Source organism: Zoogloea sp. (genome assembly GCF_023150065.1).
GTDB lineage: Bacteria > Pseudomonadota > Gammaproteobacteria > Burkholderiales > Rhodocyclaceae > Zoogloea.
Map to the genome: position 1 here is coordinate 373379 of NZ_JAKLLN010000001.1, position 57671 is coordinate 431049.

Annotated in this window: 44 protein-coding genes and 1 riboswitch (1 of these 45 cut by a window edge); of the genes, 26 read left to right on the top strand and 18 right to left on the bottom strand. The window is 66.8% G+C overall.

Annotated features, from left to right (window positions below):
• The first annotated feature begins 130 nt into the window (after nt 1-130).
• Nucleotides 131-1294, top strand: a complete 1164-nt coding sequence (locus tag L6Q67_RS01835) for a porin (RefSeq protein ID WP_296564336.1) — start codon at nt 131-133, stop codon at nt 1292-1294.
• A 290-nt stretch (nt 1295-1584) separates the two neighbouring features.
• Here L6Q67_RS01835 and L6Q67_RS01840 read toward each other — a convergent pair whose 3' ends face one another.
• The gene (locus L6Q67_RS01840; protein WP_296564339.1) at nt 1585-3762 is read right to left on the bottom strand and encodes a PhoX family phosphatase; all 2178 of its coding nucleotides are present in this window, start codon (nt 3760-3762) and stop codon (nt 1585-1587) included.
• A gap of 319 nt (nt 3763-4081) precedes the next feature.
• Between L6Q67_RS01840 and pstS the strand changes: the two genes are divergently transcribed.
• From pstS to pstB, 4 genes are all read left to right on the top strand, one after another.
• Nucleotides 4082-5122, top strand: a complete 1041-nt coding sequence (gene pstS / locus L6Q67_RS01845; protein ID WP_296564342.1) for a phosphate ABC transporter substrate-binding protein PstS — start codon at nt 4082-4084, stop codon at nt 5120-5122.
• A 106-nt stretch (nt 5123-5228) separates the two neighbouring features.
• A complete protein-coding gene (gene pstC, locus L6Q67_RS01850) occupies nt 5229-6200 on the top strand; it encodes a phosphate ABC transporter permease PstC (RefSeq protein WP_296564345.1) in 972 nt (323 codons plus the stop codon).
• A 3-nt stretch (nt 6201-6203) separates the two neighbouring features.
• Nucleotides 6204-7046 (top strand): phosphate ABC transporter permease PstA, encoded by an 843-nt coding sequence (pstA, locus tag L6Q67_RS01855; protein WP_296564348.1) that lies wholly within the window; start codon nt 6204-6206, stop codon nt 7044-7046.
• A gap of 12 nt (nt 7047-7058) precedes the next feature.
• Entirely contained in the window at nt 7059-7853 is a 795-nt protein-coding gene (gene pstB / locus L6Q67_RS01860) for a phosphate ABC transporter ATP-binding protein PstB (RefSeq protein ID WP_296564352.1), read from the top strand.
• Between the two features lie 198 nt (nt 7854-8051).
• Here pstB and L6Q67_RS01865 read toward each other — a convergent pair whose 3' ends face one another.
• From L6Q67_RS01865 to L6Q67_RS01875, 3 genes are all read right to left on the bottom strand, one after another.
• Nucleotides 8052-8555: a phasin family protein gene (locus L6Q67_RS01865; protein ID WP_296564355.1), complete on the bottom strand. Its 504-nt coding sequence runs from the start codon at nt 8553-8555 to the stop codon at nt 8052-8054.
• 175 nt (nt 8556-8730) lie between these two features.
• Nucleotides 8731-10734: an acyl CoA:acetate/3-ketoacid CoA transferase gene (locus tag L6Q67_RS01870; protein ID WP_296564357.1), complete on the bottom strand. Its 2004-nt coding sequence runs from the start codon at nt 10732-10734 to the stop codon at nt 8731-8733.
• A gap of 89 nt (nt 10735-10823) precedes the next feature.
• Entirely contained in the window at nt 10824-12644 is a 1821-nt protein-coding gene (locus tag L6Q67_RS01875; protein WP_296564359.1) for a sigma-54-dependent Fis family transcriptional regulator, read from the bottom strand.
• Nucleotides 12645-13256: 612 nt separating this feature from the next.
• On the opposite strand from L6Q67_RS01875, the gene benA reads away from it, so the two are divergent.
• The 11 genes from benA (at nt 13257) to L6Q67_RS01930 (ending at nt 28312) form a co-directional block, all read left to right on the top strand.
• Nucleotides 13257-14576, top strand: coding sequence for a benzoate 1,2-dioxygenase large subunit (gene benA, locus L6Q67_RS01880; protein ID WP_367171624.1), 1320 nt, complete (start codon nt 13257-13259; stop codon nt 14574-14576).
• The gene (gene benB / locus L6Q67_RS01885; protein WP_296564364.1) at nt 14576-15061 is read left to right on the top strand and encodes a benzoate 1,2-dioxygenase small subunit; all 486 of its coding nucleotides are present in this window, start codon (nt 14576-14578) and stop codon (nt 15059-15061) included. Before benA ends, benB begins: the two co-directional genes overlap by 1 nt.
• A gap of 64 nt (nt 15062-15125) precedes the next feature.
• A complete protein-coding gene (gene benC, locus L6Q67_RS01890; protein ID WP_296564368.1) occupies nt 15126-16142 on the top strand; it encodes a benzoate 1,2-dioxygenase electron transfer component BenC in 1017 nt (338 codons plus the stop codon).
• Nucleotides 16139-16924, top strand: a complete 786-nt coding sequence (locus tag L6Q67_RS01895; protein WP_296564370.1) for a 1,6-dihydroxycyclohexa-2,4-diene-1-carboxylate dehydrogenase — start codon at nt 16139-16141, stop codon at nt 16922-16924. Before benC ends, L6Q67_RS01895 begins: the two co-directional genes overlap by 4 nt.
• Before the next feature lie 35 nt (nt 16925-16959).
• Nucleotides 16960-18309 (top strand): MFS transporter, encoded by a 1350-nt coding sequence (locus L6Q67_RS01900; protein ID WP_296564374.1) that lies wholly within the window; start codon nt 16960-16962, stop codon nt 18307-18309.
• Between the two features lie 33 nt (nt 18310-18342).
• A complete protein-coding gene (locus L6Q67_RS01905; RefSeq protein ID WP_296564377.1) occupies nt 18343-19290 on the top strand; it encodes a catechol 2,3-dioxygenase in 948 nt (315 codons plus the stop codon).
• A gap of 139 nt (nt 19291-19429) precedes the next feature.
• Complete coding sequence (locus tag L6Q67_RS01910) at nt 19430-20890, top strand: 2-hydroxymuconic semialdehyde dehydrogenase (RefSeq protein ID WP_296564380.1); 1461 nt, start codon at nt 19430-19432, stop codon at nt 20888-20890.
• Nucleotides 20891-20997: 107 nt separating this feature from the next.
• Nucleotides 20998-21780: a 2-oxopent-4-enoate hydratase gene (gene dmpE / locus L6Q67_RS01915; protein WP_296564383.1), complete on the top strand. Its 783-nt coding sequence runs from the start codon at nt 20998-21000 to the stop codon at nt 21778-21780.
• Nucleotides 21781-21809: 29 nt separating this feature from the next.
• Entirely contained in the window at nt 21810-22598 is a 789-nt protein-coding gene (gene dmpH / locus L6Q67_RS01920; protein WP_296564387.1) for a 2-oxo-3-hexenedioate decarboxylase, read from the top strand.
• Nucleotides 22599-22669: 71 nt separating this feature from the next.
• The gene (locus L6Q67_RS01925) at nt 22670-26215 is read left to right on the top strand and encodes an indolepyruvate ferredoxin oxidoreductase family protein (RefSeq protein ID WP_296564390.1); all 3546 of its coding nucleotides are present in this window, start codon (nt 22670-22672) and stop codon (nt 26213-26215) included.
• A gap of 906 nt (nt 26216-27121) precedes the next feature.
• Nucleotides 27122-28312 carry a benzoate/H(+) symporter BenE family transporter gene (locus L6Q67_RS01930; protein WP_296564394.1) on the top strand — a complete coding sequence of 397 codons (1191 nt, stop codon included), beginning with the start codon at nt 27122-27124 and terminating at the stop codon, nt 28310-28312.
• Nucleotides 28313-28481: 169 nt separating this feature from the next.
• On the opposite strand, the gene L6Q67_RS01935 is transcribed toward L6Q67_RS01930, so the two are convergent.
• A complete protein-coding gene (locus L6Q67_RS01935; RefSeq protein WP_296564396.1) occupies nt 28482-30152 on the bottom strand; it encodes a sigma-54-dependent Fis family transcriptional regulator in 1671 nt (556 codons plus the stop codon).
• 266 nt (nt 30153-30418) lie between these two features.
• On the opposite strand from L6Q67_RS01935, the gene L6Q67_RS01940 reads away from it, so the two are divergent.
• On the top strand, nt 30419-30745 hold the full coding sequence (locus L6Q67_RS01940) for a 2Fe-2S iron-sulfur cluster binding domain-containing protein (protein ID WP_296564398.1): 327 nt from the start codon (nt 30419-30421) through the stop codon (nt 30743-30745).
• A 120-nt stretch (nt 30746-30865) separates the two neighbouring features.
• Here the strand turns inward: L6Q67_RS01940 and L6Q67_RS01945 are convergent, their stop codons facing one another.
• From L6Q67_RS01945 to L6Q67_RS01990, 10 genes are all read right to left on the bottom strand, one after another.
• Complete coding sequence (locus L6Q67_RS01945) at nt 30866-31870, bottom strand: cytochrome-c peroxidase (protein WP_296564400.1); 1005 nt, start codon at nt 31868-31870, stop codon at nt 30866-30868.
• Nucleotides 31871-32064: 194 nt separating this feature from the next.
• Nucleotides 32065-33864, bottom strand: a complete 1800-nt coding sequence (atzF, locus tag L6Q67_RS01950) for an allophanate hydrolase (RefSeq protein ID WP_296564402.1) — start codon at nt 33862-33864, stop codon at nt 32065-32067.
• Nucleotides 33865-33881: 17 nt separating this feature from the next.
• Nucleotides 33882-37487 (bottom strand): urea carboxylase, encoded by a 3606-nt coding sequence (gene uca / locus L6Q67_RS01955; RefSeq protein ID WP_296564409.1) that lies wholly within the window; start codon nt 37485-37487, stop codon nt 33882-33884.
• Between the two features lie 103 nt (nt 37488-37590).
• Nucleotides 37591-38244 (bottom strand): urea amidolyase associated protein UAAP2, encoded by a 654-nt coding sequence (locus L6Q67_RS01960; protein WP_296564410.1) that lies wholly within the window; start codon nt 38242-38244, stop codon nt 37591-37593.
• Nucleotides 38245-38254: 10 nt separating this feature from the next.
• Nucleotides 38255-39043: an urea amidolyase associated protein UAAP1 gene (locus L6Q67_RS01965; protein WP_296564412.1), complete on the bottom strand. Its 789-nt coding sequence runs from the start codon at nt 39041-39043 to the stop codon at nt 38255-38257.
• A gap of 5 nt (nt 39044-39048) precedes the next feature.
• On the bottom strand, nt 39049-39897 hold the full coding sequence (locus L6Q67_RS01970) for an ABC transporter ATP-binding protein (RefSeq protein WP_296564415.1): 849 nt from the start codon (nt 39895-39897) through the stop codon (nt 39049-39051).
• Nucleotides 39897-40715 carry an ABC transporter permease gene (locus tag L6Q67_RS01975; protein WP_296564417.1) on the bottom strand — a complete coding sequence of 273 codons (819 nt, stop codon included), beginning with the start codon at nt 40713-40715 and terminating at the stop codon, nt 39897-39899. Before L6Q67_RS01975 ends, L6Q67_RS01970 begins: the two co-directional genes overlap by 1 nt.
• A gap of 7 nt (nt 40716-40722) precedes the next feature.
• Nucleotides 40723-41793, bottom strand: coding sequence for an ABC transporter substrate-binding protein (locus L6Q67_RS01980; protein WP_296564418.1), 1071 nt, complete (start codon nt 41791-41793; stop codon nt 40723-40725).
• 57 nt (nt 41794-41850) lie between these two features.
• Nucleotides 41851-41993, bottom strand: a riboswitch (guanidine-I (ykkC/yxkD leader).
• A 430-nt stretch (nt 41994-42423) separates the two neighbouring features.
• A complete protein-coding gene (locus L6Q67_RS01985; RefSeq protein ID WP_296564420.1) occupies nt 42424-43896 on the bottom strand; it encodes a DUF3482 domain-containing protein in 1473 nt (490 codons plus the stop codon).
• On the bottom strand, nt 43893-45356 hold the full coding sequence (locus L6Q67_RS01990) for a DUF2868 domain-containing protein (RefSeq protein ID WP_296564422.1): 1464 nt from the start codon (nt 45354-45356) through the stop codon (nt 43893-43895). Before L6Q67_RS01990 ends, L6Q67_RS01985 begins: the two co-directional genes overlap by 4 nt.
• A gap of 268 nt (nt 45357-45624) precedes the next feature.
• On the opposite strand from L6Q67_RS01990, the gene L6Q67_RS01995 reads away from it, so the two are divergent.
• The 7 genes from L6Q67_RS01995 to L6Q67_RS02025 all read left to right on the top strand — a co-directional run bounded on the left by L6Q67_RS01995 (nt 45625) and on the right by L6Q67_RS02025 (nt 51362).
• A complete protein-coding gene (locus tag L6Q67_RS01995) occupies nt 45625-45888 on the top strand; it encodes a phenol hydroxylase subunit (protein WP_296564426.1) in 264 nt (87 codons plus the stop codon).
• A 58-nt stretch (nt 45889-45946) separates the two neighbouring features.
• Nucleotides 45947-46945, top strand: coding sequence for an aromatic/alkene monooxygenase hydroxylase subunit beta (locus L6Q67_RS02000; RefSeq protein WP_296564429.1), 999 nt, complete (start codon nt 45947-45949; stop codon nt 46943-46945).
• A gap of 12 nt (nt 46946-46957) precedes the next feature.
• Nucleotides 46958-47227, top strand: coding sequence for an MmoB/DmpM family protein (locus L6Q67_RS02005; protein ID WP_296564432.1), 270 nt, complete (start codon nt 46958-46960; stop codon nt 47225-47227).
• A 21-nt stretch (nt 47228-47248) separates the two neighbouring features.
• Nucleotides 47249-48802 carry an aromatic/alkene/methane monooxygenase hydroxylase/oxygenase subunit alpha gene (locus tag L6Q67_RS02010; protein ID WP_296564434.1) on the top strand — a complete coding sequence of 518 codons (1554 nt, stop codon included), beginning with the start codon at nt 47249-47251 and terminating at the stop codon, nt 48800-48802.
• A 58-nt stretch (nt 48803-48860) separates the two neighbouring features.
• Nucleotides 48861-49220, top strand: coding sequence for a phenol hydroxylase subunit P4 (locus tag L6Q67_RS02015; RefSeq protein ID WP_296564436.1), 360 nt, complete (start codon nt 48861-48863; stop codon nt 49218-49220).
• 1 nt (nt 49221) lies between these two features.
• Nucleotides 49222-50277, top strand: a complete 1056-nt coding sequence (locus L6Q67_RS02020; RefSeq protein WP_296564439.1) for an NADH:ubiquinone reductase (Na(+)-transporting) subunit F — start codon at nt 49222-49224, stop codon at nt 50275-50277.
• A gap of 155 nt (nt 50278-50432) precedes the next feature.
• Nucleotides 50433-51362, top strand: a complete 930-nt coding sequence (locus L6Q67_RS02025) for a catechol 2,3-dioxygenase (RefSeq protein ID WP_296564441.1) — start codon at nt 50433-50435, stop codon at nt 51360-51362.
• 26 nt (nt 51363-51388) lie between these two features.
• On the opposite strand, the gene L6Q67_RS02030 is transcribed toward L6Q67_RS02025, so the two are convergent.
• From L6Q67_RS02030 to L6Q67_RS02040, 3 genes are all read right to left on the bottom strand, one after another.
• The gene (locus L6Q67_RS02030) at nt 51389-54394 is read right to left on the bottom strand and encodes an EAL domain-containing protein (protein ID WP_296564444.1); all 3006 of its coding nucleotides are present in this window, start codon (nt 54392-54394) and stop codon (nt 51389-51391) included.
• Entirely contained in the window at nt 54391-55566 is a 1176-nt protein-coding gene (locus L6Q67_RS02035; protein ID WP_296564446.1) for an FIST N-terminal domain-containing protein, read from the bottom strand. Before L6Q67_RS02035 ends, L6Q67_RS02030 begins: the two co-directional genes overlap by 4 nt.
• Before the next feature lie 149 nt (nt 55567-55715).
• Nucleotides 55716-56426, bottom strand: a complete 711-nt coding sequence (locus tag L6Q67_RS02040; protein ID WP_296564449.1) for an FCD domain-containing protein — start codon at nt 56424-56426, stop codon at nt 55716-55718.
• Nucleotides 56427-56599: 173 nt separating this feature from the next.
• On the opposite strand from L6Q67_RS02040, the gene L6Q67_RS02045 reads away from it, so the two are divergent.
• Both L6Q67_RS02045 and L6Q67_RS02050 read left to right on the top strand, forming a co-directional pair.
• Nucleotides 56600-57052 (top strand): heme-binding protein, encoded by a 453-nt coding sequence (locus L6Q67_RS02045; protein WP_296564451.1) that lies wholly within the window; start codon nt 56600-56602, stop codon nt 57050-57052.
• A gap of 35 nt (nt 57053-57087) precedes the next feature.
• Nucleotides 57088-57671 carry the 5' end (the start) of a 2-hydroxymuconic semialdehyde dehydrogenase gene (locus L6Q67_RS02050; protein ID WP_296564453.1) on the top strand. 877 nt of this gene lie beyond the right edge of the window, so 584 of the gene's 1461 nt are visible here — the first part of the coding sequence; the start codon lies at nt 57088-57090; its stop codon lies off the right edge, out of view.

Consider the following 57671-nt stretch of genomic DNA (forward strand, 5'->3'; position numbering starts at 1 on the left):
GCTGCCTGATCCGGCACCGATGTTCTTGCCCTGGCAAGGATGAGCAATCACTCGGTGAGCGGTTCAAAAAGGTGAACCTGGTCACCCCTCCCCAGGGGTTGCGCCAGTCCTCAATCACTAGGAGTCAAAGATGCAAAAGAAAATGATCGCCCTGGCTGTTGCCGGCCTGGCTTCCACGGGCGCTTTCGCCCAGGCCAATGTCACCGTCTATGGCGTGGCTGATGCCTCCTTCGACATCGTCAAGATCGCCGGTGACGCCAACAACGAACTGGGCAACACCACCCGCGTCTCCACCAACTCCTCCCTGCTGGGCTTCAAGGGCGCCGAGAACCTGGGCAATGGCCTGACCGCCGTGTTCCAGTTCGAGAGCTCCGTGGGCTTCGACAACGCCGGCTCCCTGGGCGCCACCCGTGACAGCTACGTCGGCCTGGCCGGCAGCTTCGGTACCGTGGTGCTGGGCACCCTGACCGGCCCGACTCGCGCCCTGGGCACCGCCCTGGACGTGAATGCCGGCGCCACCGGCATCGGCGCCAATACCGCGCTGCTGGGCAAGCTGGGCAACAACCTGATCGGCTCCACCGACACCAGCGGCAACTACAGCGGCGGCAGCACCTGCGCCCGTAACGCCACCTGCGCGTCGATCTTCGACAACCGCTGGAAGAACGCCATCGCCTACGTTTCCCCGAGCTTCGGCGGCCTGAACGCCACCGTCGCCTACGTGGCCAACGAGAACAAGTCCCTGCACGGCCTGACCGCCGCCAACACCACCGGCTACGACGTGGGTGTGAAGTACGCCAACGGCCCGGCCATGGCCGCGGTGACCTACAACGCCGTGTCCGTCGGCAACGCCGCCGATCTGAAGATCAGCGACCTGCGCGTGGGTGGCAGCTACAACTTCGGCATGGCCTCCGTGCGTGCCGTGTTCGACCTGGCCCGTGCCGACAACTTCGGCGGCAACAAGGTCACCCAGGCCGTCTATGGCGTCGGCGCCACCTTCAACGTGACCCCGGCCTCCAAGCTGCTGGGCCAGGTGTATGTCGCCCGCGACCTGAAGACCAACGGCTCCAGCTCCGATGACACCGGCGCCAAGCTGTTCGAACTCGGCGTCGAGCACAGCCTGTCCAAGCGCACCATGCTCAAGGCCACCTGGGCCATGGTCAACAACGACTCCCGTGCCCGTTACGACTTCGGCATCAACGCTGCCGGCATCAATACCGGCACTCTGCCGGGCGGCGCCAACGCCACTGGCGGCACCGTTCAGGGCCTGTCCTTCGGCCTGCGCCACACCTTCTGATCGGGTTCAACCCCGGCTGAAAGCGGCGGGCACCTTCGGGTGCCCGCTTTTTTTGCGTCGACGGACCCTGCTGAAAGGGTGTTGCCTCCGGGCTGGCATCTTCGTGGGGTCGAATTCGTTCGACCGCAGACTACCGGTCACCGGCGTGCCTGCAGCTCAAGTTGCGGAGGTCGAAGGAGTCCGACCCCACGGGTGGTGCTTCGCGGCGGCGTAGGGCGCAAAAAAAAAGCCCCCCACCGCGAGGTGGGGGGCCAAAGGGATGGCTGAGGATGAACTACTGCGTCTGTCGATCAGACGGCGATTTCGCCGCCGTTCGTGCGGGTGATGACGACGGTGGCCGAGCGCGGGCGCTTGGTGGAGGTGGCGTCTGTCTGGCTGGTGGGCCAGGCGCTGGTGGGGGAACTCAGGCTGCCGTCTTCACCCGGGTGCTGGACGTTGATGAACATCGTCTTGCGGTCGGGGGTCATGGCGATGCCGGTGATTTCGCACTGCTTGGGGCCGACGAGGAAGCGGCGCACGGTGGCCTCGGTGGCGTTGGCGCCCTTGATGGTGGGGGTGCCGCCGGCTGCAGTGGCCGCGGAGCCGTCACCCACCTTGCCGGGGACGGCGGCCAGCATCATGCAGTTGGTCACGTCGGTGTAGGCGCCGTCGTCGGTCTGGATCCACAGCATGCCGTTCTGGTCGAACCACAGGCCGTCGGGGCTGGAGAAGTCATTCACCGCGGTCAGGCCGGAGAGGTTGACGTTGGCGGCGGCACCTGCTTCCGCGCCGAAGAGGTAGATGTCCCAGGCGAAGGTGGTGGCGGCAGGGTCACCACCGGCTTCGCGCCAGCGGATGATGTGGCCGTTGGGGTTGCCCTTCTGGGAGGTGGTGCCGCCCTTGATGTCCTCGTAGTAGCGGGGGTTGGCGGTGTCGGGCTTGAGCTGGCTGCCGGTGGGGGTGGCGGTGGGGGAGACCCGGTTGCTGTTGTTGGTGAGGGTCATGTAGACCTCGCCGTTGATGGGGTTCACCGCGCCCCACTCGGGACGGTCCATCTTGGTGGCACCGACCACGTCGCCGGCGAGGCGGGCATTGACCAGCACATCGGCCTGATCGGCGAAGGGGTAGGTGGTGTTGGCGGCGGTGAGGCCGTTCTTGCCGTGGGTCAGCTCGACCCAGGTTCCGGAGCCGTCGCTGTTGAACTTGGCCACGTACAGCGTGCCTTCGCTCATGTACCTTGCGCCGGCGGTGTGGCCCTTGCCCACGTCGGCGGCGTCCCACAGGGCCTTGGAGACGAACTTGTAGATGTACTCGTTGCGGGAGTCGTCACCCATGTAGAACACCACCGGCTTGCCGGCCACGGCCTTGCAGGGCCAGCAGCCTTCGTGGGCAAAGCGGCCCAGGCCGGTGTACTTGACCGGGGTGGAGTTGGGGTTGAAGGGGTCGATCTCGACGATCCAGCCGAAGGTGTTGAAGATGTTGCGGTAGTCCTCGGCGGCGCTGGCGCCGGTGACGGAGGCGCTCCAGCGCACGAAGAGGTCGTCGCTGCCGGCGGTGTCCCACAGGTAGGGGCTGTTGCGGCCCTGAGTCATGCCGTAGCGGTTGAGGGCGGTGACTTCCTTGGCGCTGCGCAGGGCGTTGTCGCCGGCGGCGCGGCCGATGACGTTGGTGAAGTTTTCTTCACAGGTCAGGTAGGTGCCCCAGGGGGTGTAGCCGTTGCCACAGTTGTTGTTGGTGCCTCGAGTGGTGGTGCCGTCCGTCGAGTACCTGGTCTGCAGCAGGGCGTTGCCCCGGGCCGGGCCGGCGAAGGCCATGGGGGTGGCGGAGGTGACGCGGCGGTTGTAGGTGGAGCCGCGGACCATGGTCATGGCGGTGCCGGAGGTGCCACGGCGGATCTCGGCGACGCTCACGCCGTGGGCGTAGATTTCCTTCTCCACCTCGGTGGCGGAGCGGTTGGCGCCGGCGCTGCGGCCGTTGCTGTGCAGGGCGTAGGGGCCGACCACATATTCGTGGTTGACGCACAGGATGCCCCGGTCGGAGCGGTTGGCGTCAAAGGCACCGGCATCCGACAGGCCGAAATAGTGCATGCCGTCGTGGCCGTCACCGATGCGGCGGTTGTACGAATCGGCGCTCTCGCTGCCGTTGTCGGCCCAGGCGGCGTCGGTGGTGGTGAGGGGGTCGCCCAGGGCGTGGAGGATGCTGACCTGGTAGCCGGCGGGTACGGTGACGACGTCGTTGAGGTTCTTGGCCACCGCGTCGAAGCTCAGGCTGGGGGTGTCATTCCGGTTGTTGCTGCTGCCGCCACAGGCGCTCAGGCCGAGACCGCTGAACAGGGCAGTGGTGGAGGCGGCGATGCCACCCTTGAGGACGCCCCGGCGGCTCAGACGGACGTCGATGATGTCCTGGATGTGGGTGTTGTCGGACGGGTTGGTGTTGTCACCGTCGTTCATCGGGGAGGTTTGAAGGGGCTGGCCGGAAAGCATCGGCATGAAGGTTCTCCTGGTTGAGGGGCTGATCAGCCGGCTATGGTCTTTAATGCAGATGAAGGCTTGATGACAGGATTGCGGCAGCGTGCTTTTTTGCAAAGCGTCATCTGGTTGTCACGCAGGAGGCGCATAGACGTTGCGGGCACTGGGCGAGGAGGGGATGCTGCGGTGCGGCGGAGCTTGCAACCGTAAGATGACTTGTCACAGTATCGTCACATTGGATCGCTAATCTTCGGTGCTGACATCAGGGGTATGGATCGTCCGGTCATGGCGATCCCGACCCACAGGATTCCGATTTCCAAAAAAGCCTCAGGAGAGTTTCATGCTGAAAGCCGTGTCCCGCTCGCTTCTCGTCACTGCCGGTGCTGCGCTGGCGACTTCCGCCTTCGCTGCTGACATCACTGGCGCGGGTGCCTCCTTCCCTGCCCCGATCTATTCCAAGTGGGCTGATGCCTACCACAAGGCGACCGGCAACAAGGTGAATTACCAGTCCATCGGCTCCAGCGGTGGCATCAAGCAGATCACCGCCAAGACGGTTGATTTTGGTGCTTCCGACATGCCCCTGTCCCCCGAGCAGCTCGAGAAGGACGGCCTGCAGCAGTTCCCGACCGTGATCGGCGGCGTGGTGCCGGTGGTGAACATTCCGGGCGTCAAGCCGGGCCAGCTCAAGCTGACCGGCGAGCTGCTGGCCAACATCTACCTGGGCAAGATCACCAAGTGGAATGACCCGGCCCTGGTTGCCCTGAACCCCGGTCTGAACCTGCCGGGCAACGACATCGGCGTGGTCCGTCGCGCTGACGGCTCCGGCACCACCTTCATCTTCACCAACTATCTGTCCAAGGTGAGCGGCGAGTGGAAGGAGAAGGTCAAGGAAGGCGCTGCCGTGCAGTGGCCGCTGGGCCTGGGTGGCAAGGGCAACGAGGGCGTTTCCGCCTTCGTGCAGAAGCTGCCGGGCGCCATCGGCTACGTGGAATACGCCTACGCCAAGCAGAACAAGCTGACCTTCGCCGCCCTGAAGAACAAGGACGGCAACTTCGTGCTGCCGGACGACGAGAACTTCAAGGCCGCTGCTGCCGGTGCCGACTGGAGCAAGAACGCCTTCTATGAAATCCTGACCGACAAGCCGGGCAAGGACAGCTGGCCCATCACCGGCGCCACCTTCGTACTGATGCACAAGACCCAGGACAAGCCCGTCCAGGGCGCCGAGGCCCTGCAGTTCTTCGACTGGGCCTACAAGAACGGCGGCAAGCTGGCCACCGATCTCGACTACGTGCCCCTGCCCGAAGCCACCGTCAAGCTGATCCGTGCTTCCTGGGGCACCCTCAAGGATGCGTCCGGCAAGGCTGTCTTCTCCGCCAAGTAAGAACGGCTTTCGCAGTCTGATATAACGAGAAGGCCGGCAGAGGAGACTCTCCGGCCTTGTCTCCATAATCTACGGATCACATTTCATGAACACTGAGGTCATAGACATGAATAGCCGGCCCCTCGATACCGCCCCGCCGGTACGCAAGCCGGTGAATCAGATGGGTTCGAGGATCTTCGGTGGCCTGTCCATGTTGTTCGCGCTGCTGGCCCTGATCCTGCTGGCCGGGATCATCGTGGCGCTGACGATCGAATCGATGCCGAGCCTGAAGGCTTTCGGGCCGGCCTTCCTGTTTTCCACGGAGTGGAATCCGCCCGCCGAGCAGTTCGGGGCCCTGATCCCCATCTACGGCACCCTGGTGACCTCCATCATCGCCCTGGTCATCGCCGTGCCGGTCAGTTTCGGCATCGCCCTTTTCCTGACCGAACTCTCGCCCCTGTGGTTGCGCCGTCCCCTGGGCACGGCCGTCGAGCTGCTGGCGGCCGTTCCGTCCATCGTCTTCGGCATGTGGGGCCTGCTGATCTTCGCCCCGATCTTCGCCGAATACATCCAGCCGCTCCTCAGGGCCACGCTGGGTCAGCTGCCCTTCATCGGCCAGCTCTTCTCCGGTCCGTCCCTGGGCATCGGCCTGTTGTGTGCAGGCGTCATCCTGGCGGTCATGATCATCCCCTACATCGCTTCGGTGATGCGTGACGTGTTTGAAGTCACCCCGGCGATGCTCAAGGAATCGGCTTACGGCCTCGGCTGTACCACCTGGGAAGTGATGTGGCGTGTTGTGCTGCCCTACACCAAGAACGGTGTGGTGGGCGGCATCATGCTCGGCCTCGGCCGCGCCCTGGGGGAGACCATGGCGGTCACCTTCGTCATCGGCAACACCAACTTCCTGTCCACGGCGTCGCTGTTCGCGCCGGGCAACAGCATCACCTCGGCCCTGGCCAACGAGTTTGCGGAGGCCGAGCGTGGCCTGCACACCGCCTCGCTGATGGAACTGGGCCTGATCCTGTTCGTCATCACGCTGATCGTGCTGGTGCTCTCCAAGCTCCTGCTGCTCCGCCTGTCCGCCAACGAAGGACGCTGATCCATGGAACTTCTCGCCCGTCGCAAATTGACCAACCAGATCGCCCTTGGCATGTCCATGGCGGCGATGGCCTTCGGCCTGTTCTGGCTGGCCTGGATCCTGGTCACCGTGATCCAGCTGGGGATCGATGGCCTGTCCCTGTCCCTCTTCACCGAAATGACCCCGCCGCCCGGGGCCGAAACCGGCGGTCTGGCCAACGCCATCGTCGGCAGCCTGATCCTGGTCGGGCTCGGCACCCTGGTCGGTACGCCCATCGGCATCATGGCTGGCATCTACCTGGCGGAATACGGTCGTTTCACCCTGCTTGGCCGGGTGACCCGCTTCGTCAATGACCTGCTGCTGTCGGCCCCGTCCATCGTCATCGGCCTCTTCGTCTATGCGGTGATCGTCGCCACCACCGGCAAGTTTTCCGCCTGGTCGGGCGCCGTGGCCCTGGCCCTGCTGGTTCTGCCCATCGTGGTCCGCACCACCGAGAACATGCTGATGCTGGTGCCGGGCTCCCTGCGGGAAGCGGCTTTCGCCCTGGGGGCGCCCAAGCATGTGGTGATCCGCAAGGTGACCCTGCGCGCCGCGCGCAGCGGGGTGGTGACCGGGGTGCTGCTGGCCGTGGCGCGTATTGCCGGCGAGACCGCGCCGCTGCTCTTCACCGCCCTGTCGAACCAGTTCTGGAGCGTCGATCTGAACGAGCCGATGGCGAACCTGCCGGTGACGATCTTCAAGTTCGCCATGAGCCCCTTCGAAGACTGGCAGCGTCTGGCCTGGGCCGGCGTGCTGCTGATCACCCTGGGTGTCCTTGGTCTCAACATTATTGCCCGCGTGATGTTCCGCGCCGAAAAACTCCATTAAAAGAGTCTTCCCATGCAAGCAGCCAATCAATCCAAGCAGAGCGTCATCACGGGTCCGGCACAGATTGCTTTCCGGAACTTCAACTTCTACTACGGCGAGTTCCTGGCGCTGAAGAACATCAACTTCGAGATGGAGAAGAACAAGGTCACGGCCTTCATCGGACCTTCCGGCTGTGGCAAATCCACGCTGCTTCGCACCATCAACCGGATGTACGACCTTTACCCCAACCAGCGGGCCGAGGGCGAGATCCTGCTCAACGACGAGAACCTGCTGAGCCCCAAGGTGGACGTCACCACCCTGCGGGCGCGGGTGGGCATGGTGTTCCAGAAGCCGACGCCTTTCCCCATGTCGATCTTCGACAACATCGCCTTCGGTGTCTCCCTGCACGAAAAGCTCAGCCGCGCCGAGCTGGAGGAGCGGGTCCAGTGGGCGCTGGTGAAGGCCGCCCTGTGGCCCGAGGTGAAGGACAAGCTGCACCAGAGCGGCATGAGCCTGTCCGGTGGTCAGCAGCAGCGTCTGTGCATCGCTCGCGGCATCGCGGTCAAGCCCGAGGTGCTGCTGCTCGACGAGCCGACCTCGGCCCTCGACCCGATCTCCACCTCGCGCATCGAAGAGCTGGTGATCGAGCTGAAGAACGACTTCACCATCGTCATCGTGACCCACAACATGCAGCAGGCGGCCCGGATCTCCGACTACACCGCCTACATGTACCTGGGCGAGCTGATCGAGTACGGCGTGACCGACGAGCTCTTCCTGCGTCCGAAGAAGAAGGAAACCGAGGACTACATCACCGGCCGTTTCGGCTGATGGCCGCGCCGCCCCAGAGGCCGAAAGGTTCTCCGGGGCGGGCGAAGCGGATCGGATTTCGATGTACTGGAGGACACCTGCCTGTTGCCGGGCGGGTGTCCTTTTTCATTGTTTCGGTGTTCTGTCGGTGCGGATTGCGGCCCCACCAAAAACAAACGGCGCCCGAAGGCGCCGTTGGCTACTGCAGGATCGCGCCGATTACTTCTTCGGGGTGATCTTGGTGAAGGCCTGGAAGGCTTCGGTGGAGGCCTTGGTCATCTGCTCGTAAGCGGCACGGGCGGTGTCCATGGCGCTCTGGATGGAACCCAGGGCGTTGTTGTCGCCGATCGGCATGCCCTTGAACATCTTCTGCAGGGACTCGAACATGTCCTGGCCGCCGCCGGTGAGCTGCTCGCTGACCATCTTGCCGACTTCGGCCTGGGTCTTGGAGGTGATCTCGGCGATCTCGCGGGCACAGGAGAGCATCTTTTCGGTGGTGGCCTGGGCGTAGGATGTACGCAGGTTCAGGGCTTCGGCCGGATCCTTGACGGTGGAGAGGGCCTTGGCGTTGGCCACGCCTTCTTCAAACAGGGACTTGGCGGTGCCGACCTGCAGCTCCATGATGCGCTGGGAGTTTTCGATCGACAGCTGGGCGAGGCGCATGGCGGCCTCGAGGTTCTTTTTCTGGATCTCGTTGAATTGCTGTTCTTGCTTGGTCGCCATAGTTTTCTCCACACATTGTTGTTGAACAGTTAGAGACGCAGATCTGTTGTCTCCCGCAGCCTCTTGCCAAAAACGATATCACACGCTCATGCACCGAGAAGGGGCGTTGCATAAAAAAATGATGCTTTTGTTGAATTATGTTGCAGCGCAACAACAGGTGTTGCGCTGCAGCCCCTTATTGAGGCCTGGAGAGACCGGCGCGGGCCTCTTCGGCCGAGTCGAAGATCTCCGGCGCCAGGTGGCGGGCTGACAGCGCGTTACCCAGCCTGGCCCGCAGGAAGGTGTTGGTGGCGTAGCGGGTGACCTGGCTGTAACGGCGTTCCATCAGGCCCTGGATCATGCTGGTGTAAGGCTCGAGCAGGTCGTCCTGGATGTCGAAGCCATGGTAGTTGACTACCGCCGGCACCTTGCGGCCGAGGGGGGCGAGGATGTCCTCGATGTGGCTGCGGATCTCCTCGATCTCGGCGGCCTTGCGCAGGCGAAGGTTCTCGAAGTCGATGAAAAAGATGTTTTGCGCCGCGTCAAAATGGAAGCGCGAGGCGAGCGGGGCCGCCACGATCGTGCTGCGCAGGTCCATGGCTTCGTCGCGGAAGATGCGCGGGTCCATGGTGCGCGGCGTGCCGCGGATGACGGGCTTGAAGCGCATGTGGGCGAGGATGTCGCGTTCGATGTCCACCCCGGGCGCCACCTCGGTGAGTTCAACGCCGTCAGGGGTCAGTTCGAACACGCAGCGTTCGGTGATGTAGAGCACCGGCTGTTTGCGACGCAGGGCCTCGGGACCGCTGAAGGTGCGGTGCTCCACCTCCTGGACGAACTTCACGGCCTTGCCTTCCACCAGGATCTTCAGCTGCCCGCTGTCGAGGCCAACCTCCAGCCCGCCGGCCGTGAAGGTGCCGACGAAGACCACCTTCTTGGCGTTCTGGCTGATGTTGATGAAGCCGCCGGCGCCGGTGAGCTTGGGCCCGAACTTGGAGACGTTGAGGTTGCCCTGCATGTCGGCCTGGGCCAGGCCCAGGAAGGCGATGTCCAGGCCGCCGCCGTCGTAGAAGTCGAACTGGCTGGGCTGATCGACGATGGCCGCGGTGTTGATGGCCGCGCCGAAGTTGAGGCCGCCCTGGGGGATGCCGCCGATCACGCCGGGTTCGGCGGTGAGGGTCATCAGGTCGATGATCCGCTCCTCGGCGGCCACCGCGGCGACGCCTTCGGGCATGCCGATGCCCAGGTTAACCACTGCGTTGGGGGTCAGCTCCATGGCGGCGCGGCGGGCGATGATCTTGCGCTCGCTCATCTCCATGGGTTCGAGGGAGGTGACGGGTACCCGGATCTCGCCGGAGAAGGCCGGGTTGTACTGCTCCAGAAAGGTCTGCATGTGCCACTCGGGCTTCTCGGCCACCACGATGCAGTCCACCAGGATGCCGGGGATCTTCACCTGCCGGGGGCTGAGGGAGCCGGCCTCGGCGATGCGCTCCACCTGGGCGATGACGATGCCGCCGCTGTTTCGCGCCGCCATGGCGATGGCCTGGCCTTCGAGGGTCAGGGCTTCCTTCTCCATGGTGATGTTGCCGTCCGGGTCGGCGGTGGTGCCGCGGATGATGCCGACGCTGATGGGAAAGGCCTTGTAGAAGAGATACTCCTCGCCGTCGATCTCCATGACCCGCACCAGATCCTCGGTGGTACAGGCGTTGACCTTGCCGCCGCCAAAGCGCGGATCGACGAAGGTGCCCAGCCCGACCCGGGTGAGGGTGCCGGGCTTGCCGGCGGCGATGTCGCGATACAGATGGGTGATGACGCCCTGGGGCAGGTTGTAGCCCTCGATGCGGTTCGACACCGCCAGCTCCTGCAGGCGCGGCACCAGGCCCCAGTGGCCGCCGATCACCCGCTTCACCAGCCCCTCGTGGCCCAGGTGGTTGAGGCCCTTGTCCTTGCCGTCGCCCTGGCCGGCGCCGTACACCAGGGTCAGGCCGGCGGGCTGGCCGCGCCCCTTCGGGTCCTGCTCGCGGGTATCGAGGAAATGCTGTTCCAGGGCGATGGCGATGTTCTCGGGAAAGCCGATGCCGACAAAGCCGGTGGTGGCCACCGTGTCGCCGGCGCGGATCAGCCGCACGGCGTCGGCGGCGCTGACGATCTTGCCGGTGTTGCGGCCCTGGGGACGCACGAAGTGCGGGGTTTTCTGGGTCATGGGTCCTCTCCTGTGGCGGCGCGTGCGGGGTCCCCGAACGATACCGAAAACCCAGTGGATCGTCATGGCGGGCGGGCGCCCGCCCGCCATCACTCCGCGTCGCTGAGGATGCCCCGGCTCTTCAGGCGATACAGCATCTGCGGGCGGGTGATGCCCAGGAGGCGGGCGGCGGCGGCCACGTTGCCCTGGGCCCGCCCGATGGCCCGCTTGAGGAGCAGGGTCTCGATCTCGTCCAGGGACACCTGCTCGCACTCGTCCGCCTCGTCGAGGAGCAGCTGCTGGACGCCGCGGCTGACCCGCTCGGCCTCCCGGTCGTGGGTGAGGTCGGCAATGAAGGTGGACGGGTCGACGGCCACCAGCCGGCCGTCCCGGTTGATGGCGAAGCGCTGCTCGGTGAAGCGTTCGCCGCTGGTGAACAGGTGCGGGGCGTCGATGGCCCCCTCCGGCGGGGCCAGGATCACGCCCCGCTCGATGACGTTCTCCATCTCCCGGATGTTGCCCGGCCAGTCGTAGGACAGCATCGCGTCCACCGCCCGCTGGGTGAAACCGGTCTGGCTGCGCTCGTGGCGGGTGTTGAACTTGTTGAGGAAGTGGTTCATCAGCAGCGGGATGTCCTCACGGCGTTCGCGCAGGGGAATGATGCGCACCGGAAACACGTTGAGGCGGAAGAACAGATCCTCGCGGAAGCGCCCGGCCTTCACCTCGTCGCGCAGGTCCACGTTGGTGGCGGCGATTACCCGCACATCCACCTTGCGGGTCTGGGCGTCGCCCAGGCGCTCGATCTCGCCCTCCTGCAGGGCGCGCAGTAGCTTGCCCTGGGCGCTGGCGGTGAGGGTGCCGATCTCGTCGAGAAAGAGGGTGCCGCCGTTGGCCCGCTCGAAGCGGCCCAGGCGGCTCTGCAGGGCGCCGGTGAAGGCGCCGCGCTCGACCCCGAACAGCTCCGACTCGATGAGCTGCTCGGGGATGGCCGCGCAGTTGACGGCCACGAAGGGCTTGTCGGCCCGGTTGCTGAGGCGGTGCAGGGTACGCGAGAACACCTCCTTGCCGACACCGCTTTCCCCCAGGAAGAGCACCGTGGCCCGGGTGGGGGCAACCTTGCGGACCAGGTGCATCACGGTGTTGAAGCTCGGCGACACCCCCACCGGCATGTCGGGCTGCGGGTTCTCGCCCCGTGGCAGGATCAGCTCGCAGCTGGGGCGGGGCGGGGCAGGGGAGTGATCGGGGCGCAGGATGTCGGCTTCCATGAAGCGCTGGTCCTGCAGGGCATCGGGGCCCCACTCATCCAGGGGCTTGCCGACGATGCGGCAGATCTGGTGCCCCATCGACTGGCATTCGACTTCCCGGTACAGGATCGGCCGGCCCATGAACTCCGATGAGTAGCCCGAGGCGTAGCCGATCTGCATCCAGCAGGCCGGCTCGGTGCCGATGGAAAAGTGGCGGATGTGCTCCTCGTCCTCCACCGGGCTCGACCACAGGAACTCGCCGTAGTGGGTGCCTTTCTCCACATCGCATTCCATGCGCACCGCCTGGGACATGCCGATGCCCTCCAGGCAGTGCATCTGCGGGCCCACCGCGAACATGTCGCGGATCGGCGTCCTGGAGCGGATCTTGCGGGCCAGGCGGGCGTCGTTGACGCCGGCGTGGTAGCCCATGCGGGTCATCAGGCAGCGCGCCACATCCAGGCCCAGGTTGTCGATGATCTCCTTGCGCAGCATGCCGAGGGACGAGGCATGGATCAGCAGCATGCGCTGATCGTCCAGCCAGATCCGCCCGTCGGTGGTGGAGAAGTGCAGGCGCCCGATCAGATCGGCCAGCTCCGGGAAGGGCACGGTCGTTTCGTCCTGGGGCGCTGGCGGTGGCGTGATCGGCTTGTCTGCCCCGGTCCGGTCGGCGCGGCTGCCTGTTTTCATGGTGTCTCTCCCCATCATTTTTCGGTGTGTTCCCGGGAGTGCATGCATTGATGCACTCGTTGCCGGTGCCGGATTGCCGGAATTAAATCATTTGATCTAGTGATTCACTAAATCTTTGTTTTGCTGCATTGCGGCGAGATTTTATATAAATCTCGAGAAAAATGCCGAAGGCCGCATGGATGCTGGGATTCCCCTTTGGGCCGGCTCCTGCGCAAAAGCCTTGGCACGCTTTCTGCTGAAAGGGATGCAGGCAGGGTGGCAAATCAACGGGATGCACCACAACACAAAGGGCACCCGCCACCTGACAAGAAACGGCACCGCCAGGCACAGGGCGGCAAGAAACAAAACGGAGACTCTCACCATGCGCTACCCCGATCACCTCCCCGGCCCGTCCTGACGGGCCCTTGGCCGGACACCCCGCCCGGCCCCTTTTATTCCCCCTTGCCAGACCACTCGCCAGGTGCCCGTGCACCGGGCAGGGACCGGTCTTGCCCGATGAAACGCAGCACCGTGCCCCTCGGGGCGCATTCCTTCAAACCTGAATCGAAAGAGGAGATGAGCGTGACCCAGATCCGCCAAGACCAGTTCAGCACCCTCGCCAAGCTCGACGCGATGCTTGAAGAGGATCCCGCCAATCACATCTACCGCCTGGACCGGGCGGCGTTTACCGACGAGGAGCTGTTCGAGCTGGAGATGAAGCACATCTTCGAGGGCAACTGGATCTACTTGGCCCACGAGAGCCAGATCCCGAAGGAGAACGACTACTTCACCGTGCATATGGGCCGCCAGCCGGTGATGATCACCCGGGACAAGACCGGCACGCTCCACGCCCATCTCAACACCTGCACCCACCGGGGCGCCCAGCTCGCCCGCCACAAGAAGGGCAACAAGTCGAGCTTCACCTGCCCCTTCCATGGCTGGACCTTCAGCAACGCCGGCAAGCTCCTCAAGGTCAAGGACCAGACTCCCGACGCGGGTTACCCCGAGGGCTTCAACTGCAAGGGCAGCCACGACCTCGTCAAGGTGGCCCGCTTCGAGAGCTACAAGGGCTTCCTGTTCGGCAGCCTCAACCCCGACGTGCTGCCCCTGGAGGAGCACCTGGGCGAAGCCGCCAAGATCATCGACATGATCGTCGACCAGGCCCCCGAGGGCATCGAGGTGCTGCGCGGCTCCGGCTCGTATGTGTTCGACGCCAACTGGAAGCTGCAGGCCGAGAACGGCGCCGACGGCTACCACGTGACCGCGGTGCACTGGAACTACGCCGCCACCCAGGGCCGCCGCACCGCCGACGGCAAGGTGGACACCATCAAGGCCATGAGCGCCGGTGGCTGGGCGCGCAAGGGGGGCGGCTTCTACTCCTTCAAGCACGGCCACATGCTGCTGTGGACCAACTGGGCCAACCCCGAAGACCGCCCCCTGTGGGCCAAGCGCGACGAGTGGGTGGAGAAGTTCGGCGAGGCCAAGGCCGACTGGATGCTGGGCAAGTCCCGCAACCTGTGCCTCTACCCCAACGTGTATCTGATGGACCAGTTCAGCTCCCAGATCCGCGTGCTGCGCCCCATCTCGGTGGACAAGACCGAGGCCACCATCTACTGCATCGCCCCCAAGGGCGAAGCCCCCGAAGCCCGTGCCCGCCGCCTGCGCCAGTACGAGGACTTCTTCAACGCCACCGGCATGGCCACCCCCGACGACCTGGAAGAGTTCCGCTCCTGCCAGCAGGGCTTCAACGCCCGCGCCGTCAAGTGGAACGACATGACCCGAGGTGCCACCCACTGGGTCCAGGGCGCCGATGACAACGCCCGGGTGATCGGCCTCGCGCCGGAGCTCAGCGGTGTCAAGACCGAAGACGAAGGCCTGTACGTGATCCAGCACCAGTACTGGCTCGAAGCCATGAAGAAGGCCGCCGAGGCCGAACAGAAGGGAGCCCTGTGATGCTGACCTACGAAGCCATTCAAACCTTCCTGTACCAGGAAGCCCGTGCCCTTGACGACCGCCGCTGGAACGACTGGCTGGCCTTCTACGCCGACGACGTGGAGTTCTGGATGCCGTCCTGGGATGACGACGACACCCTGACCACCGACCCGAACAACGAAGTCTCGCTGATCTACTACGCCTGCAAGCAGGGCCTGGAGGACCGGGTCTTCCGCATCGAGACCGAGCGCTCCAGCGCCACCATCCCCGACACCCGCACCGGCCACGCCATCAGCAACGTGGAAGTGCTGTCCCGGGAGGAGGGCGAGATCCGCGTGCGCTTCAACTGGACCACCCACAGCTTCCGCTACGACCTGGTGGACACCTACTTCGGCACCTCCGAATACACCCTCGACGTGCGCGGGCCCCAGCCGCTGATCACGCGCAAGTACGTGGTCCTGAAGAACGACCACATCCATCACGTGCTGGACATCTACCACATCTGATGAGCAGGGCCCGCCCAGGCGGGCGGGCCCTCGCAGACCGAAAAAACAACAGAGGGGAAAGACCATGACCTACAACATCGCGCTGCAGTTTGAAGACGGGGTGACCCGCATCATTCCCTGCGAAGCCGACGAGCTCGTGTCCGAGGCTGCCTTTCGGGCCAAGATCAACATTCCGCTGGACTGCCGCGACGGCGCCTGTGGCACCTGCAAATGCCACTGCGAGAGCGGCAGCTACACCCAGGGCGTCTATATCGACGACGCCCTTACCGAGGAGGAGGCCAGCCAGGGCTACCTCCTGACCTGCCAGACCCGCCCCCAGTCCGACTGCGTCATCCGCGTGCCGGCCTCGTCCGCCGCCTGCAAGACCGCCGTGGCCAGCCACGCCGGGCCGCTGACGGTGATCGACCGGACCTCGTCCACCACTGTCTCCTTCACCCTCAGGGCCGACAAGCCGGTGTCTTTCCTGCCGGGCCAGTACGTCAACCTGGGCATCCCCGGCACCGGCGAGCACCGCGCCTACTCCTTCAGCTCCGCCCCGGGCCAGACCGAGCTGTCCTTCCTGATCCGCGACGTGCCGGACGGGCTGATGAGCCGCTTCATGCGCCACACCGCCCAGGCCGGCGACAGCATGCAATTCACCGGCCCCTACGGCAGCTTCTACCTGCGTCCCGTTGAGCGCCCGGTGCTGATGCTGGCCGGCGGCACCGGCCTGGCGCCCTTCCTGTCCATGCTGCGCTGGCTGCAGACCCAGCCGGTGGCCCAGCCGATCCGCCTGGCCTACGGCGTCAATGGCAACGATGACCTTGTCGAACTGGCCACCCTGGACGCCCTCAAGGCCGCGCTGCCCGATTTCGACTACTTCACCTGCGTGGTAGACCCGGCCAGCGGCCACCCCCGCCTGGGCTACGTCACCGATCACCTCAGCGCCGCCGACCTGCACGCGGGCAACGCCGACGTCTATGTGTGCGGCCCTCCGCCCATGGTGGAAGGGGTGCGCCGCTGGATGGCCGGCGTGGGTGTGGCCCCGGCCCATTTCTACTTCGAGAAGTTCTCCGCCGCCAGTGAAGGAGCCGCAGCATGAGCCGCCCCGATCGTTTCGACGGCAAGGCCGTCATCGTCACCGGTGCCGCCCAGGGCATCGGCCGGGGCGTGGCCCTGCAGGTGGCCGCCGAGGGTGGCCGGGTGCTGGCGGTGGATCGCTCGCCGCTGGTGGATGAAGTGGTGGCCGGCATCGTGGCGGCCGGTGGCACGGCCCACGCCATCCAGGCCGACCTGGAGACCTTCGCCGGCGCCCAGGCCGTGGCCGCCGAGGCCCTGGCCCGCTTCGGCCGCATCGACGTGCTGATCAACAACGTGGGCGGCACCATCTGGGCCAAGCCCTTCGAGCACTACGAGGAAGCCCAGATCAAGGCCGAGATCCGGCGTTCGCTGTTTCCCACCCTGTGGTGCTGCCGCGCCGTGCTGCCCGCCATGCTGGCGCAGCGCAAGGGCGTGATCGTGAACGTCTCCTCCATCGCCACCCGCGGGGTGCACCGGGTGCCGTACTCGGCCGCCAAGGGCGGCATCAACGCGCTCACCGCGTCCATCGCCATGGAGCACACCGGCAACGGCATCCGCATCAACGCCACGGCCCCCGGCGGCACCGAGGCACCGCCCCGGCGCATTCCCCGCAACGCCGTGCCGCCCACCGAGCAGGAGCAGGCCTGGTACCAGGGCGTCATCGACCAGACCCTCGACTCGAGCCTGATGCACCGCTACGGGACCATCGACGAGCAGGTGGCCCCGATCCTCTTCTTCGCCTCGGACGAATCCTCCTACATCACCGGCAGCGTGCTGCCCGTGGGCGGCGGCGATCTCGGCTGACAAGACACCCCGCGATAACGACAACGGAGACAAACATGAAGACCATCGACATTCACGACGTGGTGGACCACGCCCCCTACAGCCGCTTCCATTTCGGTGTGCTGTTCTGGTGTGCCCTGATCATCATCTTCGACGGCTATGACCTGGCCGTGGCGGGCATCGCCCTGCCGTCCATCATGAAGGAGATGGGGGTTTCGGCCACCAACGCCGGCTTCATGGTCAGCTCGGCCCTGTTCGGCATGATGTTCGGCGCCATCTTTCTGGGCACCCTGGCCGACCGCATCGGGCGCAAGTGGACCATCGTGGTGTGCATCACCCTGTTCAGCGTGTTCACTGCGGCGGCGGGCATGACCTCCGACCCGGTCGCCTTCAGCATCACCCGCTTCCTGGCCGGCCTGGGCATCGGCGGCGTGATGCCGGCGGTGGTCGCCCACATGACCGAGTACTCGCCGCGGCGGATGCGCTCCACCCTGACCACCCTGATGTTCAGCGGCTACTCGGTGGGCGGCATGCTGGCGGCGGTGCTGGGCAAGGGCCTGATCGAGGTGCATGGCTGGCAGTCGGTGTTCCTGGCCGCGGCCACGCCGGTGGTGCTGATCCCGGTGATCCTCAAGGTGCTCCCGGAATCCATGTCCTACCTCGTCAAGTGTGGCCGCATCGACGAGCTTCAGGCCATCCTCCAGCGCATCGACCCGTCCTACACGCCCGCCGCCGACGACCACTTCGACCTGCACGGCCACAAGACCAACGCCCCCATCGGCAAGCTGTTCCAGGACGGGCGCGGCTTCTCCACGGCGATGTTCTGGGTGGCCTTCTTCATGTGCCTGTTCATGGTGTACGCCCTCAGCTCCTGGCTCACCAAGCTCATGGCGGCGGCGGGCTACAGCCTGGGTTCGGCCCTGACCTTCGTGCTGGTGCTCAACTTCGGGGCCATGATCGGCGCCATTGGCGGCGGCTGGCTGGCCGACCGCTTCCACATCAAGCACGTGCTGATCGGCTTCTACGCCACCGCGGCGGTGTCCATCACCCTGCTGGGCTTCAAGGTGCCCACCGAGCTGCTGTTCCTGCTGGTGGGCCTGGCCGGCGCCACCACCATTGGCACCCAGATCCTCACCTACGCCTACGTGGGCCAGTTCTACCCGATGGCGGTGCGCTCCACCGGCATCGGCTGGGCGTCCGGGGTAGGGCGCAGCGGCGCCATCCTGGCTCCCATCGTGATCGGCACCCTGGTGGGCATGGCGCTCCCGCTGGAACAGAACTTCATGGCCATCGCCATCCCGGCAGTCATCGCCACCGTGGCCATCTCCCTCATCGACCACAAGCGCTCCGCCTCGGCCATCGCGCCGGCCAAGGCCACGCCCGCCAAGGTTGCGGCCCAGAGCTGAGCCCGACCTTCACCCCAACAAGGAGAGATTCAAATGGCACTCACAGGAGTCCTGCGCCCCGGCCACGTGTCGCTGCGCGTCCTCGAACTGGAACTGGCCCTCAAGCACTACAAGGATGTGATGGGTCTCATCGAAACCGCCCGGGACGCGCAAGGCCGCGTCTACCTCAAGGCCTGGGACGAGCACGATCACCACAGCATCGTGCTGCGTGAAGCCGACTCCGCCGGCCTGGATTACATGGCCTGGAAGGTGGATTCGGACGCCACCCTGCGCCGCCTCGCCGCCGACCTGGAAGCCTGCGGCCTGTGTGCCGACCTGGCCTGGATCCCCGCCGGCGAGCACCCGGGCACCGGCGAGCGCTTCCGCTTCACCGTGCCGACCGGCCACGTCATGGAGCTGTACGCCCACAAGGAGCGTCTGGGCAACAACTGCGGTACCGACGGCCCCGACGTGAACCCCAACCCCTGGCCCGACGGTCTGGTGGGTATCTCCCCCTCACGCTTTGACCACTGCCTGCTGTACGGCGACGACCTGGACGGCACGGTGAAGGTGTTCACCGAGGTGCTGGGTTTCCACATCACCGAGCAGGTAGTGCTCAAGGACAAGCCCGATTTCATGATCGGCAGCTTCCTGACCTGCTCCAACAAGGCCCACGATGTGGCCTTCATCCGCCAGCCGGTGAAGGGCAAGCTGCACCACGTCTCCTTCGAGCTGGGCAGCTGGGAGAAGCTGCTCCACGCCGGCGACATCCTGTCCCGCACCCGCACCTCCATCGACCTGGGGCCGACGCGCCACGGCATCACCCGGGGCGAGACCATCTACTTCTTCGACCCCTCCGGCAACCGCAACGAGGTCTTCTCCGGCGGCTACATCGCCTACCCGGACAAGCCGGTGATCACCTGGTTCGACGAGACCCTCGGGCCGGCGATCTTCTACCACGACCGCAAGCTCAACGAGGCCTTCCTGAGCGTGTTCACCTGATGGAAAGTTCGATGAATAAAAATATCGAGATTTTAAATTAATCTCGTTAAAATAGAGTTCGTCCTGGCGGGCCGCCGATAACGCGTGCCCGGGCACGCAGATCGGCCGGCAGGCCGCCACCCCACACAGCGAGTACGACATGAAAGACTTCAAGAACTTCATCAACGGCGAATACGTCACCAACCTCAGCGGCAAGACCTACGAGAACCGCAATCCGGTGGACAACTCCCTGATCGGCATGGTCTACGAGGCCGGCAAGCCCGAGGTGGATGCCGCCGTGGCCGCCGCCAAGGCCGCCCTGCATGGCCCCTGGGGCAAGCTCTCGGTGGTCGAGCGCTGTGCCATGCTCGACGCCATCGTCGCCGAGATCAACCACCGCTTCGACGACTTCCTGCAGGCCGAGATCGCCGACACCGGCAAGCCGGCCCACCTCGCCTCGCACATCGACATCCCGCGCGGCGCGGCCAACTTCAAGATCTTCACCGACACCATCAAGAACGTCTCCACCGAGTCCTTCGAGATGCGCACCCCCGACGGCAAGACTGCCCGCAGCTACGGCGTGCGCACCCCGCGTGGGGTGATCGCGGTGATCAGCCCGTGGAACCTGCCCCTGCTGCTGATGACCTGGAAGGTCGGCCCGGCCCTGGCCTGCGGCAACACCGTGGTGGTCAAGCCCTCTGAAGTCACCCCGGCCACCGCCACCCTACTGGGTGAGGTGATGAACAAGGTGGGCGTGCCGCCCGGCGTGTACAACGTGGTCAACGGTTACGGTGTGGACTCTGCCGGCGCGCTGCTCACCGCCCACCCGGACGTGAATGGCATCACCTTCACCGGCGAGACCAAGACCGGCACCGCCATCATGAAGGCCGGCGCCGACGGCATCCGCCCGGTGTCCCTGGAGCTGGGCGGCAAGAACGCGGCCGTCGTGTTTGCCGACTGCGACTTCGAGAACGCGGTGAACACCGTCACCCGCTCGGTCTTCGAGAACTGCGGCCAGGTCTGCCTGGGCACCGAACGCGTGTATGTGGAGCGCCCGATCTTCGACAAGTTCGTGAACGCCCTGAAGGCCAAGGCCGAAGGCATGAAGCCCGGCCTGCCCTTTGACGCCGATACCAAGATCGGCCCCCTGGTCAGCAAGGTGCACCAGAAGAAGGTGCTGTCCTACTACCAGAAGGCCCGGGAGGAGGGCGCCACCATCGTCACCGGCGGCGGTGTGCCGAACATGCCCGACGCCCTGAAGGACGGCTGCTGGGTCGAGCCCACCATCTGGACCGGCCTGCCCGAAACCGCCTCGGTGGTGCGCGAGGAGATCTTCGGGCCGTGCTGCCACATCCAGCCCTTCGACACCGAAGAGGAAGCCGTGCGCATGGCCAATGACACCAAGTACGGCTTGGCCACCTCCATCTACACCCAGGACATCAGCCGCGCCAGCCGCCTGGCCACCCAGATCGAAGTGGGCCTGTGCTGGATCAACAGCTGGTTCCTGCGCGACCTGCGCACGCCCTTCGGCGGCTCCAAGCAATCGGGCATCGGCCGTGAAGGCGGCGTGCATTCCCTGGAGTTCTACACGGAGCTGCGCAACGTGATGATCAAGTACTGATCAGGCCTCCCTTTCTCCCGGCGCCCCTCTCCCGGGGGCGCCCGCCGGCCCCGATCCCTCCCCCGGGGCCGGCACCCCACCCAGAACACTGCAGAGAGACACGAATCATGGACAAGACCCAGATCGATCTTTACGGCGACGAACTCTACAACGCCCTGATCACCCGCACGCCGGTGGCCCCCCTGACCGACCGGGAGCCCGGCATCACCCTGGACGACGCCTACCGTATCCAGCTGCGCATGATCCAGCGCCGCCTGGACGCCGGCGAGACCATCATCGGCAAGAAGATCGGCGTGACCAGCAAGGTGGTCATGGACATGCTCAAGGTCAATCAGCCGGACTTCGGCCAGATGACCTCCGGCATGGTGTTCAACGAAGGCGAGGCGATCCGCGTGGACAGCATGATCGCCCCCCGCGCCGAGGCCGAGGTGGCCTTCATCCTCAAGCACGACCTGGAAGGCCCGGGCGTCACCGCGGCCGATGTGCTGCGCGCCACCGAGTGCGTGCTGCCCTGTTTCGAGATCGTCGATTCGCGCATCCAGGACTGGAAGATCAAGATCCAGGACACCGTGGCGGACAACGCCTCCTGCGGCGTGTTGACCCTCGGCGGCGTGCGCCGCAGCCCCCGTGACCTGGATCTGGCCCTGGCCGGCATGGTGCTGGAGAAGAACGGCGAGCTCATCAGCACCTCCACCGGCGCCGCCGTACAGGGCTCCCCGGTGAACGCCGTGGCCTGGCTGGCCAACACCCTGGGTCGCCTGGGCATCGGCCTGAAGGCGGGGGAGGTGATCCTCTCCGGTTCCCAGTCGCCCCTCGTCCCGGTCAAGGCCGGCGACTCCCTCAGCTGCGCCGTGGGCGGCCTTGGCGGCACCACCGTGCGCTTCATCTGAGCCATCCGAACTCTTACAGGACATTCCCCATGAACCTCGACAACGCCACCATCCTCAAGCTCGCCGATCACCTCGAAACCGCCGAGCTGAAGGCCTACGACGTCACCAAGATCACCGACGACCACCCGGACATGGACTGGGATGACGCCTACGCCATCCAGGACGAGATCCGCCGCCGCAAGGAGGCCCGCGGCAACAAGACCGTCGGCCTCAAGGCCGGCCTCACCTCCTTCGCCAAGATGAAGCAGATGGGCGTGGAAGTGCCCGTCTTCGGCTTCGTCAGCGACTACATGAGCAGCCCCGACGGCGCCGACATCAAGACCGCCGGGCTGATTCACCCCAAGGTTGAGGCCGAGATCTGCGTGGTCACCAAGGCGCCCCTGTCCGGCCCCGGCTGCCACCTGGGTGCGGTGATGGCGGCCATCGATTTTGTGGTGCCGGCCGTGGAGATCATCGATTCCCGCTACCGCGACTTCAAGTTCGACCTGAAGAGCGTGATCGCCGACAACACCTCGGCCTCGCGTTTCGTCATCGGTGGCCGCCCCCGCAACCTGGACGAGCTGGACCTGCGCACCCTCGGCGTGGTGATGGAGAAGAACGGCGAAATCGTCGCCATGGCCGCCGGCGCCGCCGTGCTGGGCCACCCCCTGGCAGCCGTGGTGATGCTCGCCAACCACCTGGGCGCCCGCGGCCAGGAGATCCCCGCTGGCACCTTCATCATGACCGGCGGCGTCACCGAGGCCATCGCCGTCCAGGCCGGCGACAACGTGGCCGTGCGCTTCCAGGATCTGGGCACCGTCTCCATGCGCTTCGCCTGAGCCACATCCCACCCACCATCCACCGGAGAAGGCCGCCCCGGAGCGGCCCGGAGACAGAGAGAGGACATCCCATGGCCGCCAAGGAAGAAAAGACCAATCCCTTCACCCAGGAAACAGGGGTGATCCACCTGGGAGGCATCGACGCGATCGTGCGCCTGACCCTGGACCAGGTGCGCACCGATGCGCGCCGGGGGCTCAAGACCGGCATGTTCGTGTCGGGCTACCGGGGCTCGCCGGTGGGCATGCTCGACGCCGCCCTGATCCGGCAGCAGAAGCTGCTCGTTGAAAAGCACATCCATTTTGTGGACGGCATCAACGAAGACCTGGCCGCCACCGCCGTGTGGGGCACCCAGATGCTGCACACGGTGGGCAAGCAGAAGCTCGATGGTGTGACCGGCCTGTGGTACGGCAAGGCCCCGGGGGTGGATCGCTCCGGCGACGCCCTCAAGCACGCCAACTACACCGGCATTGGCAAGAACGGCGGCGTGCTGGCCATCGCCGGTGACGACCCGAGCTGCAAGAGCTCGTCCCTGTGCAGCCAGTCCGAGCCCATGCTCTTCCACCTGGGCATTCCCTCCCTGTACCCGGGCAACGTGCAGGAGATCCTCGACCTGGGCCTGCACGGCTACAACATGTCGCGCATGGCCGGCGTGTGGATGGGCATGAAGATCGTCACCAACGTGGCCGACGGCTCGGGCAGCGCGCTGGTGTCCCCGGAGCGCCTCGACTTCATCACCCCGGATCTGGAGTTCGACGGCCAGCTGTTCACCCCGCGCATGAACCTGGGCATGAACGTGCGCGCCGACGCCCTGGAGATGGAGCAGTCTCTGTACACCCGGCGCCTGGAGGTGGCCAAGCGCTACGCCCGGGCCAACAAGCTCAACAACGTGGTCTTCGAGAACCGCGACGCCTGGCTCGGCATCATGACCGCCGGCAAGACCTACAACGACCTCAAGCAGGCCTTCCTCGAGATGGGCCTGGACGACGATGCCCTGCGCCGCTACGGCATCCGCATCCTCAAGATGGGCATGCTCTTCCCCATGGAGCCGACCATCGTGCGCGAGTTTGCCGAAGGCCTGGAGGAGATCTTCGTCATCGAGGAAAAGCGCCCCTTCCTCGAGATGTTCGCCAAGCAGGTGCTCTACGGCCGTGCCAACGCCCCGCGCATCGTCGGCAAGTTCGACGAGGAGGAGCGCGAGCTGCTGCCCCATTACGGCGAGTTCGAGTCCGACATCATCTGCCGCGCGCTGACCAAGCGCCTGTCGCGCAAGACCCGTGTCGAATCGGCCGAAGCCTGGGTGCGGCGCCTGGACGAGATCGCCGCCCGCAGCAAGCTGCCCACCACCGTGCGTACCGCCTGGTACTGCTCCGGCTGCCCCCACAACAGCTCCACCGTGGCCCCCGAGGGCAGCATCGTGTCGGCCGGCATCGGCTGCCACACCATGGCCATGTGGATGGACCGCAACGTGGTGATGGGCACCCACATGGGGGCCGAGGGCGCCCAGTGGATCGGCATGGCGCCCTTCACCGACACCGAGCACATCTTCCAGAACATGGGCGACGGCACCTATGCCCACTCGGGCAGCCTGGCCATCCGCTACGCGGCGTCCACCAACGTCAATATCACCTTCAAGCTGCTGGTCAATGCCCACACCTCCATGACCGGCGGTCAGGCCATCCAGGGCGCCCACCCGGTGGCCAACATGGTCTCCGACCTGCTCGCCAACGGCGTGCGGCGCATCATCGTCACCACCGACGAGCCGGGCAACTATTCCGGCGTGCGTCTCGACGGTCACACCGAGGTGTGGCATCGCGACCGCCTGGACGAAGCCCAGAAGGAACTCGCCGCCACCCCCGGCACCACCGTGCTGATCCACGACCAGGAGTGCGCCGCCGAGCTGCGCCGTGCCCGCAGCCGCGGCAAGGCCGAGGAGCCGGCCGAGCTCACCGTGATCAACGAACGGGTGTGCGAGGGCTGCGGCGACTGCGGCGAGAAATCCAACTGCATGAGCGTCGAGCCGGTGGACACCGAGTTCGGCCGCAAGACGCGCATCCACCAGTCCTCCTGCAACAAGGACTTCTCCTGCGTGAAGGGCTTCTGCCCGTCCTTCCTGACCATCACCCCCAACGCCGCGCCGGCCGGGGAGGGCAAGAAGCGCAAGAAGGGCCGCATCCCGGCGCTGGAGCGCGAGCTGCCGGCCCCGGTCAACAAGATCGACGACACCATCGGCGTGGGCATCCACGTGATGGGGATTGGCGGCACGGGCTCGGTCACCGTCGTGGCCACCCTGGCCAATGCCGCGCGGCTGGAGGGCAAGCACGTCATCGGCCTCGACCAGACCGGCCTGGCCCAGAAGGGCGGCAACGTGATCTCCGACATCAAGATCTCCCACGCCCCCTTCCATGGCAGCAACAAGATCTCCGACGGCCGGGCCGACCTCTACCTGGGTTTCGACATCCTCAACGCCACCGACCCGAAGAACCTGGACAAGTGCCACCCGTCGCGCACCATCGCCGTGGTGTCCACCACCCGCACCCCCACCGGCAAGATGATCGCCGACCGGCACGTGATGTTCCCGGCCACCCAGGGCCTCACCGCCGGCATCGACCGGGTCACCCGCAAGGACGACAACGTCTTCCTCGACGGCCAGGCCCTGGCCGAGGGGCTGTTCGGTGACGCCATGGCCACCAACAACTTCATGGTCGGTGTGGCCTTCCAGGCCGGCACCATCCCCCTCAAGGCCGAGTCCATCGAAACCGCCATCCGCAACTCCGGCGTCGGTGTCGAGCAGAGCCTCGCCGCCTTCCGCTGGGGCCGCATGGCGGTGGTGGACCTGGCCTTCGTCGAGGCCGAGGTGGCCCGCCAGAAGAGCGGGGGCGCCAGCGTCATCAGCCTCAAGCACGCTCCGGTGCTCAGCCCGGCTGCCCGGGCCATCGTGGACGCCATTGGCGCCCAGGCTGAAGTGAGGCGCCTGGCCGAAGTGCGGGTGCCCGAGCTGATCGCCTTCCAGGACGAGGCCTACGCCCGGCGCTACGCCGATGTGCTCAAGCGCGTGGTGGCGGCCGAACAGGCCGTGCTGCCCGGCGCCACGACCCTGTCGGCCGCCGCCGCCCGCTACCTTTACAAGCTGATGGCCTACAAGGACGAGTACGAGGTGGCCCGCCTGCACACCGACCCGGCCTTCCTGGCTGAGCTGGACGCCCAGTTCCCCCAGGGCTACAGCGTCAAGTACAACCTGGCACCGCCGCTGCTGGCCGACACCGACCCGCAGACCGGTGAGCTGCAGAAGAAGCAGTACGGCGCCTGGATGTTCAAGGCCTTCCAGCGCCTGGCCGGGCTGAAGAAGCTGCGCGGCGGCGCCCTCGACGTGTTCGGCAAGACCGCCGAGCGGCGCACCGAGCGGCAGCTGGTGGAGGATTACATCGGCGAACTGGACAGCATCATCGGCCGGCTCAGCGTCGCCAACCACGCCGCCGCCGCCGCCCTGGCCGCCTGGCCGGACGAGATCCGCGGCTACGGGCATGTGAAGGAGAAGAACCTGGCCAAGGCCCGCCTGCTGCAGGCGGAGCGCTTGGCCGCCTTCAACGCGCCGGTCGTGCTGATGAAGCGGGCTTGATGCACCCCCTGGGGTCGCGTTCAGGCGTGGGGTCGAATTCATTCGACCTCGGACTCTGGCCCCAGGCTTGCCGGTCATCGACGCGAGGCGGTCGAATGAATTGGCGCTGTTCGCGTTAAGTGTGGAAAGCGTTGTTGCCCCATCGGGCAAGGCTCTCCATGCCTGGTGGGGTGGCCGGTATTGGCGGGGGTTCCGTTGTTTTGCGTGACGTTGGCCGGGTGTTCGCCCCGGCGGGCGACCTTCTTCTTTGCTTCGCCAAAGAAGAAGGCAAGAAAGGCGACCCGGCCACCCCGGTCATTCGCTACGCGAATGACTCCCCTGCGCTGCTCGTGTCAGGCGGCCGGCGCGGAACTCGCCCTGCGGGCTCAGACAGCCGCGCCGGACTTCCCCGCCTGCCCCTGCGCTGCTCTGCGGGGCGGAACGGGCTTTTCGGACACACCGAGCCTCTACGGAAACGGGGTCGGGTGCTGGCCCTTGATCACCTGCCTTTCCGGTCCCCTCTGACGTGCCGACTGGAGGGGGTGACGGGCGGAAACAGGGCTTCGCATGTTTGAGCCCGCAGGGCGAGTTTGCGAAGACCCCGCCCGGCGCGCCCGGAAGGAGGGTACCCCCGAAGGGGGCGCGGCAGCGGGGCACGCTTCTTTGCGTCCTTTCTTGTCGTGCAACAAGAAAGGATGTCGCCCGCCGGGGGCGAGTCCCCGGCCAATGTGACGTCATGCAACGGAAAGCCGTTCCGTAGCGTCAGGAAAGTGCTTTTCCATCGGTAGTTAAGGCGCTCAAAGCCCGGTGGGTTTGCCAGAGACCGTGTTTACATACCTAACGCGAACATAGCCAATGAATTCGACCCCACTGGGCGGTGCATCCTGCATCCCACCTGCCTCCCTCAGACTTTCCCCAAGGATTCCCATGATTCCACGCAAGGACTGGTCCGTTTCCGCCGTCACGGCGGGCTTTCTCGCCGTCCTCATCTCTTATTCCGGGCCGCTGATCATCTTCTTCCAGGCCGCCCAGTCGGCCGGGGTGGCGCCCGACATGATCTCGTCCTGGGTGTGGGCGATCTCCATCGGCGCGGCGGTGTCGGGCATCTTCCTGAGCGTGGCCCTCAAGGTGCCGGTGGTCACCGCCTGGTCGGCGCCGGGGACGGCGCTGCTGGTGACCCTGTTTCCCGGCCTGTCCCTCAACGAAGCGGTGGGGGCCTACCTGACCACGGCGGTGATCCTCTTCATCATCGGCGTCTCCGGCTCCTTCGACCGCCTGCTCAAGCACATGCCCAAGGGCATTGCCGCCGGCATGATGGCCGGCATCCTGTTCCAGTTCGGCGTGAAGGCCTTCAGCGCCGCGGGCAGCGCGCCGTTGCTGGGTTTCGGCATGATCGCCGCCTACGTGATCCTGAAGCGCCTCACCCCGCGCTACTGCATGATCCTGCTGCTGCTCGTCGGCGTGGCCCTGGCCAGTGCGCTCGGCAGCGCCGATCTGGGCCGGGTGCAGCTGGGCCTGGCCACGCCGGTCTTCATCCGCCCCGAGTGGACCTGGAGCTCGACCCTGAGCCTGGCCTTGCCCCTGGTGCTGGTCAGCATCACCGGCCAGTTTCTGCCCGGCATGGCCATCCTGCGCAGCTCCGGCTACACCACGCCGGCCCGGCCCATCATCGCCGTGACCGGCATCACCTCGGTGGCGGTGGCCTTCTTCGGTGGCATCACCATCGTCATCGCCGCCATCACCGCCGCCCTGTGCACCGGCCGCGACGCCCACGAAGACCCGGCCCGGCGCTACGTGGCGGGGGTGTCCAACGGGTTGTTCTACCTGATCGGCGGTGCCTGCGGTGCCACCATTGTGTCGCTCTTCACCGTGCTCCCGCCGGCCTTCGTGGCAGTGCTGGCCGGCCTGGCCCTCATTGGCGCCATCACCGCCAACATGATGGGCGCCATCAACGAGGCCGACCACCGGGAGGCATCCATCATCACCTTCCTGGCCACGGCTTCAGGCATGAGTTTCCTGGGCCTGGGCTCGGCTTTCTGGGGCGCCATCATCGGCCTGGCGGCCTACCTGGTGCTGCATCGGGAATGGCGGGTGAAGTCACCCGGGGAAAGCCCCTGAAGCGGCGCTAAAGTGTGAGGGCTTCCAGTGGGGGCGACTTCAGTCGCCCGCGGACTTGGATAAATGGGGCATGTCGGTGATCGGCGCGCGGGTGGGCGACTGAAGTCGCCCCTACAAGTCACCCCTGCGGGAGAGAACGCATCGACCTTCAGACGACCATGCCCCTGCCTCACTCCTTCTTCTTCAAGCGGTAATTCAGCTGCGGGCGGGTGATGCCGAGGCGGCGGGCGGCGCCGGAGAGGTTGCCGCCGGCTTCCTTGACAGCATGCTGGATGAGGGCCTGCTCCAGTTCGTCGAGGCTGACGCCGGTGTGCATCACCTGGCGGCACAGCACGTCCATGTCGCTGGTGCCCGGGTCGGCAGCCAGGTTGCCGGTGGCGTCGATGCCGTGGCTTACCGCTTCGAACTCCTGGGGTTCGGCAAACAGGTGTTCGATCTCGATGGGCTCGTTCTGGGGGGAGAGGATCATGCCGCGTTCGATGAGGTTTTCGAGCTCGCGGATGTTGCCGGGCCAGGTGTGGCCCTTGAGGGCGCGCATGGCCTTGTCGGTGAGGCCGGGCACGCGCTTGCCGTGCAGGGCGCCGAAGCGCTGCAGCATGGCCTCCACCAGCAGGGGGATGTCGGACAGGCGCTCGCGCAGGGGCGGGATGACCACCGGGTAGACATTGAGGCGGTAGTAGAGGTCGCTGCGGAAGCGTCCGGCCTTGACCGCGGCCTGCAGGTCCACGTTGGTGGCGGCCACCAGGCGCACGTTGATCTTGCGGGTGCGCTCGTCGCCGAGGCGCTCGATTTCGCCCTCCTGCAGCACGCGCAGCAGCTTGGCCTGGGCGGCGAGGGGGAGCTCGCCCACCTCGTCGAGGAAGAGGGTGCCGCCGTCGGCCCGCTCGAACTTGCCCATGCGTGACACCTGGGCGCCGGTGAAGGCGCCTTTTTCGACACCGAAGAGCTCGGACTCGATCAGGTCGTGGGGCAGGGCGGCGCAATTGATGGCCACGAAGGGGCCGCTGGCCCGGCCGCTCATCTCGTGCAGGGCGCGGGCGAAGCGCTCCTTGCCGACGCCGGTCTCGCCCAGCAGCAGCACCGTCACCTGGGTGGCGGCGGCCTTCTCGATCAGGGTGTAGGCGTGGCGGAAGCCGGACGATGCGCCGATCAGGTTCTGGCGCGGCAGGCTGCGTTCGAGGGAGGCGCGCAGGGCGTCCACCTGGCTGCGCAGCTCCAGCATGCGCCCGACGATGGAGTCGGCTTCGTAGAAAGGGGTGTGCTCGGCGGCGTCGGGCCATTCTTCGACCGGCTTGCCGACGATGCGGCAGCGGTTGCTGCCCGTGGCCGAACATTCCACTTCCTTGAACAGGATGAAGCGACGCATGAAGGCCGAGGTGTAGCCCGAGGCGTAGCCGATCTCCATCCAGCACACCGGATGTTCCGCGTGGCCGAACTCGCGCACGTGCACCTCGGCCTCGCAGGAGTTCTCCCAGATGAACTCGCCGGCGAAGTGGCCTTTCTCCAGGTCGAAGTCGAGGCTCACCGGCGACACATGGACCATGCCCTCGAGCATGTGCAGCTGGGGGCCGACCACGAAGGCGTCCTGCAGGCTCTGGCCGACACGGATCTTCTTGGCGAGCTCGGCATCCCGCACACCGGAGGCGTAGCCCATGCGCGTCAGGATGCGCCTGGCCTGGTCGATGCCCACCGAGTTGATGAGCTCCTTGCGCAGTTCGGCGAGGGCCGCCGCATGCATCAGGATCATGCGGCTCTCGCCGAGCCAGATCAGCCCCTTCTCGGCACAGAAGTGCACGAGGCTGCGCAGGTCGTTGTTCTGCGGGTAGCGGATGTCGCTCAAGTCTTCTCCTCCGGATGTCCTTCGCCGCTCGATAGGAGTTGTGGTGTCCGGCCCGGAGGCCGTGGCAGCGGAAGGCATCGCCTTATACCACGCAGGGAGAAAGCATTCGCGGCAGGCCTGCACGGTGGGCTGTCACGCACGTATCAACTTGCGTTATCGGTTCATTAGCGATAATAATACAAAATCTCGAGAAAAATGGCGAGCCGGGCATTTTACCGAAGTCACCGCAGTGTGACCCTGCCCGGTCGGCCCACCAGGAGGAGACAATGGCCGAGAAGTACCGTATTCATATTGAGAACAGCGGGGAGGATTACCCCTGCGCGTCCGACCTGAGCCTGCTGCGCGGCATGGAAGTGCTGGGCCGGCGGGGGATTCCCGTGGGGTGTCGGGGCGGTGGCTGCGGTGTGTGCAAGGTGCACATCGACGCCGGCAGCTACGAGGCCCGCAAGATGAGCCGGGCCTGCATCAGCGAGGAAGAGGAGGCCAGCGGCGTGGTGCTCGCCTGTCGGGTCTATCCCCGGGGTGAGATGTCGGTGACCGTGGTGGGCAAGATGTGCAAGGCCCTCGAACAGGCGGGTGGCACGCCGGGCTGAAGATCAGTTCCTTCAACCAGGGGCGCGGCCCGTCTGCTTCACCTCCCTCTCCCGGCGGGCTTCCTGGTTTTCAACGGCCGTCACGGTAATGTGACGGCCGTTTTTTTTGGGCGTGGCGCCTTACTCGAAGGGGCGGGGGCGCGGAGTGGCGTCGGCGGATGGGGGCAGGATGGGCATGGGGAAGCTGGGTTGGCGGCCGGTCAGCGTCTTCAGGAAGGCGACGATGCGGGCGTTCTCCTCGCGGCTGAACTTGCGGCCCAGCTGGACCCGACCCATGGTGTCCACGGCTTCGGCCAGGGTGTCGGCGGCGCCGTCGTGGAAGTAGGGGTAGGTGAGTTCCACGTTGCGCAGGGTGGGCACCTTGAAGTTGAAGCGGTCGGCGTCCTGGCCGGTCACGCCGATGCGCCCTTCCGCCGGGCTGCTGGCCTTGTAGGCTTCGACGACGCCCATCTTCTGGTAGGAGTTGCCGCCCACGGCGGGGCCGTTGTGACAGGCCACGCAGCCGCTTTCCTTGAACAGCTTGTAGCCGGCCAGTTCGTCGGCGCTGAGGGCCTTGCGGTCGCCCTTGAGCCATTTGTCGAAGCGTGAATCAGGCGTCACCAGGGTCTCCTCGAAGCTGGCGATGGCCTGGGTGATGCGTTCGATGTTCACTTCATCACTCCCGAAAGCCTTGCGGAAGGCGCCGCGGTAACCGGGCACGGTGCGCAGGGTGGAGACCGCGAGCTCGTGGCTGTAGGCCATCTCGCCCGGGTTGGCGATGGGGCCGCCGGCCTGGGCCTTGAGGTCGGCGGCGCGGCCGTCCCAGAACTGGGCCAGGTTGAAGCGGGCGTTCAGCACCGTCGGGGCGTTGATAGGGCCTTTCTGCCAGCCGTGGCCGATGGACGACTTGAGGTTGTCGGAGCCGCCCATGGACAGGTTGTGGCAGGAGTTGCAGGAGATGAAGCCGGACTTGGACAGGCGCGGATCGAAGAACAGCATCTTGCCCAGCTCGACGGCGGCGGGGTTGGCGACCGGCGTGGGCTTGATGGGCTGGATGGGTTCGTTTGCGGGGGCGGCGTGGGCGGCTGACAGGGGGGCCAGGGCGCAGACGACCGCGACCAGGGCAGGGCTGAGTTTGAGGAACATGGAGTGCTCCGGGAGTAGGGCAAGGGCTGGGGAAAGTCGCCCGGTTGCATCCCGGCGGGGAGGCTCGGGATGCTCCGGGCGTGGGCCTGATTGTCCTGTCGGAGGCTTAATGGATGCTTAAGGCATACGCGGATGGCAAGTTTGAGGGCCGCGCAATGCCGTGCAGGAAAATGCTCTCCTTCCTCCCGGCACGGCTAGGCCGTCCGGCTGGCCAGCCACGCGCGCCAGCTGCCCAGGTGGGTGATGTCTGCCGCGCCCTCCAGGCCGGCGCTTTCGCAGATGAAGCCGCTCACCAGGCTGCCATCCTCCAGGCGCACCTTGCCGATGCCCAGGGGCGCCGGGATGCCGCCGACGAAGCTGCCGAACTCGCTGGCGGGCAGCTCCCACACTTCCATCTCGATGCTGGCGCCACCCTTGGCCACCCGGACCATGCCGGGGCGCAGGGGCGGGCCGCCGGCCAATGCATAGAAGCGGTACTCGGGGGCCGAGCGCACGGTGCCGATCAGGCGCGCCTTGCGCTGGGTGAGCTGCCAGTTGAGGGGCAGGCCCGACAGGTGGGCACCGCACACGGCCACGCGCAGCATGCCGTCGGCCACGCCGCTGGCGGGTGTGGCGGCCTCCGGCAGGGGCTGGCCGGTGGCACCGAGGGGCAGGGCGGTGCTGTGCTGCCAGCGGGCGGCCAGCTCCAGCAGGGGGCCGTCCTGGTGGGCGGGTGCGAGCAGGGTGACGCCGAAGGGCAGGCCGTCGGGGCGGAAGGCGGCGGGCACGGCCACGGCCGAGTAGTCCAGCAGGTTCATGAAGTTGGTGTAGTAACCCAGCTCGGTGTTGAGCCGGATCGGGTCGCCCTGCATGGCCGCAATGCTGGGCTGGCGGCCGGCGGTGGGGGTGAGGATCAGGTCCACCTCGTTCCAGGCGGCGTCGCAGCGGCGCTGATAGGCCTTGAGCTTGTAGAAGGCGTCGAAGGCTTCCACGGCGCTGGCCTTGCCGCCGCCCAGGGTGATGTCCCGGGTCACGGGGAAGACCGAGCCGGGCCGTTGCTCGATGAAGTCGCGGATGGCGTGGTAGCGCTCGGCCACCCAGGGGCCGCCGTAGAGCAGGCTGGCGGTTTCCAGGAAGGGGCTGAAGTCGAGCTCGACGCAGGTGCCGCCGAGGCTCTTCAGGCGGGCGATGGCGGCCTCGAAGAGGGTCGGGTTGTGGGTGTCGCCGAAGAAGGCGCGCTGCGCCTCACGGGGGACGCCGAAGCGGAAGGGCTGTCCGGCGTTGAAGCGTCGGCCGTGGGGCCGGGCGTCGCGGCTGTAGGCGTCGTCCGGGTCGAAGCCCCGGGCCACGCCGAACACGGTGGCGGCGTCGGCGGCGCTCAGGGCGAAGATCGACACCGCATCCAGGGAGCGGCAGGCCGGCACCACGCCGCGGGTGGACAGCAGGCCGCATGTGGGCTTGAGCCCCACCAGGTTGTTGAAGGCGGCCGGTACCCGGCCGGAGCCGGCGGTGTCGGTGCCCAGGGAGAAGCTCACCTGACCCGCGGCCAGGGCCACCGCCGAGCCCGAGCTGGAGCCCCCCGAGATGTAGGCCGGGTCGAAGGCGTTGCGGCAGGCGCCGTAGGGGCTGCGGGTGCCGTTGAGGCCGGTGGCGAACTGGTCCAGGTTGGTCTTGCCCAGGGGGATGGCGCCGGCGGCGATCAGCCGGGCCACCACCGTGGCGTCGGCCTCCGGTGTGTAGGCGTAATCCGGGCAGCCGGCGGTGGTGGGCAGGCCGGCCAGGTCGATGTTGTCCTTGACCGCGAAGGGCACGCCGTAGAGCGGCAGGCTGGCCGGGTCCTGGTCGTCCATCGCCCGGGCGCGGGCCAGCAGCCCGGCTTCGGGCAGCAGGCTGATCCAGGCGTGGTGGGTGTCGGCGGCGGCCAGGGTGTGCAGGTGGGCGAACAGCTCGGAAGGCTTGAGGCCGTTGCGGTAGGCGGCGGCCAGGGTGGCGAGGTCGAGGCTGGGGGGCAGCATGGGGTGTCCCTTTCGTTTCAGAGTTCGGGGGCGTGCAGGACCAGCAGGTCCTGACCGGCGGCAACGGGGCTGGCCTCGCGGCACAGGAGCTGCAGCACCTCGCCGTCGGCGGGGGCGGTCACGGTGAATTCCATCTTCATGGACTCCACCACCACCAGCGGGTCACCGGCCTTGACCATCTGGCCGGGCTCGACGAGCACCTTCCAGATGTTGCCGGGGATGTGGCTGGCCACCAGGCGGGCGCCCTCCGGCAGGTCTAGCTCGGAGTCGGCGGCGGCCGCGGCGATGTCGGCCTCGCTGATGTACTCGGCCTGGCCGGCGGCTTTCCAGCGCTCCCGCTCGGCTTCGAAGGCGGCCTGCTGGCGGGTCTTGAAGGCGCTGATGGGAGCGGCGTTGTCGGCCAGATAGCGGCGGTAGTCGGCGAGGCGGAACTCGCCTTCCTCGATGCGCACCCGGGCGCGGCCGGCGGCAAAATCCTGGCGCAGCTGCAGCAGCTCGGCCTCGCTCACCGGCACGAAGCGCACCTGGTCGAAGAAGCGCAGCAGCCAGGGCTTGTCGAACTGCTCGGTGCCCCGGGCGCCGTGGTTCCAGCGGTTCCACATCTGCACCGTGCGGCCGACGAACTGGTAGCCGCCGGGGCCTTCCATGCCATACACGCACATGTAGGCGCCGCCGATGCCTACGGCGTTCTCGGGTGTCCAGGTGCGGGCCGGGTTGTATTTGGTGGTGACGAGGCGGTGGCGCGGGTCCATGGGGGTGGCGACCGGGGCGCCCAGGTACACGTCGCCCAGGCCCAGCACCAGATAGCTGGCCTCGAAGACGGTGCGATAGACCTCGTCGATGGAATCCAGCCCGTTGATGCGGCGGATGAACTCGATGTTGGATGGGCACCAGGGGGCGTCCTTCCGCACCGACTGCATGTATTTCTCGATGGCGAGCTTTGTCGCCGGGTCGTCCCAGGACAGGGGCAGGTACACCGTGCGGCTGGGCACGCACATGTCGTCGATGGCGGGCAGGGCGCTTTCGGCGGCGATCAGGGCGGCGAGCAGGGCGCTGCGGTCGGTGCGGCGGGCGTCGAAGTGCAGCTGCAGGGAGCGGATGCCCGGGGTCAGGTCGAGGATGCCCGGCTGGGGGTGGGCCTTGAGCCGGTCCATCAGCGCATGCACGCGGAAGCGCAGCTCCAGGTCGAGCACCAGGGGGCCGTACTCCACCAGCAGGTAGGCGTCGCCGGCCTGGCGATAGACCACCCGGGGCCGTTCGCCGGCGGCGGGCAGCTCCGCCAGCACTGGGGTGCTGACCATCTCCGGTTCGGCGACGACCGGGGTGGCCAGGGGCGTGCGGGCCTGGCCCAGCGCCGCATCCACCTCGGCCAGCCGTCGGGCGGCGGTGGCGGCGCTCACCGGCACGAAACGCAGGGTGTCGCCGGGGCGCAGCTGGCCGAGCTTCCACAGGTCGGCCTGGATCACCACCGCCGGGCAGACGAAGCCGCCCAGGCTGGGGCCGTCCGGGCCGAGGATCACCGGCATGTCGCCGGTGAAGTCGATGGCGCCGATGGCGTAGGCGTTGTCGTGGATGTTGGAGGGGTGCAGGCCGGCCTCGCCGCCGTCGGTCCGGGCCCACTGGGGCCGGGGGCCGATCAGGCGCACGCCGGTGCGGCTGGAGTTGTAGTGGATCTCCCAGTCGGTGGCGAAGAAGCGGGCGATGTCCGGATCGGTGAAGAAATCCGGGGCGCCGTGGGGGCCGTAGAGCACGGCCACCTCCCAGTGGTGGGCGTAGCTGGGCGGCTGGAGCGCGACGGGCGCGGGCAGGGTGGTGGTGGGCTGGATCGCCAGCACGTCGCCCAGGCGCAGGCAGCGGCCGGCGTGGCCACCGAACTGGCCCAGGGTGAAGGTGGACTTGCTGCCCAGGTAGTCGGGCACGTCGATGCCGCCGGCCACGGCCAGGTAGCTGCGGCAGCCGGCGTCCTTCACCGCGCCGACCTTCAGCACGGCGCCGGCCTTGACGGCGTGGGCCTGCCAGAAGGCGAGGGGTTCGCCGTCCAGTGTTGCGGCGGTGGGGGCGCCGGTGAGGGCGATGACCGCGTCGCAGTTGAAGCGCAGGGTCGGGCCGGTCATGGTGCATTCCAGGCCGGCGGCGCCTTCCGGGTTGCCCACAAGGCGGTTGGCGGCGCGCAGGGCGAGCTCGTCCATGGGGCCGGAGGGAGGCACGCCCACGTCCCAGTAGCCCACCCGGCCGGGCCAGTCCTGTACCGAGGTCTGCACGCCGGCTTCGAGCACGTCGAAGGTGCTGGGGCGGTAGTCGAAGTGGCTGAGGTAGCGGGTGGTCTGGCGGCCGGCGCGGAACACCTCGCCGTCGAGGATCTGGCGCAGGTAGGCGCGGTTGGTCTCGATGCCGTACACGCGGGTGGTGTCGAGGGCGGCGATGAGCTTGTCGGTGGCGGCCTCGCGGGTGTCGGCGTGGACGATGAGCTTGGCCACCATGGGGTCGTAGTAGGGCGGCACCTCGGAGCCGGTGGTGACGGCGGTCTCGACCCGCACGCCCTCGGGAAAGCGCACCTCGGTGAGCAGCCCGGAGGAGGGCTGGAAGTTCTTGGCCGGGTCTTCGGCGTAGAGGCGCACCTGGATGGAGGCGCCCCGGGGCTGCGGCGCGGTGGCCGGCAGGGTCAGGTCGCCGGAGGCCAGCAGCACCATCCACTCCACCAGGTCGGTGCCGGTGACCTCTTCGGTGACACCGTGCTCCACCTGCAGGCGGGTATTCACTTCCAGGAAGTAGAAGGCGCCGCTGTCGGCGTCCATCACGAACTCCACCGTGCCGGCGGAGCGGTAGGCGATGGATTCCATCAGGCGCACGGCGGTGGCAGCCAGGCTGGCGCGCTGTTCGGTTGAGAGCCCCGGCGCCGGGGTCTCCTCGATGACCTTCTGGTTGCGGCGTTGCACCGAGCAGTCGCGCTCGCCCAGGGCCAGCACCTTGCCGTGGCCGTCGCCAAAGACCTGCACCTCGATGTGGCGGGCGGCGGTGACGTATTTTTCCAGGTAGATGCCGGCCTCCTTGAAGTTGGCGCGGGCCAGGCGGTCCACCGAGGCGTAGGCCTCGTCCAGCTCGGCGTCGCTGCCGATCAGGCGCATGCCGATGCCGCCGCCGCCGGCGGTGCTCTTGAGCATCACCGGGTAGCCGATGCGGGCGGCCTCGCGGCGGGCGTGGGCCACGTCGTCGAGCAGGCCGCTGCCGGGCAGCAGGGGTACCCCGGCCTTTTCGGCCAGCTCGCGGGCGGTGTGCTTGAGGCCGAAGGCCAGCATCTGGGCGCGGGTGGGGCCGATGAACGCGATGCCGGCGGCCTCGCAGGCGTCGGAGAAGTCGGGGTTCTCGGACAGGAAGCCGTAGCCCGGGTGGATGCCCTGGGCACCAGTGGCGCGGGCGGCCTCGAGGATGGTGTCGGCCTTGAGGTAGCTCTCGGCGGCGGGGGCCGGGCCGATGCACACGGCCTCGTCGGCCAGGCTGACATGCAGGGAGTTGGCGTCGGCCTCGGAATAGACGGCGACGGAGGCGATGCCGAGCTTCTTCAGCGTGCGGATCACCCGGCAGGCGATGGCGCCCCGGTTGGCGATGAGGACTTTGCTGAACATGGTGGTGTCTCGCGAAAAGGGCGGCGGGTCGTCCCGCCGGGTCTTTCCTGTCCGCCCGGGTCGTCCCGGGGGCCGGCGCGTGCCGGAAGCGTGCGGTGTTGGATCAGCCCCAGATGAGGAACTGCACCGGTGTCGGGTTGTAGGCGTTGCAGGGGTTGTTGAGTTGCGGGCAGTTGGAGACCAGCACCCACAGGTCCATCTCGGCGCGTAGCTCCACGTACTTGCCGGGGCCTGAGACGCCGTCGTCGAACTTGAGGCCGCCCTCGCCGGTGACCGGCACGTTCATGAAGAAATTGACGTTGGGTACCAGGTCGGCGGTGGTGAGGCCCGAGTCCGAGTGCTGGATGGCCAGCAGGTAGTTGTCGCGGCAGCTGTGCATGTACTTCTTGTGCAGGGCGTAGCGCACGGTGTTGCTCTCGGCGGCGCAGGCGCCGCCCAGGGTGTCGTGGCGGCCGCAGGTGTCGGCGACGAGGGTGAGCATGGGCCGGCCTTCGCTGCTCATCAGCACCGAGCCGGTGGTGAGGTAGATGCCGCCCTGGTGCAGCAGGGTGTCGGTGACGCTGTAGTGCTCGGCGGTGTCGTGGCGGTTGTAGAAGATCACGTCGGCGGCCTGGTTGCCTTCCAGGTCGACGATGCGCAGGGTCTGGCCCTGCTTCACTTCGTGCAGCCAGGGTTCGCCGGCGGGGAGCACCACGTTGGTGAGGGCCTGGGCCGGGTCGAGGGCGCTTTCCTGGATGCGGATGGCGGTGGCGGTCATGGCGGTCTCCTCAGGCAAGGTACTGGAGGTCGGTGTTGTGCAGGGCACGGGCGCACTCCGGGCGGAAGTGGCGGCAGAAGTCGTCCGCGGGCGCCGGGCCCGAGCGCCAGGCGACGACGCCCACGGCGGCCGGGGCGTAGTCGGGGCGTGGATCAAGCGGGTGGGGCGCCGTGGACATGGCGACGATCACGTCCATGTCGAGGCGCAGCTCCACCCGGCTGCCGGCGGGGGCGTGGTTGGGCTGATAGCGGAAGCGGCCTTCCTCGTCCACGCTGACCTTGCTGAAGAAGTTCACCGGCGCCACCAGGTCGCGGCGGCTCAGGCCGTGCTTGCCGATCTCGATGAGCAGCCCGTCGCGGCCCGACCGGTACATGCCGTTGCGGTACTGCTGGTAGGGGTGCTCGCCGTATTTCTCGCGCAGGCGGGGGCCGTCCAGCAACAGGCCCAGGGGGTCGTGCCAGCCCAGGCTGTCGTGGGTGACTGAGGCCATGGCGCAACCCATGTCGCTCATCAGCACATGGCCGCGGCGGTAGTGGGCAGTGTGCTGGGCCTTCAGGGAGTCGGGCATGTTGTAGCGCTCCAGCGGATTGCGGGCGTTGTAGAGCACCAGCGACAGGTTGGCGCCGCCGCCCTGGGTGACCAGGCGCAGGGTGGTGCCCCGGGGCAGCCGCCAGGACCAGTGGCAGCCGCCGGGGATCACGTCGGAGAAGAGGATCTGCTCTTCGGGCAGGTCGGCCGCCAGCTGCTGCCAGCGGGTGTCCACGTCCACGTCTTCGGTGGGGGTGAGGAGGGGGTTCATGGTGCTCATTCCTGTGCGGTGGCAGCGGCGTCGGCGTTGAGCCGGGCAAGCTGCTCGAGGTCGGTCTTCATGCCGGAGGTCTCGCGGATGCGTTCCAGGATTTCGCGCTTGAGGGCGAGGAAGGCGGGCTCAAGCTTCATGTCCTGGTGGCGCTCGGCGGGCAGGGGCACGTCGTAGAGGGTGTCGATGCGGCCGGGGCGGGGGGCCATCAGCACGATGCGCTGGCCCAGGTAGATGGCCTCTTCCACGTCGTGGGTGACGAAGACGATGGTGCTGCCCTCGATACGGTGCACGTGGCGGATGAGGTCGTGCATCACTTCCCGGGTCTGGGCGTCCAGGGCGCCGAAGGGCTCATCCATCAGCAGGATGGGCGGCCGGCTCATCAGCGCCCGGGCAATGGCGACGCGCTGCTGCATGCCCCCCGACAGCTGGCTGGGGTAGGCGTGGGCCACGTGGCTGAGGCCCATCAGGCGGATCAGGGCGTCGGCGCGGCCCGAGGCCTTCTCCACGTCGGCGGAGGTCCGGTCGCGGGTGTGGGCCTTGAGCTGGCGGCAGAAGCGGATGTTGTCGAGCACCGTGAGCCAGGGGTAAAGGCTGTAGTGCTGGAACACCATGGCCCGGTCCACCCCGGGGCCGGTGATGGGCTGGCCATTGACGGTGATGTTGCCGCTGGTGAGGCTCTCCAGCCCGCCGATCATGCGCAGCAGGGTGGATTTGCCGCAGCCCGAGGCGCCCACGAAGGTGACGAACTCGTTGGGGCGGATGTCCAGGTCGGCGCTTTCGAGGGCGGTGATGGCCCGGGGGCCGTGGCCGAACACCTTGTTGGCGTCGTGGATTTCGATGCGGGCGCTCATCAGTGTCTCCCGGCCAGGTAGGGGAAGGCCTTGCGGTGCACCAGGCGGAAGCCCTGGTCGATGACCAGCCCGATCAGGCCGATCATCAGAATGCCGGCGAAGATCTTGTCGGTCTGCAGGAAGCGCTGGGCCTTGAGCACGGCGTAGCCCAGCCCCGAGTTGGCGGCCACCAGTTCGGCCACCACCAGGTAGGTCCAGGCCCAGCCCATGGTCACGCGCAGGGTGTCCAGCAGCGCCGGCTTGGCCGAGGGCACGATGACCTTCTCGATGATCTCGCCCCGGGTGGCGCCCATGGTCTGGGCCGCCTCGATCTGCGCCAGGGGCACCCGGCGCACGTCCTCGGCCACCATCAGCACCATCTGGAAGAAGGTGCCGATGAAGATGATGGCCACCTTGGAACCTTCCTCGATGCCCACCCACAGCATGACCAGTGGAATGAAGGCCACCGCCGGCATGTAGCGGATGAAGTCGGTGAGGGGTTCCAGCAGGGCCTGCACCGAGCGGTAGCTGCCGATGAACAGGCCCAGGGGCAGGGCGATCACCGCCGACAGGGCCCAGCCGGCCACCACCCGCCAGGTGCTGATGGCCACGTCGCCGGCCAGCCCGTCCTCCACGGCCCAGGTCCACATGCGTGACAGCACGTCGGCCGGGCCGGGCAGGAAGACCTTGTCGACGCCGTCCAGGCTGCTCGCCACGCCCCAGCCGAGCAGGGGCGCGACCAGCCCCAGCAGGGCCAGCACCCAGTAGTGGCGTGGGTCGATGGCGGCGCGGATCTGCCACAGGGGGCTCACGCCACCTGTGCTCTTGCTTGCGCTCATGGCTGCCTCACTTGCCCAGGGCTTCGGCCAGCAGGGAGACGTCGATGCCCTTGGCGGCGTCGGGCTTGCCGTCGATCAGTTTCTTGTCGAGCAGGAAGCCGGCGATGGTGGGGGCCACGGCCTGCAGGGACTTGGGGTCGGCGGGGTTGAGGGCGGCCTGGTTGGCGGCGGCATCGAAGAAGCGCGTGCCGGGCAGGAAGACCTTGTATTCCTCCGGCTTCATGCCCACCACCTTGGCCATGATCTTCGCGGCCTCATCCGGGTTGTCGCGGATGAACTTCTCGGTGTCGAACCAGGCCCGGATCATCCCGACCAGATCCTTGCGCTTGCTCTTGATGGCCTTGTCCTGGGCTACGAGCAGATCGGGGATCAGGCCCGGCATGTCCTTGGAGGTGAACAGGGCTTTGCCCTTGCCGCTCTTCTCGATCTGCGCCACCCAAGGGTTCCACACCACGGCGGCATCCACACGGCCGGACATGAAGGCCGCAGCGGCGTCGCCGGCGGAGAGGTTCACCACCTTCACGTCCTTCTGGCTCAGGCCGTTCTTGGCCAGGGCCGTGGCCAGCACGAAGTGGGAGATGCTGAACTCCTCAAGGGCGATGCGCTTGCCCTTTAGGTCGGCGAAGCCCTTGATCGTGCCGCTGACCATGAGTGCGTCGTTGCCCGCCGAGTTGTCATTGACCAGCACGGCCTTGAGGGGCAGGCCCTTGGCCAGGGGGCCCATGGTGTCGGACCAGGTCTGGGCGTTGGCGTCGAGCTGGCCGGAGGACAGGGCGGAGATCGAGTCCGTGTAGTTGGCGAACCACACCAGTTTGACGTCGGCCTTGTGCTTCTTGAAGAAGCCCTTCTGTTCGGCCACATACCAGGCCACCCAGCCCGGCCAGTCGGAGACGCCGACCTTCACTTCGGCCAGGGCTGGTGCGCTGGCGCCGATCAGTGCCAGGCCGAGCCCGAGGGCACCCAGGCCCTTGCGGCAGCAGGAGAGGGCGGCGCCAAAGGGGCTGCCGGGTTGTGCTACGCGGGTGAGATTGCCGAGGAGGTGGGGACGGCGGGCAGGACGGCTTTCAGGGTGGTGCATGACGGGGCTCCCTTGCGAGTCGGATAAATGGGCGAGAGGGCGCTTCATTCAAAGCGAACCTCCCGGGCTTTTATCCCTCCGTGGAGCCAGTCATGCCGATGATCCTCAACCGGCACTTCATGGCCGGCAGCTCTCGGACCAGACATCCCCGCAACGTGAATCACCTTGCACCGAGGACCGGAACCCTAGCCACCCTTCGAAGAAGCGAACGCGAAAAATCTCGATACGCCCCTCTCGAGGGAGTGTTTAGCACGTGGTGTGCCAGCAGCGCCGAGGGCCAGACTATTGTTTTTTGAAACAGAGGCTTGGCCGCAGAAAGGGCTTTTCAGGGCAGCGCAGGGGCAAGCGGGCAGAGGCACGCGAGCGGTGCATGCCCTGGGGATGCTGCATTGGAACGGTGCATGAGCGGGCAGTCCGGCTTGCCTGTCCCTGGCTGGATCATCGGACGGGTGAGGCGATGAGAGCATCCGGGATGCCCCGACGGCGGCGGGAGGGCCCGCAGGGCGAATGGTAGGCGCGACCGTAGGGGCGACTTGTAGGGGCGACTTCAGTCGCCCACCCACGCGCCGATCACCGGCATGCCTTCGATCGAAGTCCGCGGGCGACTGAAGTCGCCCCTACAAGTCTGCCTCAATGAGGCTTCAAGGCTTCGCCTGCCTGCGGATAGAGCCGCTGCAGTACCACGGTAGCGGTGCGGGCGAGCAGGGCTTGAAGCGGCTCCCGGTTCCCGGCCAGGCCTGCTTCTTCCTTTCCGCCCGGCCAGGCCTTCGCCAGTTCGTCCCGCACCTCCGCAACCGCTGCATCCGCGAGCTCCCGCCAGTGTTCCGGCAAGGGTGTCTGGCGCCATTCGCCGCGGCCGCGGCCGTAGTGGGCGACGGCGAGGTAGCGCAGCAGGCTGGCGGTGAACAGGCGCTCCAGGCTGTCGCTGCTCCAGCGCAGGCGGTTGTCGTCGATGCCGCGCAGGCGGTTGGCGGCGTGGGCGGCGCCGGCGCTGCCCACGGCACCGGCGATGGCGCCGATGACTGCGCCGGCGCCGAGGCTCAGGCCGCCGGCGGCCAGGTCGGCGGCGAGGCCGGAGAGGGCTCCGGACATGACGCCACCGAGGAGGGCGGCACTGGATTCGCCGATCTTCTCCCGGGCCGCGAAGTCGCCGGCGAGGCGCTCCTGCACTTCCTGGGCGGCGCGTCCACCGAGGCCGTGGAGCTCGATGAGCTGGTCGGTGCTGCGGCGGATCTCGGCTTCGAGGCGGCCGGCGAGGTTCTCCATGGCCTGTTGCTGAGGTGAGGCGGCGGAGCCGATGCCGACGGCGGCGCCCATGCGCCGAAGGGTGCTGCCGAGGCCGGCCTCGGGCAGGGCTTCGCTGTCGCTGGCGGCCCGGTTGAGGAAGTCGGCCAGGCTGGCCATGGCGGCGTGGAAGGTGTCGAGGCGGCGCTGGCGCCAGGCCGCCGAGAGCTGCGTGAACGCAGGCTGGCTGGCCTCGGGCAGGCAGGGGGCGACCGCGTCGAAGAGGGCGAACTCCTGCACCCAGCAGCGGGCGAAGGCGTCCAGGGGCAGGATCTGGCGGACGAAGGGGTAGGGCGCCAGGTGGCGACGCCACAGGGCCTCGTCAGCGGCATCGGCGGCGCCGGGGCGGGGCTCGCCGAGCTGGTTGAGGAGGACCAGCACGGGCTTGCCGATCCACGCCAGGATCTCCATTTCGGGGGCCACGTAGCCAGCCTCGCCGGGTTTTTCGGAGGCGTTGACCAGATAGAGGACCACGTCGGCCTGCTCGCGCACATTGCGGATGGCCTGCTGGCTGGACCAGAAGGGGCGATCGCGCCAGCGGTCCCACACCTCGGAGAGCAGCCAGCCCACCGGGTTGCCCTGCTGGCGCAGGCGCTTGATGAGCCGCGCGCTGTCGCCGAAGCCCGGGGTGTCCCACAGATTGAGCACGTGGCCGTCGGGCGTGTCGATGAGACGGTGGCACTCGGCCAGGGCGGTGACGTGGGCCTCGTCGCGGATCTCGCCCACGTCGCGGCCCATCAGGCTGCGGGCCAGGGTGGTCTTGCCGGTGTTGGTGTGGGAGACGAGGCTGAGCTGGATCGTGGTGGGCTGAAGGGTCACCGGGAGGCTTCCTTGCGGGCAGAGAGGTCGATGAGGCGGGTGAGGCTGTCGGCCACGCCGGCGGGGGCGGCGTCGAGATCGGCGAAGGCCGCTTCGATGGCGTGCTTTTCGAACAGGCGGGTCCAGGCTCGACGGCGCTCGTCCTGGCGTTCGGGCTGGCCGGCAAACCGGGCCATGAAGCTGCCTTCGTCAACCAGGGCGGCCAGGGACGTGCCGGGAGGCAGGCTGCCGGCCAGGGCGCGGAGGAAGCTGCCGTGGTTCTCGTCCTCGGGGGTGGCAGCCAGGCTGAACAGGGCGATGGCGAGGCTTGCGCCTTTGCCGGGCAGGGCGCTGGCGGGCAGGGCGTCTTCCTCGCCGAAGGCAATGGGCGGGCTCAGGTGCAGGCTGGCGCGGGGCCCGAAGGCGCCGACGACGGCCTCCTTGAGCAGCAGGGCGGTGGCCGGGGAGAGCTCGTAGCTGTAAGGCACCAGGTGCAGATGGGCGCCCTGGCCGGTGTAGCTGCGTTGCAGGCCCTGGTAGTAGCTGTCGGTGATGGGCAGGGGAAAGTGGCGCTCCAGGTGCCGGGCGGCAAAACCGCTGAGCAGGGCCAGCACGGCCCGGGGCAGCACCACCGTCAGGACCAGGGTGGTGGCGAAGAGGTGGATCCACGGCGCGGCGTTCTCGCCGGGGTTGTCCGGGAGGCGCAGGGTGTCGAGGTGGGCGGCGTCGGGGATGGGCAGGCCGGTGAGGGCGGAGGCCGGGCCCAGGAGCAGGCTGAGGGCCTGGTGCACCTGGCTGGCATCGAGGAAGGTGCTCTCCCAGCCGGCCTGGAAGTGCAGCACCAGCCCGCGGGTGTACAGGGCGGCGATGGCGCCCAGGGCGAAGGCCAGGGCGGCCAGGTGCAGCACCCGGCCCACCCGGCGTGCCGTGAGGGGGGCCGACACCCGGGCCCATTCGGCGCGGAAGCGGGTGCCAGGGGTGCTCGACCCGGTGTCGATGATGCCCTCATGCAGGGCGCCACCGAGGCGCGCCACGGCACGCCGCAGGATGCCCTTGGCGGGTGCCTTGCTGCGGAAGGGGTCGGTGAGCCCATGCACCAGGAGGCCCAGATAGACGAGGAGGTTCCAGACGATCAGCCCGAGCAGGGGGAAGGCCAGCAGGTTCACGTAGCGGGTCGGGCCCACGGCGTCCATCAGCACGCCCAGGGCGAAGGCCAGGGCCACCAGCGCCGTGCCCACCCAGGGCCGCCAGTTGCGGCCGTTGGCCAGACGCTTGAAGGCCTTGTCCCGGTCGCCGAGCTTTTCGATGGCGAGCTGCCCGCGGCGCGCCAGGAAGCGGTCGGCGTCGGCGCCTTCGCCCACCACTTCGGCGGCGGCCCGGCTGGCCCAGGCGGCGTCTTCGGCGCGCCACGGGGCGTCGGGCGCAGGGGTGGTTTCCAGGGCGCGGATCAGGGTGACATGACGGGCGGCGGTTTCGTTCATGCGCTTGTCTTCGTGCGGGCGGTAATCCCGCAGTTTACTCCGCCCAAGGTGGGGGCGAGTTCATCCTGCCCTGCGCCGCTTGGCGTCCAGGCTTCACCAGATCATCAAGCTGCATTGCAGCATTTGATCAATTGATGAATTCATAAAATCTTCTGTTTCTGTAAATCTCGAGAAAATATCGTTTTCTCCTTTGTAAATCAGCAGTTTGTGATTACGGGCACGGGCCTTGTATAGGGGGTGAAGACTTCCTCAGACCCGCGAGAAAAAGATGAACGACCCGACAAGCCCGCCCCCCGTGGATGTGAACCGCAAGTACGTGCGGCTGGTGGAGCGGCGCCCCGATGGCCTGGTGGAGTTCGAGTTCTCGATCTCCGACCCGGCGCTGTTCGTCGAGATGCTGCTGCCCGAGGCCGCCTACGAGGAATTCTGCCGGACCAACCGGGTGATCCTGCTGGAAGGCGAGCGCCCGGAAGAAGGCGAGGACGACTTCAACTGGAGCCTCCGCGAGGCCACCCATCAACGTTTCAGGTAGGCGGGCGCCCGGCGCCCCTTGCCCGCTGCACACCACAACAACACAGGAGGAGACACACATGCACATCGACCTGCGCACGGTATCCATCAAGCCCCAGCGCCAGACTTTCGACCACATCGCCCGGCGCATCGGCCCGGACAAGGCGGCGACGCGCTATCAGGAGGGCACGCTGGATGTCCAGGCGACCCACAACTTCCATTACCGCCCCACCTGGGCCCCGGAATACGAGATCTTTGATGCCTCGCGCAGCGCCATCCGCATGGCCGACTGGTACGCCTTCAAGGACCCGCGCCAGTTCTACTACGGCGCCTACACCCTGGCCCGGGCCAAGCAGCAGGAGACCGCCGAGTCCAACTTCGACTTCGTCGAGGGCCGTGGCCTGGCCGAAACCCTGCCGGAAGAACTCCGGGACACCGTGCTCAAGCTGCTGCTGCCCCTGCGCCACGTGGCCTGGGGCGGCAACATGAACGGCGCCTTCATCACCGCCTACGGCTACGGCACGGCCCTGACCCAGCCCTGTCTGTTCCATTCCATGGACCAGCTGGGCATCGCTCAGTACATCACCCGCGTCGGCCTGCTGCTGGGGGATGACGTGGACGTGCTCGACGAAGCCAAGACGAGCTGGATGGAAGGCGAGGCCTGGCAGGGGCTGCGCCGCTACGTGGAAGACAGCTTCGTGCTGAAGGACCCGCTGGAGCTCTTCGTGGCCCAGATGGTGGCCCTGGATGGGCTGCTCTACCCGCTGGTGTACGAAACCATCATCGATGACGTGCTGGCCTCGAAGGGCGGCACCCCCATCGCCATGCTCACCCAGTTCATGACCGACTGGTATGCCGAAACCCGCAAGTGGGTGGACGCCACGGTCAAGACCGCCGCCGCCGAATCCCCCGAGAACAAGGCCCTGCTGGAAAAGTGGATCGCCCACTGGCGCGACCGCGCCGCCTCGGCCCTGATGCCCGTGGCCCAGATCGCCCTCGGTGCCCAGGCCGACGCCCTCACCAGCGAGCTGGTGGGCCAGTTCAACGCCCGCTTGGCCAAGGCCGGCGTCACCCTCTGAGAAGGAAACCCGATGTCCAAGGTATTCATCGCCCTGCAGACCAACGACGACACCCGCTCGATCATCCAGGCCATCCTCGCCGACAACCCCCACGCCATCGCCAACGAGCAGCCGGCCATGGTGAAGATCGACGCGGAGGGTGCCCTGGTGGTGCGCCGCTCGACCATCGAAGAGCTGATCGGCCGCGACTTCGACCTGCAGGAACTGCACATCAACCTGATTTCCCTCACCGGTCACGTGGACGAGACCGACGACGAACTGACCCTGAGCTGGAACACCTGATCGCGCCAAGGAGACACGACAATGGACATGAAAGTCAGCAAGAAGAAGCTGGGCCTCAAGGAGAAGTACCAGCACATGACCCGCGGCCTGGGCTGGGAGACCACCTACCAGTCGATGGACGAGGTCTTCCCTTACGCCAAGTACGAAGGCATCAAGATCCATGACTGGGACAAGTGGGAAGACCCCTTCCGCCTGACCATGGATGCCTACTGGAAGTACCAGGCCGAGAAGGAGCGCAAGCTCTACGCCATCATCGACGCCTACGCCCAGAACAACGGCCATCTGTCGGTGACGGACGCCCGCTACATCAACGCGATCAAGCTCTTCCTCAACGGCATCAGCCCGCTGGAGTACATGGCTCACCGGGGCTTCGCCCATGCCGGCCGGCAGTTCCCGGGCGTCGGTCCGCGGGTGGCCTGCCTGATGCAGTCCCTGGACGAGATCCGCCACGCCCAGACCCAGATCCACTCGCTCTCCAACTACAACAAGTACTACAACGGCTTCCACGAGTACCGGCACATGCTCGAGCGCGTGTGGTATCTGTCGGTGCCGCGCTCCTTCTTCGACGACGCCTACACCGCCGGCCCCTTCGAGTTCATGGTGGCCATCGGCTTCAGCTTCGAGTACGTGCTGACCAACCTGCTGTTCGTGCCCTTTGTGTCGGGTGCGGCCTACAACGGCGACATGGGCACCATGACCTTCGGCTTCTCGGCCCAGTCCGATGAAGCCCGTCACATGACCCTGGGCCTCGAGGTCATCAAGTTCATCCTCGAGCAGGACCCGGACAACCTGCCCATCGTCCAGCAGTGGATCGACAAGTGGACCTGGCGCGGCTACCGGGTGCTGACCCTGGTCGGCATGATGATGGACTACATGCTGCCCAAGCGCATCATGAGCTGGAAGGAAGCCTGGGAGGTCTATTTCGAAGAGAACGGCGGCGCCCTGTTCAAGGATCTGGCCCGCTACGGCATCCGTCCGCCCAAGTGGCTCGACCAGATCGAGCAGGACAAGGACCACATCTCCCACCAGGCCTGGGCGACCTTCTACAACTACGCCGCCGCGTGCAATTTCCACACCTGGATTCCCACCGACGACGAGCTGGACTGGCTGTCCCAGAAGTACCCCAACAGCTTCGACAAGTACTACCGGCCGCGCCTGGAGCACTGGCGCGAGGAGGCCAAGAAGGGCAACCGCTTCTACAACAAGACGCTGCCCATGCTGTGTCAGACCTGCCAGATCCCGATGATCTTCACCGAGCCCGGCGACCCGACCCAGATCTGCTACCGGGAGGTGGACTACAAGGACAACAAGTACCACTTCTGCTCGGACGGCTGTAAGGAGATCTTCGAGCACGAGCCCGAGAAGTACATCCAGGCCTGGCTGCCGGTGCACCAGATCTACCAGGGCAACTGCTTCAACGAGGGGGTTGACCCCACCGCCGAGGGCTTCGACCCCCTGGCCGCGGTGCTCGACTACTACCACCTCAATTTCGGTCGCGACAACCTGGACTTCGACGGCTCGGAAGACCAGAAGAACTTCGAAGCCTGGCGCGGCATGGCCACCAAGAACACCTGATGGGTCGGCGGGCGGCCCCAGGCCGCCCGCCATCAAACAAGAACGAGGAGAGACAACCATGGGCGTTGCTGCCATCAAGGAATACGCGTTCGAGTCCGCCGACCGGCTCGAGAATTTTCACGGCAACCAGCTGCTGTACATCGGCTGGGACAAGCACCTGCTGTTCTGTGCGCCGTTCTGCCTGCCCATGCCGCCAGCCATGCGCTTCGGCGACATCATCGACAAGGTGCTGCCGGGCGTCTTCGGCTATCACCCGGACTTTGCGAAGATCGACTGGAGCAAGGTGATGTGGCTGAAGTCGGGCCAGCCCTGGCAGGCCGACTTCAACAAGACCCTGGCCGAGCTGGGCCTCAAGCACAAGGACGTGCTGCGCTTCCAGACCCCGGGCCTGGACGGGATCAAGGGTTCGGCGAGCTGACATGTCCTACGAACTGACCATCGAGCCCCTGGGCCAGACCATCGAGGTGGAGGAGGGCCAGACCATCCTCGACGCGTCCCTGCGTGCCGGCATCTGGCTGCCCCACGCCTGCTGCCACGGCCTGTGTGCCACCTGCAAGGTGCAGGTGGTGGATGGCGAAGTCGATCACGGCGAGGCCTCCAGCTTTGCCCTGATGGACTTCGAACGCACCGAGGGCAAGACCCTGGCCTGCTGCGCGCGCCTGGAGTCGGACGTGACCATCGAGGCCGAGATCGACGAGGAGCCGGATGCCGAGTCGATCCCGGTACGGGATTTTCCCGGGGTGGTCAGCCGTATCGAGCCCCTCACGCCGACCATCAAGGGCATCTTCATCGAGCTGGACGAGGCCATCCATTTTCAGGCGGGCCAGTACATCAACCTGGAGATTCCGGGGCTGGGCATCACCCGCGCCTTCTCCCTCGCCAATGCGCCGGGGCAGGGGCGGGAGGTGGAGCTCAACGTGCGCATCGTGCCCGGCGGCGTGGGCACCGGCCACCTCCATGAGCGCCTCGCGGTGGGTGACCGGGTGCGCTTTTCCGGCCCCTACGGCCGCTTCTTCGTGCGCAAGTCGGCCGGTGTGCCGCTGCTCTTCATGGCCGGGGGCTCGGGCCTGTCCAGCCCGCGCAGCATGATCCTGGATCTGCTGGGTGAAGGCTGCACGCTGCCCATCACCCTGGTGTATGGCCAGCGCAGCCGGGCCGAGCTGTACTACCACGACGAGTTCCTGGCGCTGGCGGCACGGCATCCCAACTTCCAGTACGTGCCGGCCCTCTCCGACGAGCCGGCGGACTCGGACTGGCAGGGCTTCCGGGGTTATGTGCACGACGCGGCCAAAGCCCACTTCGACAACGACTTCCGGGGTCACAAGGCCTATCTGTGCGGGCCACCCCTGATGATCGACGCGTGCATCTCGACCCTGATGCAGGGGCGGCTGTTCGAGAACGACATCTTCACCGAGAAGTTCTTTTCGGCGGCGGACGCCCAGCAGGTGCGCAGCCCCCTGTTCAAGCGGGTGTAGGGGCTCCGCACCCTGGGTTTTACCAATAGATTTATAAAATCTCGAGAAAAGTTTGACTTATCGAGAAGTCTGATTAAGATACACAGCAGCACTCGCCGCCACGGGCTGCACCCCGGGCGAGGCGAACATCCAAAGACAAAAGAGGAGACAAGAACATGGCAGTTACCGGTGTAATGCGTCCGGGCCACATGCAGCTGCGTGTGCTCGACCTGGACGAAGGGGTCAATCACTACAAGAACGTGCTGGGCCTCATCGAGACCGGCCGCGACGCCCAGGGGCGGGTGTATTTCAAGGCCTGGGACGAGCGCGACCACAACAGCCTGATCCTGCGCGAGGCCGACTCGGCCGGCATGGATTTCTTCGCCTTCAAGGTGGCCGACAAGGCCACCCTCGAAAAGCTCGATGCCGACCTGAAGGCCTACGGCGTCAGCACCGAGCGCATTCCGGCCGGCGAGCTGCTGGAAACCGGTGAGCGCGTGCGCTTCATGATCCCCTCGGGCCACGCCATCGAGCTCTACGCCGAGAAGACCGACGTGGGCAACGGCATGTCCTATGTCAATCCCGATCCCTGGACCCCCGACGCCGAACGCGGCATCGCCCCGGTACGCCTCGACCACGCCCTGGTGTACGGCCCGGACATCGAGAAGGTGCAGAAGCTGTTCGTGGACGTACTGGGCTTCTACCTGGTGGAGCGGGTGCTGATGGAAGACGGCAAGACCGACCTGGCCATCTGGCTGTCCTGCTCCCACAAGGCCCACGACATCGCCCTGGTGCGCCACCCCGAGCCGGGCAAGCTGCACCACGTGTCCTTCCTGTTGGACACCTGGGAGAAGGTGCTGCGCGCCGCCGACATCATGTCCATGAACAAGGTGTCCATCGACATCGGCCCGACCCGCCACGGCGTCACCCGCGGCACCACCATCTACGCCTTCGATCCTTCAGGCAACCGCTTCGAGACCTTCTGCGGCGGCTACCAGCCCTATCCCGACTACGCCCCCATCACCTGGACCTGGGAAGAAGTGGGCACCGGCGTCTTCTACCATGACCGCAAGCTCAACGAGCGCTTCCTGACCGTGGTGTCCTGAGGCGGCTTGGAGGGGCGGGGGCGCGCTCAGTGCCGTGCCCCGCCCAGCATCATCTGACGCAAGGCATCCATCTCGACCGGCCGGCTGAGCAAGAAGCCCTGGGCTTCGTGACAGCCGATGCCTGTCAGGTAGTCCAGCTGGGCCCGGGTTTCCACCCCTTCGGCGATGACCCGGAGTTTGAGGGACTGGCCCATCCGCACGATGGCGTCGGCGATCGCCCGGTCTTCCTCGTCATCGGTGATGTCCTGCACGAAGGAGCGATCCACCTTGAGCTTGCTGACCTGGAAACGCTTCAGGTAGGCCAGGCTCGAATACCCCGTGCCGAAATCGTCGATGGCCACCGAGATGCCCAGGGCGCGCACGCTGGCGATCAGGTCGATGAAGCGTGCCGCATCCTTCATGAGGGTGGACTCGGTGAGCTCCAGCTCGATGCACGAGGGTCGGGCACCGGTGTCGCGCAGCACGGCCGCCAGGGTGCTTCCGAAGTCTTCCTTGTGGATCTGCACCGCCGACACATTGACGGCGATGCGCAGCGGGTGACCGGCGTCGCTGAAGGTCCGTGCCATCCGGCAGGATTCGTGCAGCGCCCATTCGCCCATGGGGACGATCAGGCCGGTTTCCTCCGCGAGCGGAATGAACTGCCCCGGGCTGATCTCCCCCGCGTGGCCGGAGCGCCAGCGCATCAGGGCCTCAACGCCGGTCATGCGGCCGTCGTCGAGGGCAAACTGGGGCTGGTAAACCAGGCGCAGCTCCCCGGCTGACAGGGCGTGGCGCAGGCGGGTGGTGAGGGCCAGGCGGTCGGCCGAGTCCTTGTTCATCCCCACGTCGAAAAAGCTGAAGGCGCCGCGGCCGAGGCCCTTGGCGTGGTACATGGCCATGTCGGCCTTTTTCATCAGGGTGTCGAAGTCGGTGCCGTCCACTGGAGCCACGGCAATGCCCAGGGTGCCGGTGGAGGTGAGCGCCTGGCCACCCAGCTCGAAGGGGGCTTCCAGGGCCCGGCAGATCTTCTCGGCCACCGAGGCAAAGAAGCGCACCGATTCGTCGCCTTCCACCAGGATGATGAACTCGTCTCCGCCAAGGCGGCTGATGGTGTCGCTGCGGCGCAGGCAGTGGGTGAGGCGGCGGGTCACGGCGATGAGCAGCTCGTCACCGATGCCATGGCCGAGGGTGTCGTTGATGCGCTTGAAGTGATCGAGATCGAGGAAGTACAGGGCCAGGGCCCGCTGTCCGCGGCTGACCCGCTGATACATCTGCTCGAAGCGGTCGCGCAGCAGGACCCGGTTGGGCAGGCCGGTGAGGGCGTCGTGGTGGGCCAGGTACTGGATCTTCTCCTCGGCGGCCTTGCGCACGCTGATGTCGCTGAAGGCGGCCACGTAATGGGCCACCCGTCGGTCGGGGTGGCGCACCACGCGGATGGTCAGCCACTTGGGGTAGATCCGGCCGCTCTTGTGGCGGTCGATGATCTCGCCTTCCCAGCGGTCGTCGCGCTCCAGGGTCTCCCACATGGCCCGGTAGAAGTCGGCGTCATGCTGGCCGGAGCGGAGCATGCCCGGGGTCTGGCCGACGGCTTCGGCGGCGGTGTAGCCGGTGATGGTGGTGAAGGCGGTGTTGATGCTCTCGATGCGGTTCTCGGCATCGGTGACCATCAGGGCTTCGTTGCTGTGGTTGAAGACCAACTGGGCGAGTTCGAGCTGGGCCTGCTGTTCCCGCTGGGGGGTGATGTCGGTGAACACCCAGATCGAGCCCGCCAGGGGGGCACTGACCTCCAGGGGGCGCCCCGACAGGCGTATCCATACCGGGCTGCCATCCTTGCGCACCATGCAGGTGTCGCCTTCGCTGTAGCCGCTGCGGGCCAGTTCGCCGTAGATCCGGCCGCCCACGCTGAGATAGTCCTGCCGGCTGGGGTAGAGGATCTCGGTGAGCTGGCCGATCATCTCGGCCGGGGACTCGTAGCCGAAGATCTCCGCCATGCGGGTGTTCACGTCGAGCATCTTGCGGTCGTCCGCCAGGATGATGCCGACGTGGGCGTTGTCGAAGATCGCCCGTTGCTGGCCCAGCAGATGGCGGATGCGCTCCTCGCCCGCCTTGAGGGAGGTGATGTCGCTGGCGCTGATCACGAAGCCGCCGTCGGGCATGGGAAAACGCGCCAGCTCCAGCACCGGCCCGCCAGTCTGGGTCTGCTCGAAGCGGCTGATGCGGGCCAGGGTGCCGAGGCCGGGGGGGCACAGCCGCGTCATGGTGCGGCTGATGGCGCGCAGAGCGTCCAGGGGGCTGCCCGCCTGGGCCAGATCGAGGGGCAGTTCCAACAGTTCGAAGTAGCGCAGGTTCCACGCCACCAGCCGTCGCTCGGCGTCGAAGACGGCGATGCCGTGGTCGATGGTGTCCAGGGTGGACTGGAGCAGGCGCGATTTGTGGGCCAGTTCGCGCTGGCGCAGGCGCGCCTCCTCGGCCTTGAGGTCGGTGACGTCCGAGTAGATGCCGACCAGGCAGCCATCGGCCATGCGGTGTTCGCGGATCTGCAGGGCCTGACCGGTGGGCAGCTGCATTTCGCAGCGCCCATCCTGCCCGCGTCCGGCTTTCAGGGTGGGCAACACGCTTCCGCCGGCGGCCGAGTCGTGGCCGGCGGCTTCGGCCAGCACGTCTCCCAGGGGGCGGTTGCCGGTGTTGCCGGCCAGGCGGTCGAGCTGGCGGAAGGCCTCGTTGCACAGCAGGACGTGATCCTCGGGGTCGAACAGGGCGAAGCCGTCGGAGATGTTCTCCACGGCGGCTTCCAGCTGCAGGCGTGCGGCGGTGGCCCGCGCCGAGACTTCGCCGAGAGCTTCCAGGGCGGCGGTAAGCTCTTCGGTGCGCTGGCGGATCTGGTCCTCCAGCACCGCGGTGGTCTGCAGCAGGCCGTAGTCGCGACCCTGGTCATTGAGGCTGCGCTCCACCTGGTAGGCGAGGGCGTCGATGATCTTGTCCCGGCGCAGCAGCTCTTCCAGCAGGCCCTGGGCGTCGTCAGTGGCACAGCGGATGTCGCCATTGAGGATCATGATGCGGCCGGCCGCCTGCCGAAGGCGATGCCGGTGAAGGTCTGGTTGATGTGCATGCCCCGGTATTGCTCGCCGAAGGTGTTAAAGCCGATCACCCGGCTGGCGGCCATCCGCGCACCCACGGTGTCGACGATTTTGCGGGCACGGCACTCGAGCAGCCGCAGAATGCAGTCGCAGCCGAGGATCAGCTCCACCTCGCCGACCTTTGCCGCGGCCTCGAGCAAGGCAGTGTCCAGGTTGGCCAGGATGTCCTCGCCGCGTGCCATGCGGAACACGATGCCCCGGTCGATGGCGCAGAAGAAGCTCAGGCTGCCGTCCGGATTGACCCGCTGGATGGAGCGCACGAAATCCGCGTTGCCGATGCGCACCACCACCGGGTGGGCGGCAAACACATGCGGGCTCAGGGCGGCCGTGTCCATGCCCAGGGCGCGGGCATACTCGGGCGCCGCCAGGCAGCCGTTGATCTCGGTGACGATGCGCCTCTCCGGAATGGCGCCGGTGACCACCAGGCGGGTCTCGGTGGGGCTGAAATGCTGGGTCTTGAACAGCGTGAAGGGATGTCGGGATGCGGCCACCAGCAGCACCGCAGCGTTGCGCAGCAGGCGCCCGCCGAAGATCACCCGGGTATCGGTGAAGCTCAGCTCGTCCCCGGCCGAGCCGCCGGTGAGGGGAATGCCCCCGAGCCCGTCGTGAAAGGCCCGGGCGACGGACTCCTCCCGCGAGGACAGGCCGTCCACCAGCATGAAGGCGAAGCAGTGTTCGTTGTCGAGGCCCCCCAGGCGGGCCTGCAGGCGGCTGCGCAGCTCCTGGGCGAAGAGCGCCATGCTGCGGGCGTCGGTGTGTTCCAGGTCTTCCAGCAGGCCGATCTCGAAGTCGATCTCGCCGGGGGCGAAGTGGGCGCCGCTGAGGCTGCCCTCCCGGTATCCGCCGGGGCCGATCTCGCCGGCCGTGGTGCAGCCGATCAGGGGCGTATCGCCGAAGGCTGCCCGCAGATTGTCGGCGAGGGCGTCTGGTGCAAAGCGGCTCGATGCAAACACAATCGACAGCCCGCCGTCGCCGGGGCGAAGCCCGGCTGCCAGTTCGCGGGAGGCGTCCGCCGGATCGTCGCTGTCGCTCGAGCCGATGCGGATGCCCGACACCCCGCCGTCACCGGCGTGTGTGTTGGCAATCATTATTGTTCTGTCTCCTCCGGAGCATCGCCGTGTGCAGGCTGGCTAGCTTGCGCATGCGTCAATGCTCCCACCTCCGTCTAACGGAGGCGCGATTCTATAACTTTAGTCTGATATCGGAGGAGGTTCCCGCGAAGCGGCCTCAAGCCACTTCAGCTGATGAAGTCGGCGGGCAGCTGGCGCACGGCTTCGAGGGTGCGCAGGATGTGCTCGGAGAGGATGCGCGTGGCCTCGGCCGCGTTGCGGGCGAGGGCGGCGTCGACGATGGCCTGGTGCTCGGCGTGGACGTCCCGGGGGATGGGCTGCCGGAACAGGGACAGGCGGCGGTAGCGCTCGGATTGGTGATACAGGATGTTCTGGAAGTGGCGGATCCAGCGCGACGGGCAGGCGCCGATGAGCACCTCGTGGAAGGCCCGGTTGCGCAGCTCCCACTCTTCACGGCTGGTCTTGGAGCCGTCGCTGAGCTTCTCCTCGGCCCGGGACAGCAGGTGGAAGGCGGCCACCACGCTGGCCTCCCAGGCATCGTCGCCCAGCTCGATGGATTGCTGCAGGGCCGAAGTCTCCAGCAGCACCCGGGTGCGGGTGATGTCGGCGAAGTCGTCGAGGGAAATGGGCGCCACCCGGAAGCCGCGCTGCCCCTGGGCCACCACCAGCGCATCGGTGACGAGCAGCTGCAGGGCCTCCCGCAGGGTGCCGGCGCCGACTTCGTACTGATCCTTCAGGTGTTCCACCCGCAGCTTGTCGCCCGGGCGGTGCACGCCTTCGATGATGTCCCTGCGCAGCTGGCGATAGGCCGCTTCGGCCAGGGTCTTGGGTTCGTCGCCGTCGGTGACGAGATCGGGGGCATTGGCCAGGTCGTTCATGGTGTGGTTTCCGCTGTTCTTGTTCATGGCCCCGCAGGGCGCAGATGAATGGAGCGAATTCTAGCCTAATGGGCTTATTCCGATCATAGGCAAAAATCTCGAGAAAAAGTATTGACGTCGAGATAAGAAGTAAATATCGTTGCATCCACAAAATCTATAAGTGGATGTGAGACATGAGCGACAAAACGATCTCCCCGGTGACACCGGTAGCCGTGACCCAGCAGGTCATTTCGGCTGCCGCCGTCAGCGTCGCCCTCGAGGCTGCCATTGCCCACGCCGAACGGATCGGTGTGCGCATCAACGTGGCGGTGGCTGACAGCGGCGGCAACCTCGCCGGCTTCCTGCGCATGCCCGGCGCCTTTCTCCAATCCATCGACATCGCCATCGACAAGGCCTACACGGCTGCCGGCTTCGGGTTTTCGACGAAGGACTGGATGCAGCTGATCGGCCACGACGAAGGCATGAAGCTGGGCTTTTCGGCACGTCCCCGTCTGGTGGTGTTCGGTGGTGGTCTGCCGATCCGGGCCGGTGGCGCCCTGATCGGCGGCATCGGCGTGTCCGGTGCCTCTGAAGCCCAGGACGAGGAATGTGCCCGGGCGGCCCTGGCCGCCATCGGCGCGGAATGACACAGGCAGCTCTTCACCGGAAGGAAGAACAACAGATGAAACGGATCAAGAACTTCATCAACGGCGAGTTCATCGAGGCCGCCAGCGGGCGCCTCTTCGACAAGCGCTCGCCCCTCGACAACCAGGTCATCGCCCGGATCAGCGAGGCGGGGCGCCCCGAGGTCGAGTCCGCCGTGGCCGCCGGGCACGCTGCCCTGGCCGGCGAGTGGGGGCGCATCACCGTGGCCGACCGGGTGGACCTGCTGTACGGCGTGGCCAACGAGATCAACCGGCGCTTCGAGGACTTCCTCGCTGCCGAGGTGGCCGACACGGGCAAGCCCATGAGCCTCGCCCGCCACCTGGACATCCCCCGTGGGGCGGCCAACTTCAAGATCTTCGCCGACGTGGTGAAGAACGTGCCCACCGAATTCTTCGAGATGGCCACCCCCGACGGGCGCGGCGCCATCAATTACGCCGTGCGTCGCCCGGTGGGCGTGGTGGGCGTGGTGTGCCCGTGGAACCTGCCTCTGCTGCTGATGACCTGGAAGGTCGGCCCGGCCCTGGCCTGCGGCAACGCCGTGGTGGTCAAGCCCTCCGAGGAAACCCCCCAGACCGCCACCCTGCTGGGTGAGGTGATGAA

What these genes read in the sequence shown, in the direction of transcription:
- benC (WP_296564368.1), top strand. Translation starts at nt 15,126, where the DNA reads ATGACCTACAACATCGCGCTGCAGTTTGAAGACGGGGTGACCCGCATC.
- L6Q67_RS02010 (WP_296564434.1), top strand. Translation starts at nt 47,249, where the DNA reads ATGGACATGAAAGTCAGCAAGAAGAAGCTGGGCCTCAAGGAGAAGTAC.
- L6Q67_RS02045 (WP_296564451.1), top strand. Translation starts at nt 56,600, where the DNA reads ATGAGCGACAAAACGATCTCCCCGGTGACACCGGTAGCCGTGACCCAG.
- L6Q67_RS01835 (WP_296564336.1), top strand. Translation starts at nt 131, where the DNA reads ATGCAAAAGAAAATGATCGCCCTGGCTGTTGCCGGCCTGGCTTCCACG.
- L6Q67_RS01925 (WP_296564390.1), top strand. Translation starts at nt 22,670, where the DNA reads ATGGCCGCCAAGGAAGAAAAGACCAATCCCTTCACCCAGGAAACAGGG.
- L6Q67_RS01980 (WP_296564418.1), bottom strand. Translation starts at nt 41,793, where the DNA reads ATGCACCACCCTGAAAGCCGTCCTGCCCGCCGTCCCCACCTCCTCGGC.
- dmpE (WP_296564383.1), top strand. Translation starts at nt 20,998, where the DNA reads ATGGACAAGACCCAGATCGATCTTTACGGCGACGAACTCTACAACGCC.
- L6Q67_RS01965 (WP_296564412.1), bottom strand. Translation starts at nt 39,043, where the DNA reads ATGAACCCCCTCCTCACCCCCACCGAAGACGTGGACGTGGACACCCGC.
- L6Q67_RS01930 (WP_296564394.1), top strand. Translation starts at nt 27,122, where the DNA reads ATGATTCCACGCAAGGACTGGTCCGTTTCCGCCGTCACGGCGGGCTTT.
- L6Q67_RS01995 (WP_296564426.1), top strand. Translation starts at nt 45,625, where the DNA reads ATGAACGACCCGACAAGCCCGCCCCCCGTGGATGTGAACCGCAAGTAC.
- L6Q67_RS01875 (WP_296564359.1), bottom strand. Translation starts at nt 12,644, where the DNA reads ATGAAAACAGGCAGCCGCGCCGACCGGACCGGGGCAGACAAGCCGATC.
- L6Q67_RS01900 (WP_296564374.1), top strand. Translation starts at nt 16,960, where the DNA reads ATGAAGACCATCGACATTCACGACGTGGTGGACCACGCCCCCTACAGC.
- pstA (WP_296564348.1), top strand. Translation starts at nt 6,204, where the DNA reads ATGGAACTTCTCGCCCGTCGCAAATTGACCAACCAGATCGCCCTTGGC.
- pstS (WP_296564342.1), top strand. Translation starts at nt 4,082, where the DNA reads ATGCTGAAAGCCGTGTCCCGCTCGCTTCTCGTCACTGCCGGTGCTGCG.
- dmpH (WP_296564387.1), top strand. Translation starts at nt 21,810, where the DNA reads ATGAACCTCGACAACGCCACCATCCTCAAGCTCGCCGATCACCTCGAA.
- L6Q67_RS01905 (WP_296564377.1), top strand. Translation starts at nt 18,343, where the DNA reads ATGGCACTCACAGGAGTCCTGCGCCCCGGCCACGTGTCGCTGCGCGTC.
- L6Q67_RS02025 (WP_296564441.1), top strand. Translation starts at nt 50,433, where the DNA reads ATGGCAGTTACCGGTGTAATGCGTCCGGGCCACATGCAGCTGCGTGTG.
- L6Q67_RS02015 (WP_296564436.1), top strand. Translation starts at nt 48,861, where the DNA reads ATGGGCGTTGCTGCCATCAAGGAATACGCGTTCGAGTCCGCCGACCGG.
- L6Q67_RS02005 (WP_296564432.1), top strand. Translation starts at nt 46,958, where the DNA reads ATGTCCAAGGTATTCATCGCCCTGCAGACCAACGACGACACCCGCTCG.
- L6Q67_RS01970 (WP_296564415.1), bottom strand. Translation starts at nt 39,897, where the DNA reads ATGAGCGCCCGCATCGAAATCCACGACGCCAACAAGGTGTTCGGCCAC.
- L6Q67_RS02020 (WP_296564439.1), top strand. Translation starts at nt 49,222, where the DNA reads ATGTCCTACGAACTGACCATCGAGCCCCTGGGCCAGACCATCGAGGTG.
- L6Q67_RS01870 (WP_296564357.1), bottom strand. Translation starts at nt 10,734, where the DNA reads ATGACCCAGAAAACCCCGCACTTCGTGCGTCCCCAGGGCCGCAACACC.
- pstC (WP_296564345.1), top strand. Translation starts at nt 5,229, where the DNA reads ATGAATAGCCGGCCCCTCGATACCGCCCCGCCGGTACGCAAGCCGGTG.
- L6Q67_RS01940 (WP_296564398.1), top strand. Translation starts at nt 30,419, where the DNA reads ATGGCCGAGAAGTACCGTATTCATATTGAGAACAGCGGGGAGGATTAC.
- L6Q67_RS01910 (WP_296564380.1), top strand. Translation starts at nt 19,430, where the DNA reads ATGAAAGACTTCAAGAACTTCATCAACGGCGAATACGTCACCAACCTC.
- L6Q67_RS01865 (WP_296564355.1), bottom strand. Translation starts at nt 8,555, where the DNA reads ATGGCGACCAAGCAAGAACAGCAATTCAACGAGATCCAGAAAAAGAAC.
- L6Q67_RS01945 (WP_296564400.1), bottom strand. Translation starts at nt 31,870, where the DNA reads ATGTTCCTCAAACTCAGCCCTGCCCTGGTCGCGGTCGTCTGCGCCCTG.
- L6Q67_RS02035 (WP_296564446.1), bottom strand. Translation starts at nt 55,566, where the DNA reads ATGATTGCCAACACACACGCCGGTGACGGCGGGGTGTCGGGCATCCGC.
- L6Q67_RS01975 (WP_296564417.1), bottom strand. Translation starts at nt 40,715, where the DNA reads ATGAGCGCAAGCAAGAGCACAGGTGGCGTGAGCCCCCTGTGGCAGATC.
- pstB (WP_296564352.1), top strand. Translation starts at nt 7,059, where the DNA reads ATGCAAGCAGCCAATCAATCCAAGCAGAGCGTCATCACGGGTCCGGCA.
- L6Q67_RS01840 (WP_296564339.1), bottom strand. Translation starts at nt 3,762, where the DNA reads ATGCCGATGCTTTCCGGCCAGCCCCTTCAAACCTCCCCGATGAACGAC.
- L6Q67_RS01960 (WP_296564410.1), bottom strand. Translation starts at nt 38,244, where the DNA reads ATGACCGCCACCGCCATCCGCATCCAGGAAAGCGCCCTCGACCCGGCC.
- benA (WP_367171624.1), top strand. Translation starts at nt 13,257, where the DNA reads ATGCTTGAAGAGGATCCCGCCAATCACATCTACCGCCTGGACCGGGCG.
- L6Q67_RS02040 (WP_296564449.1), bottom strand. Translation starts at nt 56,426, where the DNA reads ATGAACGACCTGGCCAATGCCCCCGATCTCGTCACCGACGGCGACGAA.
- L6Q67_RS02030 (WP_296564444.1), bottom strand. Translation starts at nt 54,394, where the DNA reads ATGATCCTCAATGGCGACATCCGCTGTGCCACTGACGACGCCCAGGGC.
- benB (WP_296564364.1), top strand. Translation starts at nt 14,576, where the DNA reads ATGCTGACCTACGAAGCCATTCAAACCTTCCTGTACCAGGAAGCCCGT.
- uca (WP_296564409.1), bottom strand. Translation starts at nt 37,487, where the DNA reads ATGTTCAGCAAAGTCCTCATCGCCAACCGGGGCGCCATCGCCTGCCGG.
- L6Q67_RS02000 (WP_296564429.1), top strand. Translation starts at nt 45,947, where the DNA reads ATGCACATCGACCTGCGCACGGTATCCATCAAGCCCCAGCGCCAGACT.
- L6Q67_RS01895 (WP_296564370.1), top strand. Translation starts at nt 16,139, where the DNA reads ATGAGCCGCCCCGATCGTTTCGACGGCAAGGCCGTCATCGTCACCGGT.
- atzF (WP_296564402.1), bottom strand. Translation starts at nt 33,864, where the DNA reads ATGCTGCCCCCCAGCCTCGACCTCGCCACCCTGGCCGCCGCCTACCGC.
- L6Q67_RS01990 (WP_296564422.1), bottom strand. Translation starts at nt 45,356, where the DNA reads ATGAACGAAACCGCCGCCCGTCATGTCACCCTGATCCGCGCCCTGGAA.